Genomic DNA, 57671 nt, shown 5'->3' with positions numbered 1-57671 from the left:
GTAGCGCGGCTGATCGCCCCATATGTCTGTTCACCTTCTTTTTGTGATTGGGCTTGGTTAATCACTACGTGAATTTCTGGCGCATTCGGACGTGTCGAGCAAAGTTTGATAAACGCATAGGCGTCGGTGAGTGAGGTGGGTTCGTCCGTAACGACGACAATCACCCTACTTGCCAGTGACGACATATATTGCACATGCTGTTCAATGCCTGCGCCCAGATCGATAATCACAAAATCATAGGTTTTAGCGAGTTCCACTAGTGCACTGCCAACTGGCTCCATACGGTTAATGCCCAGCGATGCCATGCTGGTAGAGCCGCTTCGACCTGCCAGAATATCAAAATTACCTTCAGGATAATGCGTAATGGCCTCAGGCAAGGTGAGGTTACCAGCAAAAACAGAACCTAAATCCTTCGGCGCGGTGAGGCCCAACTGCACATCAACGTTGGCAAGGCCAATATCACCATCAAACAGCAAGGTGCGACGACCAGCACGGGCAAATAAATGCGCCAGTGTAATCGAGAACCAAGTTTTACCAACACCGCCCTTTCCAGAAGCAACGGCGATGATGTTTTCTGCGCGTGGTATCGACATGGGCAACTCCTAATGTTTCGTACGTTCGCGTTGCGCCTTCAGCATAAGCTGCGCAAGCAATGTGGGTGTAAGTGGGATGCATGCGTCCGCAGGGCGAGCGCTGGTGCTAATGTGAGTCAAAGTATAGCGCGTATGTGCCAGTGCCGAAAACACACTGCTGAGATGGCGCGTGGTATCGGCGCGTGTAATCAACATGCGTTCAATCGGCAGGAACGAGAAGACGCTCGCCATTTCCTGTGATTCAGCCGCGTCTATTCCCGCAGGGCAGACCATAACAGGCTCAATATCCTGAAGGCTGGCGAGCTCACCCAGCGCTTTCAATTCATCAAACGCATAGATATTCACGCCAAAACTATCGACAAGCACCCATGCCTTACCAAGATACTGTTTAATAATTGCCTTAAGCTCAGCTCTGTCGTGTGCAACAACGAACGGAACTTTCAAAATTTCAGCGAGGCCCGATAAGCCGTCCGTGCCGCCGAAACGTTCAATGTCAGTGGAAATCAGCACAACAGGCTTTTTCGCCAACGCCAACATGGTGGCAAGCTTAGCAAGCGTGGTGGTTTTACCTGCACCGTGCATTCCTACGAGCATCAGCGCCTTAGTGGGTGGCGTCTTCTGCTCAAGCAGTGACTGGAATGGGAACGCTTTACCAAGCGCCTCAGCCAAAATTGCTTCGGCTGCATCAAGTAGGGTAGCGGCGGGCAGTCGCGCTCCACGAATAGCGATTTTGAGCCTGCTCAGCATAGGTTCAGGAATGTGATGATACTCCAGCACCTCGTCGATCATCGCAAGGGCGGGGTGATTGGTCTGCACATGGCGCGCGGCTGGCTGGCTTGCTTTTACGGGCGCGGGCGAAGTGTCCTCAGGCAATGGTTCATCGACCGAATCGATGGCGAAGGTAACCACAATCCCCTTCGGTGTTTTGCGCGCATTGAGCAAAATAGCATCCTCACCTAAATCACGACGTGCAATCGCCATGGCTTCTTGCATGTCTTTTGCTGGGATTTGCTTCATTTTCATTATAGTTGACCCACCGTTTTAATGCGTGCGCGTGGATGAATCTCGTTCTGCGACATCACAATTGTCTGTGCACGGAAACGCTCAATAATCGAGCGTACATAAGGGCGAATGCTTGGGCTGGTGAGTAGCACTGGCAGCTCACCTTGTGCAGCTAACAAGTCATATTTCGTGCGTACTTGAGTGATAAATTCCTGAATACGGCTTGGTGGCATTGAAAGAATTTTCTCTTCACCTTCCCCCGAAAGCGATTCGATGAACGATTGCTCCCATGCGGGAGACATCGCCAGAATAGGAATATAACCCTCATCGTTGGTATTTTGGTGGCTGATTTGACGCGCTAAGCGCATGCGTACATGCTCGGTAATAATTTGCACATTCTGAGTAATACTCGAGGCTTCAGCAACGGCCTCCATAATCGTTGAAAGATCGCGCACCGAGATTTGTTCGCTAAGTAAGTTTTGCAAAATACGCTGCACGCCACTCACTGAAATTTGTGATGGGATGGTTTCGGTAATGAGTTTTTGTTCTTCCTTACCCAAATCATCAAGCAGCTTCTGGGTCTCGGCGTATGAAAGTAATTCCGCCATATTCTCTTTGATGATTTCAGTCATATGGGTGGTGACGACTGTTGGCGGGTCCACCACCGTGTAGTTACGAAACAGCGCTTCCTCACGATAGTTTTCGGTTACCCACATCGCGGGAAGGCCGAATGTTGGCTCCACTGTTTCTTCGCCAGGTAGTGAGATTTTTCCACCCATAGGGTCCATAATCAACAGCATGTCAGGGCGAATATCACCGCGCGCGGTTTCAACTTCCTTCACCTTGATTACATAGGTGTTAGCAGGAAGTTGCATATTATCTTGAATGCGTACTGCAGGCATCACAAACCCTAATTCGCGAGCCACTTGCTTGCGCAGCGCTTTAATTTGCTCTGTGAGGCGATGGCCTTTTTGATAATTGATGAGTGGTAATAAGCCGTAACCTAATTCCAGACGCAGGCTATCAATGTGCAAGGTTTCGCTGATTTTATCCTCAACAGGTGCTTGTGCGCCGCCTGCAACACCACCCGCAGGCATGGGGTCGCCTGGGCGCATAACGCCGCCTGCCGCGCTCGTTGCAGCTTCAGCCGCAATCTTATTCTGATTATGCATCGTGTAGGCGATGTAAGCGGTCACAAGTGAGAGCACAAAAAACGGTGCAAACGGAATGCCTGGCAATAATGAAAAACCAAATAGCAGGAAGCTTGTAACGCCTAGTGGGGCAGGGAACTTAGATAGCTGGCCGAGAACCGCTTTATCAGATGAGCCATCAACGCCCGATTTGGTAACAAGCATACCTGCGCCAGTTGAAACAATCAGTGCAGGAATTTGCGAAACCAGACCATCACCAATGGTCAAAATCGTGTAGGTGTTAAGAGCGTCTTTGAAGGCAAGATCATTGATGACGATACCAATAATCATGCCACCAATCAGGTTGATGAACGTAATGAGTAGGCCGGCAATCGCATCACCGCGCACGAACTTACTAGCACCGTCCATAGCCCCATAAAAACCGCTTTCATCTTCTAGATCTTTGCGGCGCTGTTTGGCTACTTTGTCGTCGATAAGTCCTGCCGATAAATCAGCATCAATCGCCATTTGTTTTCCTGGCATAGCATCCAAGCTAAAACGTGCCGATACTTCAGCGATACGGCCAGATCCCTTCGTGATAACCACAAAGTTAATGATGGTCAGGATACCGAAGATAATCGCCCCAATCAGCACCGATCCTTCCGTAATAAAGCTACCAAACGCCTGAATAACATGACCCGCCGCATCAGGCCCTTCATGTCCGTGCGCTAGAATCAAGCGTGTGGTTGCAATATTCAGAGCAAGACGTAGCAAAGTGGCCACCAACAAGATTGTGGGGAACGAACTTAAATCCAATGGGCGATTTACGAAGAGCACCGTCATCAGAATCAGCACGGAGATAGTGAATGATACACTAAGCAGCAAATCGAGTAATAAGGGGGGAATCGGAAAAATCAGCACCATCAAAATACCGATGATGCCAAGTGCAAACAAAATATCAGCGCGCTGAGCTGTATGCTGCGCTGTCTTACGGAATGCCGGCAAATCCAGACGAGCTAGCATATTCTTTGGTTGCTCTTCTGCCAAAACTAGCTCCCTGTTTTCTGGTTTTCAGTCTCGTTATACTGCTTCAGCTTGTTACGCAGAGTGCGAATGGAAATACCTAGAATTTGCGCAGCGTGGGTGCGATTCCCCAAGCAATGATCCAGCGTATCCAGAATCAATTCTTTCTCGACTTCTTCTACCGTACGGCCGACCATGTCACTACGTTTAGGAGTCGCTGATGTGGGAGCAGGGCTGCTGGATGCGATTACAGAAGCAACGGGCGGCACCACAGTCTTAAGAAGAATCGCGGTATCGTCGATCATATTACCCTGCGCCATCAGCACAGCGCGGTGCATGATATTCTCAAGCTCGCGCACGTTACCTGGCCATGGATAAGCTTTAAGCTTCGCCGTAGCTTCGGCAGTCAGTTTGCGTGGCGGCATGCCATTAGCCTTTGAGTACTTATCAATAAAGAATTCAGCTAGTGGCGGAATATCATCCGCGCGTTCAGCAAGGCGAGGCATATGAAGGCTAATCACATTGAGTCGGAAATATAAATCCTCACGGAACGTGCCTTTCTTGGCTTCCGCCTCAAGGTCGCGGTTAGAGGTCGCTAAAATGCGGATATTAACTTTAATCGGCTTATTGCCACCCACACGATCAATTTCACGCTCTTGAATAGCGCGCAGCAGCTTAGCCTGTAGGCGAATATCCATTTCGCTGATTTCATCGAGCAGCAATGTGCCATTATTGGCTTCTTCGAATTTACCAATGCGGCGCGCCTGTGCGCCTGTGAAAGCACCTTTCTCATGGCCGAATAATTCGGATTCCAGCAAATGCTCTGGAATAGCCGCGCAGTTAACCGAGATGAATGGCTTGGTCGCGCGTGCAGATTTGCGGTGAATATAGCGCGCAATTACTTCCTTACCTGTGCCTGACTCACCCGTAATCAATACGCTGGCGTCCGATTGGGCGATCTGATCCGCCATCGCTAACACGCGCTTGGTGATTTCCGAGCCATGCACTACAGCATGACTTTCTTCGGAAATGGCCTGAAGCACGGCAGCAATCAATTCTTCATCAGGCGGCAGGGGAATATATTCTTTTGCGCCAGCACGAATTGCAGCCGTTGCAAGCTTCACATCCACTTGAATACCGCAGGCGACGATTGGCACCGAGATGCGTTCATGCTTAAGCAAATCCACAAAGCGGGCAATATCTTGGTGAACCTCGATCATAATGATGTCGGCACCCTGACCATCACACAACATCGCGAAGGCGCTATCAATATCCGATACTTGCGATACTTTCGCGCCGTTGTCGCGCGCAATACGGCTCGCCGTACCGATCTGTCCTTCTAAATCACCGACAATCAATAATCTCATAACACTCTCCTCGAATTCGCCGTTTCTTTCTGAACGCGTATTCTATTTCTCGGCCTTGATGATCTCCGTCATCGTTACGCCGATTTTATCCTCAACCACGACCACTTCGCCGCGCGCCACTAAACGATCATTGACGAAAATATCGACAGGTTCACCCACTTTGCGGTCTAGTTCCACCACCGCACCGCGACCAAGCTTCAAAAGCTGCTGCACTTGCATGTTGGTTTTGCCAAGCACGACTGAAATCTGAACGGGGATGTCGCTCACTACATCCAGCGTGATATTGCCATCATTCGTGTCATTGAAGGCCATTGTATCCATTGGGTCTGCCATAAAATCCTCGTCTAGTTAGATGTTGTTTCGTTGTTGGTTGGTTCATCACGTATTTGAATGGAAAGCTGATCAAGTAACATAGCAACTTCTGCCCATAATGCTTGCGTAGAGCGCTCTGCATAGCCAGCAGCCCAGTCGATTTTTATGTCGTGTCGCGAAATGGTTGTAGAGGCGCGCACCGTTAAACCGCCCGTGAAGCCTGATTCGCGCAAAAGGCGCGTTAAGTGGCCTTCCACCTTTTCGTGAATGTCGGGGTGCACATCAATCAATACATGCGGCTTATAAAGCACCACAGGTAAACAACGCATCACCATGCCTTCAATGGTTTTTTCGCCATACATGGTAAGCGCATCACCGGCGACCTTACGCGCGATCAACGTCACCAATTCAGTCAATTCACCTGTCTGCTTATCCAGTATAGCTTGGTATTCGGAATGTAATTGCTGAATGGATTGCGCAAGTTTTTGCATCGCTTCTGCGGCGTCATTATCGCGCAGGTGGGTTTCATTCACTACTTTGGCAACGCCTGCTTGAACACCTTCTTCAAATCCCGCTTTGTGCGCAGCTTGGCGGGCAATCTCCAATTCATGCTGCGTATAAGAAGGCGGAGGAGGGGGCGCTGGCGCTTCGTCCTCCACCATAGGTGAAGCGGCTTCTACTGCCTCGAATGGCAATCTGAAGTCGCGCAGGTTCAAACTGTCGTAACGTTGTATGCGCATTAGTATACCAATTGTTCGTCGGCGCTATCACCAGCGATAACGATTTCACCCTTAGCGGCGAGATCTTTCGCTGCCATAACGATGGACATTTGTGCCTCGTCCACATCCTTGAGGCGCACTGGACCCATTGCTTCCATATCTTCTTTAAGCAGCTTCGCAGCACGTTCTGACATGTTCTTGAAGAACAGGTCTTTGATAACTTCCGAAGCGCCTTTCATAGCGGTCGCAAGCTTGTCTTTCTCCACCACGCGCAGCAATGACTGGATACCTGCTGGGTCGATCTTCGCGAGATCTTCGAAGGTGAACATGAGGTTGCGGATGCGTTCTGCAGCTTCTGCATTACGCTTTTCAAGCAGATCCATGAATTTGGATTCAGAGTTACGGTCGAAGTTGTTGAAGATCTCAGCCATAACTTCATGCGTATCGCGACGTTGCGTTTTGGCCAGATTGCTCATGAACTCAACACGCAGCGTGCGCTCAATACCATCCATCACCTCTTTCTTGACGGATTCCATATCCAGCATGCGCATCATCACTTCCATTGCCAAATCATCGGGCAAGACGGAGAGAACCTTCGCCGTGTGATCGGCGCGTACCTTAGACAGCACCAAAGCAATGGTCTGTGGGTATTCATTCTTCAGATATGCAGCGAGAACTTCTTCATTCACGTTGCCCAACTTATCCCACGTCGTACGACCAGCAGGGCCGCGAATATCTTCCATGATGGTATCGACACGCTCTTTACCAAGCGCTTTCATGAGGAGGCGTTCCGTAGAATCGTACGTACCAACCACCACGCCGCTATTGCTCATGGACTCAACGAAATCAAGAAACAAGCGCTCAACGGTTTCAGCGCTTACCGTGCCGAGTGACGCCATGGTGCTGGAAATTTCTTTGATTTCCTCATCATCCATCATGTTGAAAATTTTAGTAGCGGACTCTTCATCCACGGACATGAGGAGAATCGCAGAACGCTGCGCGCCCGTAAGCTTGCGGTAATCGTCCTTGGGAGCTGAAGTTGCGGTTGGAAGTGCCATAATTCCCCCTTATGCCATGAGCCATTGGCGAAGAATCTGGAGGGTTTCCTCCGGATGTTTTTCCACCATGCTGTTAATTTTATTGTACGTCGACGATTTCACTTTGCCCTGAATGCGGTCAATGTTGATCATCTCTTCTTCACCAGGATCAACTTCATGCTCGCCATCATCAATGCGCGATTGATCGGTTAGGCGTGCTGCAATCGAAGGCGCGGCAAGTGCTGCTTGCTCCAGCTCGTCTTGGCGTTGCGAAGCTTCCGCCGATTCGATAGCACGTGCAACAAGTGGGCGAATGACCAGAAGGATCGCAAGGATCGCAACACCACCAAGCACGAGTGTTTGGATAATGTTGTTCAGGTCATCTTTGAGCCACGCGAGACCATCTTCTTCGAAAATATCATCAGTTTGTGCGGCGAACTGCATATTAACAACCTGCACTTCGTCACCACGTGACTTTTCAAAACCAATTGCTGAGTTAACAAGCTGACGGAGCTTTTCTAACTCTTCTTCTGAGCGTGGCTGATAAACCTGCTCTCCCTCAGCGTTCGTGGTGTAAATACCATCCACCAGAACGGCAACGCTAAGGCGTTTAACATTTCCCGTTTCCTTAACGGAATTGATCACTTCTTTGCTGATTTCAAAGTTAGTGGTCTCTTCGGTACGTGCACGGTTTGACTCAGCGTTAGAACCTGAACCACCTGCAGCATTCGCGTCAGGAAGATTGTTGGAAACGCTCACGGTTTGATCTTGTGAACGCTCATTTGATTTTTCATTTTCATTGATGGACTGAACCGAGCGCGCCACTTGGCCTTCTGGATCGTACTTCTCGAGATTGCGCACGGTACGGTCAAAATCAATATCTGCATGTACTTTAGCTTTTACTTTGCCAACACCAATCGATTGCTCGAGGAGCTGTTCCACCGTACTGCCGAGGCGCTTCTCATACGCAACACGGAAATCTTCGGCTTCTTCAGTCAATACGTTGGCATCGTCTTTTTCATCAACGCCTTTAGCCAGCAATCCGCCGCGGCTATCAACAATCGTGATGCGTTGTGGCTTAAGGCCAGGAACGGCAGTTGCCACCAAATGGCGAATGGCTGCGATTTCACTTTTTGTAAGACCACCAGAAGAGCGCAGCTTCAACGCGACCGAAGCGGTTGGCTCTACCGTATCGCGCGTGAAGAGTTCACGCTTTGGCATCACGAGGTGTACGCGTGCTTGTTCAACTGATTCAAAGTCATTAATCGTGCGCGCTAATTCACCTTCAAGTGCGCGTAATTGATTAATGTTGAGTACAAAGTTCGATGTACCCATCGCGTCAGACTTATCAAAAATCTCATAACCAATCACAGAGCCTTGTGAGGGAATGCCTTGCTCCGCCATCACCAAGCGCAGCTTATTCACTTGGTCTGAGGGCACCATTACCTGCGTGCCGCCCGCGCGTAACTCATAGGGGATGCCGCGCTTATCAAGCTCTTGGATAATTTTTGCACCTTCATCCGTTGGGACGTTGGTGAAGAGGGGCGACATCATAGGTGCCGCAACGCGCATGGAGATAAAAATAAAGAAGCCGATGAGGATAACTGCTGATCCGAGAAGCGCCGCGATTTTGATTTGGCCAAGCTCTCTGAATGATTCCGTCATCGTCGCCATAGATTACCTCAAAAAATGGGTCGTAAAGATAATAGAATAAGGGGAGAGACGAGATGTTTGGTGCCGATGCTGTGACGTTATATGCGTCATGTGTCCCTGGCTCTCCCCTAATCAGGCAAGAATTGCCCGTTATGTAAGCCATTTAGCCACATTTTGCGATTCGAATCAAGCGAAATATCATCAATATAGGAAAAAATTACCTATTATGCGGCCATCGGTGCAAATAGTGGCATTGAATCCACAGTTGGGTTCTTGCTTTCCTGAACCATAAGGTCAGCGAAATCACGCAGAAACACCGAACCATTTACGGTGCGCTGAATGAACACATTGCGACGATCTTCTTCGTCTTTTTTACGGCGAATCAAATCCAACGCCGAGAGTGCATCCAAAGCGCGACACACAGCAGGCTTCGATATATTCAAACGCTCAGCCAGATTACGAATCGTGTGTGGGGCGGGAACCATGTAGACCGTAAGCAGCACGGCGGTTTGGCGCTGCGACAAATCATAAGGCAATTCACGCAAAGAGCGCGTAACAATGCGCTGCCAAAGTTTTAATGCTTCTTGGGTATCGCTTACAGACATGGCTTCCTCATTTCGATGATGGAATGATTCTTAATGGGAATTCTGAAATAAGCTAGCGAAATTTAAATGCTATGTGCGTGATCGCCATGCGACGTAGCATGACGGCGTTCCGCTACACGCTCTTTATGCGTTTTTGCAGGCTTGTCTGTATGGTGACCCGTGTCTCTCTCAGAGTGATGTTCTCTATCGTGCTTTGATTCTTTGACTGCGCGTTCATCCTGAAGACGCTCAATAAAGCTCGCCTCAGTTTCCCACTCCAATAACTGCTGCTTGCGAGAACTGAAGTAGCTGCGAACGCCGATTACCAACATCGCTGCAGCAGCAGCGATAAGAGTAGCGGGTTTGGCAATGCGATCGCGTATTGCCTTGTTATCAAGGTTTGCCGATTCTTTGATAGAGGGCCAGCAGGCATCAATCGCGCTGTTTGCAAAATTTTTAGCGGCTTGAATAGGGTTGTGTTCATTCAAGCTTTTAGCGAGGTACTTATTGAAATAATGTGTTATTCCGTCCGTATCGCTTTGCCAGATTTGATAGTACTTACTGACATGCATTTGTGGTTCTGTCGTATGAATATGCTCAAGTGTCGTCATTAACTTTTGCGCGATGTGCAATGCGGTTTGCCCAGTTTTGCCGTTTAATCTTACATACTCACGCAATTCTGTGCGCAGTGGCTCAAGATAGGGAAGTGCACCCTTGTGGCCTAATTTAGCTGGCTTTTCAATTATTGCATCGAGCGCCTCTAAGCCCGAATCTACAGCAGATTCAAAAAATTTCTTTTGTTGTGCCGCAAGTTTATCCTTTGGATTAAGGTTGCCTGGAATATCGTAATACAACTTTTCAATGTAATCCGTATTATCCCCAAGACTTAAAAGTGAACCTATGCGTACATGGAAATCAGCTATTTTCTGAGAAACGTTGCGCAGCGTCATTTTATATTCATCAGCGTTATATAAAAGAGAAACCTTGCCGTTCTTTGTCGTAAGTAATTTTCTAAGCCATGGAATTTGGCGTTCTTCGGCGAACTTTGATAACCATTTTGTGCCGCGATCAATTTCTAGCGCTTGCCATACAGTCCAGCCTGCACCAACGCCCGCAACCGTAACAGGTAGCGCCACTGAATCAGCAATTTCTGGCGGTGTAAGATCTGGCTCGTTGACGAAGCCGCGCAGCTCTTTTTTGCGCTTCTCAAGCCATGCGTCAGACGCGTGAACGTAGGTGGAAATATCCCCCTTCCTCACTAACCTGTCATTGTACTTTTTTGTAGCCATTAGCTATTACACACCTTTTGGTAGTCTCTGTGAGTTTACCACGCGTGCAATATTCGTAATATGAAGATTGTGTGAAGGTTGCTACTGGTAGCGTGCTTTTAGAAGGGCCAATAATGCACGAATTCCAAGGGCTTCGCCACCTGCTGGCCTACCGGCCTGTGACTCGGCATTCCAGGCATAGGTATCAAGGTGAATCCATGGTGTTTCTTTGCGTACAAAACGGTTCAAAAACAATGCGGCGGTGATCGATCCAGCAAACCCATAATTAGGGGTATTGGTAACATCGGCAATCGGGCTATTCACGTACTTATCATAGCCCGCCCATAGTGGCATATGCCACATAGGATCGGATTCAGCGAGCGAGAGGTTCTGTAATTGTTTCGCCAACCCATCATCATTGGAATAAAGGGCAGGGAGTTCAGCGCCCAATGCCGTGCGCGCCGCGCCCGTAAGTGTGGCTGCATCAATGATCAAATCGGGATTTTCGCTGTCCGCTTCGCTCAGCGCGTCACACAGAATGACACGGCCTTCCGCATCCGTTGAGCCGATTTCCATGCTCAAACCCTTGCGTGTCTGGATAATATCCTGCGGGCGGAATGCATTACCCGCTATGCTGTTCTCAACAGCAGGAATCAATACGCGTAAACGCACGGGCAATTTTTCAGCAGCAATGACTTTGGCTAATGCCAAAACTAGCGCCGCGCCGCCCATGTCTTTTTTCATAAGCTTCATGGAGGCATAAGGCTTGATATCCAGCCCGCCCGTATCAAAGCACACGCCTTTGCCAACCAGCGTCAGCTTGGGGTGTTTAGGGTTGCCCCACTTCAAATCAATAAGGCGCGGTGCGTCGGTAGATGCGCGACCAACGGCATGTATTGCAGGGTAATTTTTCTTGAGCAAATTATCACCCACAATCACGCTGAACGATGCATCGATCTCTTTAGCAACTTTTCTTGCAGCCGCCGCTAAATGAGAGGGGAGCATGTCATTCGTTGGCGCATTGATAAGGTCACGCGCCAGATAAATAGCCTCGGCGCGCTCTTCAAGTGCGTCAATATCAATGGATTTTGGTAGAACCAAGGTGAGCGCCTTACGCTCCGCTTTGCGGTAAGCGGTGAACTGGTATTGCGCTAATGCAAAGCCTAGCGCCGCATCAGCAAGTTGCTTTCTATTCCATGATGTATCGACGCTGTATGTTCCGGCAGGCAATGCGGCTGGTAGGTGCGCCAGCGACCAAATAGTGGGTGCATCCCCCGTGATCGCAATCACCTGCGATACGTTACCCTTAGCATCTGGTACGAGTAGTGCTGTGTCGGCTTTAGGGGTGGCTATATTGGCTTTCACCCAAGCCTGTGTTGTAGCGTGTTGGCGCTTAAGCCAAGGCTGGAATTGAGAAATCGTTAGCGCAACGATAGGGGTGGCGCGCTTTGCGGAATGTGTAAAATAGTGGGTCATATTACCTTAGGAGTTGGCGAGTTCGTCGAGAGCTTTTCCTGTAACGCGATACACCGTCCATTCGTCCATCGCAACTGCGCCGAGTGATTTATAAAATTCAATCGAAGGCGTATTCCAATCCAGCACCCACCATTCCAAGCGCCCGCAACCCTCCGCTTTCGCCTTCTGGGCTAGATATTTAAGTATCGACTTGCCAATGCCTTTGCCGCGCATTTCTGGCTTCACAAACAAGTCCTCGAGATAAATACCCGTTTTGCCAAGGAATGTTGAGAAATTATAAAAATACAATGCAAATGCGACAGGCGCGCCGTTCCACTCAGCAATCACACAAAAGCCTTTGGGGTTATCGCAAAACAGAGAATCACTAAGCGTTTGTTCAGTAGCGATCACCTCATGCGAGAGCTTCTCATACTCCGCCAGTTGGCGAATGAAATCAAGAATAAGAGGTGTATCCTCGCGTACTGCATGGCGAATGCGGAGCATAAAATCTTTCTTGAATTAATATGAGTACTAGAACCAGTCCCTACTAGACGATTGGGATGTAGTATCCCTAGTAAGGTCTTCTACGATAGATGCAAGCCTGCTTTTTGATTCATCCAGCCTATCGCGACTTGTGATTTCCATTTGTACTTTGCAATCAGCGTCTTGCAGCACGCTGTTGGGTATATCACTATCATCAATAAAAATAGCCCGAGTGGGAATCCAACCACCTTTTTCTGCAGTAGAAGGTTTGATATTGCCAGCATCAGCCTCTGTTCTGGCTGTTTTGGTTTTTCCTATATTAACGGCATTAATATGGGGATTCTCTTCTATGACTTGTATGGCCGCTTCCGTCATGAAGGGTAACATTAGATGTTGATATTTATTACCATGTGCCTGCCAAGAATTGAAAACAAAGCGATCGCCCTTCACCCAACCTGTAAGCTTGGCGCAGATGTTCCCTTTGGCATTTCGAATAACGTAAAGTGATAAATCCGACCAATGTGATTGAGCTTTCGCCAACTCTGCGCCATCTGTATTGGTATCATTGCCTACGGTACCAATCTTACAGCAATTTCTAATTTTTTTATACCCGCCTACCCAGAGGTTGATCGCGCTATCTTTTGGCACTTTCTCCATCGTAAAGCCTGATTTGCCAATATCCGCCCCATCAATATGAATATCAGGAGTGCTGTCCGCTTCCTTTGAACATGACTTCTTGAGCAGGCTTACGGTTTCATCAAATTGCTCCTGCGTGAGGTTAAGATGTGCCGCGACCTTTGCGGCTTCGATATTTTGTTCAGCGCCCGTATAAAGCGCATGACATGCTAATTGCTCGACCTGTTCAGCGCTGAGGTCTTCAAGTGCGACATCTGGAAATATTTCTGCACGCTTTGCTTCGATTTTGTCAGCATATCTAAGATAAGGGTAAATTTTATAACCATGCGTAATCGTCAACTCACGCCATGCCTCTATGTCCCACGGACCATTATCTTTAGGTAGATCAAAATCTAGATAGGTGTGTGATGGTTTGCCGTAATCTGTAGACTCTAAATATCGATCAATGTTTTCAACGCTGCCAAATAATACAGACGCATTATAAGCTCTTTTTTCTGCTCCATCGTGATAGCCCTTAAGCTCGCAGCGCAACCTGCATAAATCTAGCAACTCGTTATAAAGTGTCGCGTTAAACCCATAGGGCGAATAATCAGATAAGGCTGGGGGCAATTCATCAGGTTTCGCGGGGTCGGCATAAGCAAGGGATTCATCGAACTCTAAGTAATCCTCAGCGACATGTTGCTCTGAGTCTTCCCAATTAAAATCAGACAATTTGAGCGTTTCTCTCAAACCTTCTATTTGGGTTTGAGAGCCATTACAAACCGTGGAAATTAAATACTCCGCAACGTCTTGATGGCCGCCGTTCTTGGCAAAATGAATTGGGGCATAGTTGTTATAGCGAATGAGCTTAACCGCCGAGCCATTCAGAATGGTTTTCAGCGTTTCTAATTTTCCGTACTCAGAAGCTTCAAGAACACAATTTTGGCGAATAAGCTGTTTCTCTGTAGAGCCCTCAGCAGCTTCAATCATTCGTAAGATGGTGTCGGTGTCGCCTATACGCGCAAAATAGCGATGATAGGGCAATAAATGATTAATCTCATCATCATCCAAACGTTGCTTATCGCGTATGCGTTCTAATGTTGAAAACTTCATAACGACCTTGGAATGATGGTGCCACGATAGCCAATTTTACTCAATGCCAATCAGGCATTGTCACATAATCTTCATACACTTGCTGATGAGTAAATTGTATATTGAGAATAATTCGCAACTTAGTTATTGAGAATGATTCTCAATTGGCTTAAGCTTGCGTGCAGAGAATATGAGCGAGATACACAACAGTACAAAAGCGCAAAGGCGCGAAGAAGAACGCAAAAAGTCGCAACTGCAAAAAGCAGAAGACATTGCTTATACCATCAATCACGCATTATCATGCATGACGACGGACACGCTCATTCAGCCTTTCACCACGGCTGCAGCAGGGGCATTTTTCGATAAAAAATTAAATATTGGCTGCACTGCGCATGACCATGGTGCGCATCGTCATGTCCACGAAGTAGTCAATCCTAGTTTTGGCCAACGATTCAGCCATTTCACTAAGCAGGTAGCTAGGAAAGAGTTTTGGCTAGAGGCAAAGCACTGGTTCAAAGGTGAAGTGTATGGTGATGTTGGTGCGGTTATTCCAACCATATTGATACAGCGTTATGCCCCCAATGTGATGAATGATGTACGTAATCTGCTGGAACCCGCATTGGGTTGGGCCTTCAAGATGGGCGCGCATGATGCCGCGAAGCAGTGGGCAAAAAAGAATTTCGTTTCAGAAGATTCTGAGGCATTCAAACAGAAGCAACAGCAAATTTACGAGCACGAAGTTTCCCATTTACCTCAAGCGTTCATGTGGAACGTGTTTTCTTTCCCTATTGGTATGGCGGGGCAATATCACGAGCTAAGGCAAGAAGTGATCAAGGGTGTTCTGGCCGCCGACAAATTGGATTTATGGAAAATCGGTAAGCAAAAAGCCATCGGAGCATTAATTAGTAACGGACTACTGATTGGCGGGCGAGCGCTAGCGCCAGGCGCATTCATCGAGTGGGATCGCTTCAATAGCCAGAATATCATCATTCCAACGACGAAAGTCATCGGCAGTACTATTGGGATTGATAGTGAAACCGTCGATAAGGTAGCTAAAAAGCAGGAAGAAATGGGCGGCCACCACCACTTCACGGAGCGCCTAGCTGCCGAAGAAAAATCAACACCAGCGCTGCTTCAACCCTAATAATAGTGCCGCACGGGCTGGCTTAGAATAAATCCTTCAAGCCCTTTGCAACATCATCAACGTTTTTGCCGATTTTATCTAGAATCGGAATATCACCCAATGCGCCGCTATCACGTGCGGTCTTTTCAATAGCAGAAAGATATTTAATCAGAATGTGTGAAATCGCATCACCTGCTTTCACACCGCCGCCTTTGCCAATGTTCGAGAATGTGATTGCAGGCATTGTGATGGGTTTAATGTCATGCTTGAGGAATGAAACACTAGGATTGATTGTCGAGGCGTCAATCACCATATGCTGAACGATAACGCGCACTTGCTCGCTACCAACGCTTTCTTTCTGCTTTTTACTATTAGCAAGATTCTTAAGATCAACAAGGTTCATACCTTTCTCGTTCATTTCAAGATTCACCACTGAACCTTTAACGAGAATATCTTTGAAATCGATGAGTTGTTTGCTGGCGGTGTTCAAACCAATTGCAATGGACTTGGCAGTCACTGCATGCGGTTTGCTATAACCTGTCGGGTTGGCAATTTCGATGGTGTTTACCGTCACTTTCTTATCGGAGAGAGACACATCAACTGAGCCAATATTGACGGCAACGCCCAATGCGCCACTGGCAATTTTTTCTGCTGTCTGCGTTACCATCGCTCCCAGATTGAGATAGAGGTAGGCGCCCACGCCAATAACCAAAACAAGTGCGATCAGTTTTTTCATGAATACTTCCTATATTGCAGCTTCTACCATAATTTCGACATCGTAGCCCTTGCCCGCGAGCTTGGCTTCAACGGTTGCGCGGGCAGGGGTCTTGCCCGCTACCACCCATGCGTCCCACGCTTTGTTCATTTCATCAAACGTGGCGATATTGGTCAGCCAGATATTGACTTTGAGCATGCGCGTTTTATCGGTTCCTGCTTTGGCAAGCATGTCATCAATCTGCGATAAAATATCTTTGGTCTGCTCATAGACAGATTTGCCAACGGTGCTGTCCGCGACTACGCCGCACAAATAAGCTTTGCCTTCATGAACGACAACTTCGCTCATGCGCGCACCTGCATCAATACGTTTAATATCGGCCATATTATCTCCTTAAAAAATAACACCGGCAGTTTGCACTGCCGGTGTATTTTTAGACAAGTGAAAAACGAACTACTTGCTAGCAGCAGTTTTCAACTTAGCGAGTGCGCGGATTTTAACGCGAACCGAAGCTGGCTTTGCAGCAGCTTTCATCATTTCACCCGTAGCTGGGTTGCGGATCAGCGTGCCTGCTTTACGAGCAGGAACTTTACGCAGTGCAACTTTGAACAGACCTGGGAACATGAATTCGCCTACGCCATTTGGGTGAACTGAACCCAACATTGCGCCTTCGAGTTCGCCCAGAACTTCGCCAACTTGTTTGCGGGTCAAACCGGTGCGCTCAGCGATCAAGCTTTGCAGAGCCGATTTCGTCAGACGGCTTTTTACCGGACGAATTGGTGCTGCTGCCTTTGGTGCTGATTTTGCTTTTTTCTTAGCCATGTAGAAGTCTCCTAAGTTAGTTGCGTTAGTGATTGCGCAATCTGTTACTAGTTACGCATCCTCTCGGCCGATTGGCCTCGTGCCAACTGTTTAACGCCTATTTTTACGGGATTTCAAGCACGAAAAGCATGTGGTTGATAAGTTTTGTAGGGTTTTATGGGGATAAATGGAGGAGAGGAAGAGATTCGAACTCTCGATACGTTGCCGTATACACACTTTCCAGGCGTGCGCCTTAAACCACTCGGCCACCTCTCCCCACTGCGGATAAGCGGGAATAAGCTAACTAGTCCTTTTTGTAAAGCGCGTCGGCGCGGGTCATGAAGGCCATGGTCATTTTCTCGGTCGCGCGGGTGAATAGCCCGCCCATGAGCGTATCGAGCAGCTTGGATTTAAATTCAAAATCGAGATGAAAGTGGATATTCGTGCCCGTAGCCGTTGGCTCAAAGCGCCAATGGTTGGTGAGGTGTTTGAAGGGTCCTTTCACCAGCTCCACCTTAATGTCATTTTTCAGCGCCGTGACTTTTGATGTGTAACGCTCCGTCAGGTGATTAAAGCTAATCACCAACTCACCTAAAAAATAATCCGCATGGCGCTCAACAATCCGCGCGGCACGACACCACGGCAAAAATTCGGGGTATTTTTCGACATCCAGCACCATCGCCATAAGTTGTTCAGGCGAGTAGGGGGATGGGCGCGTTTCGGAGTGGGAGGGCATCAGGTTACAAATTTAGCAGAATGGCAATAATGGTGAAGAGAACCCAGCACATTCTGACACTCGGTGTTAATATAATTGACGACTTGGGGAGGCATTACTTCATTAGCATCGAATTCGCCGTTAGTAGTGAGACTAAAACGCCCAAACTCATCTTTTTGTATGAACTGTTTGCGGATTTGCGTAGCATGAACTTGTCCCTTGTATTTGGTTTCAATGAAGCGCTCAAAAATAGAATTACTATTTCCTAAGGATTCAACTGAGGCAATTTTTCCCAAATCGATTGATCCGTATTTTAAATTGTATTTTTCACAATTGTATCCAGATGCATAAGCAACTTTCTGATTCGGGAATAAATCTTCTACTTTCTGCACAATCCCATCTGTCCAATTTTTTATGTCGAATATTGCTAGACCAGACTCGTCTTTCCCCAAAAATTGGTAATTACTATCCAAGGGAATGATAATTGGTTGAACGGCGCTGTCTGCAAATGACAGTTGAATCATCCGTTTCCTCTGCTCGAATGTAAAAGGTTCTCGAGGTAATTGGGTGTTGACGGGAATAAAAACCAACGGCTGCAAACCTTCTTCAATAAGCTCCCTTAGATGATAATAATGTCCATTATGAAAAGGTTGAAATCTTCCAACACAAACAACGGTATTATTAGACATTATCATTCGCCGCGTTGGGTTCTAGGCGCTTGTTGCGCTCGTCGCGCATGCGGGCGAAATCCGCATCCGCATGGTAGCTGGAGCGGGTGAGGGGCGTTGCCGACACCATCAGGAATCCCTTCGTCCATGCTACGCGCTCATAATATTTGAATTCGTCTGGGGTAACGTAACGATCAACTGGCGCATGGTTTGGCGTGGGTTGTAGATATTGCCCAATGGTGATGAAGTCGATATCTGCCGAGCGGAAATCATCCATCACCTGCAGCACTTCTTCTTTTGTTTCACCAAGGCCGACCATAATGCCCGATTTGGTAAAAATGCTCGGATCTTGCTCTTTCACTTTTTTGAGCAGGTTCAGTGAATGGAAGTAGCGCGCCCCCGGGCGGATTTTTTGATAAAGCCTCGGCACCGTCTCGATATTGTGGTTGAACACATCAGGGCGAGCCTTCACCACGATTTCAAGGTTGCCGTCCTTACGGCGGAAATCGGGTGTGAGAATCTCAATCGTCGTTTCAGGCGCGGTGGTGCGTATATATTCGATACATTGAGCAAAGTGATTCGCCCCGCCATCTTCCAGATCATCCCTATCCACCGAGGTAATGACCACGTGTTTCAGGCCAAGCTGGCCAACCGCGACTGCCAGATTATGCGGCTCGTCAGGGTCGACTTTATTGGGTACGCCCGTTTTGATGTTACAAAAGGCGCAGGCGCGAGTGCAGGTATCACCCAGAATCATCACCGTCGCATGACCTTTGGACCAGCACTCGCCGATATTCGGGCAAGCCGCCTCTTCGCACACGGTGTTCAATTTCTGGCTGCGCATCAGGTCGCGCGTATCCTTGAACCCTTGCGATACAGGGGCTTTCACCCGAATCCAGTCGGGCTTGGGAAGCTTTTTGTCTTCCGCCTTGGACATATTTAATAGATCGGCCATGCCCCGCATTTAGTAGATATTTGGGGCAAGAGCAAGTCTAGCGACGGATAACGAGACTCTCATTGCCCGGCACACGGCGAAGCTGAGACTCAATATCGTCTACTTCTTTAGTAACGTATCTCGAATCACGGTTTGCTTCGCGAATCGTCTCTATGAGCGCATCAAATGCTTGGCTTTCTACTGGGCTGATAGCGCCACGGTTGGCAATCATATCGACGGTGCTTTCAAGTGCGTCTGCCACACCAGCATGAGTAACTACTTGGCCATCATATAGGCTGGGGTTACTAAAATTAAAATCAAAGCCAAAAATGCTATCGCCTTGAACCGAAAAACCGCGAAGCGGTGCCTCAACACCATCTGCGCCCAAGCCACACGGCGTGGTAACGTTAAAGCTCTGTCTTCCAATGCCTTGATTATTAACATCGCCCGAGAATGTCGCTGCAAACGTAACGTCGTTATTATCGTTGCTACGCAGCGCTTCGCCTAGTTTTGTCATAAAAAACTCCTCAGTGTTTGGTTCAATCGGACCTAGACATAGCTCTGTAATTCAGCGCTTTGTGTTAAGGTTGCATGACAATTACCCTTCAAAAAGCTTGCAAAGCTGGGCGTAATACCTTAGAAACCCCCATCCTTAATACTTAAACTGCTGGAGTAGTCATGGCACGCGTTACCGTTGAAGATTGTATTTTAAGCATCCCAAACCGCTTTGATTTGGTTATTACCGCCGCGCAGCGCGCGAAACAAATCAGCTCGGGCATGCCGCTGACCATTGACCGTGATAACGATAAAGATTCCGTAGTTTCCCTGCGTGAAATCGCTGAAAAGACCATCGACAAATCGTTGGTTCATGAAGAAATCATCCAGCACTTCCAGAAGAAGTCTGGCTTTGACCCCAACGATAAGATCGAGGGCGAAGAAGAGCAGAAGCACTCGGTTTACTCGGTGAATTCGCATGGCGAAATCGAACAGGCGTTTGAAGATGCCCGCCAGTACATCGCTTCCGACCAACCTTCACAAGGCATGAGCTTTGTTGAAGAAAACGTCGAAGTAGACGACTAGTCGCCCGAACAACACAGTTCTTCATCATTAAACAGTTTTGCGGCCATTCCTCTAGTAAGTGGCTGATTTGCACGCTATATTACTAACATGATTCGCCAAATGGAGCTGGTCGAGAAGATCAAGTCCTACGATCCTAATGCGGACGAGGACTTAATCAATAAGGCCTATATTTATGCCATGCAAAAGCACGGCAGCCAAACTCGCGCCAGTGGCGACCCCTATTTTTCACACCCCGTCGAAGTAGCCTATAAGCTTACGCAATATAAGCTCGATACCGCCTCCATCATCACCGCATTGCTGCACGATACGGTGGAGGATACGGACGCCACGCTCGACGAAATCCAAGATTTATTCGGCGATGAAATTCGCGGGTTGGTCGATGGCGTTACCAAACTAAATCGTCTCGAAATCCAATCTGAGTCCACCAAGCAGGCGGAGAACTTCCGCAAGCTTGTCGTCGCCATGTCTCAGGACTTGCGAGTCTTGATGGTGAAGCTCGCCGATCGCCTCCACAATATGGAGACGCTACATTACATTCCGAAGCCCGAGAAACGCCAGCGCATCGCCCGCGAAACATTGGAGATTTACGCATCCCTTGCCGAGCGTATCGGTATGCGTCGCCTTAAGGAAGAGCTACAAGAACTCTCCTTCAAAGAGCTGTTTCCTGAAGCGCGTGACTCCATTACCAAGCGACTCGAATTTCTCCGCAAGCAAGGCCAAAGCCAAGTTCAGAAGGTGGAAGACACGCTGCGCGAGATGGTGCAATCATCGGGGATTGAAAATGGTCGCGTCTATGGCCGTGAGAAAAAGCCCTATTCCATTTGGAAAAAAATGGAGAGCAAGGGCGTTACCTTTGAACAACTGGCCGACATTGTTGCTTTCCGCATTATCGTGAATAACGTGGGCGAATGTTACCAAGTGCTCGGTCTGATTCACGAAAAATATCACACCATCCCTGGCCACTTTAAGGACTATATTTCAACGCCGAAAGTGAACGGCTATCAGTCCATCCACACCGCCGTTATCGGCCCACACCAGCAGCGTATTGAGATTCAAATCCGTACCTATGAAATGCACGAGGTCGGCGAATACGGGATTGCGGCGCATTGGGGTTATAAGCAGGGCCAAGACAAAGCGGCAACCGAAGGTACGCAATATCGCTGGGTGCGCGAACTGCTCGAAATTCTTGAGCAGTCAGAAGGCCCCGAAGAATTCTTAGAGAATACCAAGCTCGAAATGTATCACGATCAGGTATTCTGCTTTACGCCAAAAGGCGACATCATCGCGCTGCCACGCGGTTCAACGCCTGTCGACTTCGCCTTTGCCGTACACTCAGGTGTTGGCTTCACCACCGTAGGCGCGAAGGTAAATGGCCGCATTGTGCCGCTTAAGCACCAACTCAAAAACGGTGACCAAGTCGAAATCATCACGGCGAAAACACAAACCCCAAGCCCTACATGGGAACGATTTGTTGTTACGGGCAAGGCAAAGTCTGAAATTCGTAGATTCATTCGCACGCAGCAGCGCGAAGAATACGTTACGCTTGGTAAAGCCATTCTTGGCAAAACCTTCAAACAAGAAGGTCACGAGCTTACCGACAAAATGTTGGAGCCAGCATTAGCCGTGTTCCAAAAGAAAGAGGCTGAAGATCTATACGCCGAAGTGGGCGAGGGGATAATCAATCGCAACCAAGTCTATGATGCGGTGTTCCATACACGCAAATCCGAAGGTGCGGGGGTGCAAAACCCTTTCAGCCTTGCCAAGCTTCGTAAAAAGACCGCTAAAAAAGGCGTGCCTATGCCTATTAAGGGGCTGGTACCAGGCATGGCGATTCACTTTGCTGGCTGCTGTCACCCTATTCCAGGTGATAAAATCGTCGGCATCGTGGTGACGGGGAAGGGCATTACCATCCATACGATGGAGTGCGAAACGCTAGAGAATTTCGCAGACGCGCCTGAGCGTTGGATTGACGTATCGTGGGACGCAGGCGGTGGCGGAGGTGATGAAACCTTTATTGGCCGTCTAAAAATGTCCGTAAGCCATGAAACGGCGGCATTGGCATCCGTTGCCAACGTCATTGCTAAGGATTTAGGGAATATCAGTAACCTAAAGATCACCAATCGCAGCACCGACTTCTTTGAATTGATTATTGATGTAGAAGTCAAAAACGCCCGCCATCTTAGCAACATCATCGCTTCTTTGCGTGCCAAAGACGTGGTGCAGGCCGTTGAGCGCATGTAATATTAAGCGCGCTCAAGCGGCGCTGGGCCTTTCGGCGTCAACCGCCGTCCATGCGTGGCTTATGAAAGCACAACCTTCACAAAACCTTCACACTACTGCTTGTCTTAATAGGTTATATTCACACCATATAGGAGAAGCTTTATGAGCGATGATGACAAAAAAGATTCTGGTTTACTTGGCCTAGCGGGCAGTGGTGCCCTTGCAGCAGGTGCAGGTAAATTAATGTATGATCGCCAGCGCGGAAAATTGGTGGATGCCATTGGCGCAGGCCTTATCGAAACCGATAATTTGGAGTTTAAGAAACTTGGCCTAGACGCAAAGAATTTTAAAACCGAAGGCGTTTTGGATTTAGGCAAAAACAAGGATAAAATCCTTAAAGATGCAAGTGATGCACTGATAAAGAACGCTGAAGGTAAGCCAGTCCTTCTGACTGTTGAATCAAAAGCTTTAGATGCTGTTACTGATGTCGCTCAAGATGCAAAAGCAGTAGAAAAAGCTGCTAAAGATGCTCAAAAGGCAGCGCGAACTGATCTTGCCAAAAACCTTAAGGGTGGAAAATTCAATTTCCGAGGCAATATGACGATGGGGCAAAAAGGGGCGGTTGGTGTTGCTATCGTTGCCACTGCAGTAGCTGGTAAAATGCTTCTGGATGCGACTATCGGTCAGAAAAAAGAAGGCCATGCAGAGCGTATTGAATCACGCCGCGAAGCAGAAGCTTCAGCCGAGCCAGCACGCTAAGTTAGCCAATAATAAACAACCAAAGGCGGGGCAACACCCCGCCTTTTTTATTGTCACGCAAACTTCATCTTCTGGGGGCGCGCTATATGGTAGACTCTAGTAATGGAGAGATATTATGAGCGATGATGGCAAGAAAGATTCAGGCGTTGTTGGATTAGCGGGAGGCGCAGCCGCAGGTGCTGGCGCAGGCTACGCCGCAACGAATCACTTGGGTGAGGGGCTTTATCGCAAGGGAATAGCTGGTGAGTTAGAAGATGTTCGTGTCGATAAAATCAGTAATACTTTTGAACAAAAATACTTAGATAAAGTAGTCAAAAGCCCTGATTTAAAGGTCAAGGTAGAATCTATTGATGAACTTATATCTGATGTAAAAGGTTTATTGAACACTGATGTCCTAGATCCCGACATGGTTCACACCATTCAATATGCCAAAAATGACCAAGGCAAAATTTGCGTCGAATTTTATGACGCCTCTAATAAATTTTTACACAGTGTCGAGGATGTGCCACTAGTGCCAAAATCAGTAAAAAAGGCCCTAGATGGCGGTGAAAAATTTGTTGATATTAAAGATGAAGCGACAATCGCAAAATTCTTCGATCAAGGCGGAGAAGCATCAAAAATAGCAGCAAAGGCTGAACAACAAGCTGCTCGATTTACTCGCCAAGTAAATGGATTTACAGGAACATTCTCTCATCTTAGCACGGGCGCAAAGGCAGGAGTAATTGGTGGTGCCATCGCAACTGCTGTGGTCGCTAAAATGGGTCTTGATGCCTTGATAGGCCAAAAGAATGAAAGCCATGTAGAGCGCCTTGAGCGCCGTGATGCAGGCGCTATTTCAACAGAAACGGTACGTTAGAACGATACCTCAAAAATCACCAAAGGCGGGGCAACACCCCGCCTTTTTTATTGAGTTTCGCTTGGCCACAGGCTAAATGCGCCCTATGCAACAGCACGAACACGCAGTCGAATATGTAAAGCATGTGGACTTAGCGCCGCCGAATGGTGCTAAGCGCGTGTTAATGCACTCATGCTGCGCGCCATGTGCAGGGGAATTGATGGAGCAGATGATCGCCAATGGCATCGAGCTTACCATTTTCTTTTATAATCCGAATATCCACCCCAAGAAAGAATACGAGATTCGCAAGAACGAGAATATCCGCTTTGCAGAAAAAATGGGTATCCCATTCGTGGATGCGGATTATGACGTGCAGAATTGGTTTGCCCGCGCCAAAGGCATGGAGCGCGAGCCCGAGCGCGGCGTGCGTTGCACCATGTGTTTTGATATGCGGTTTGAGCGCACGGCGCTTTACGCGTATGAGAACGGTTTTCCCGTCATCACCAGCTCATTAGGCATTTCGCGCTGGAAGAATATGGACCAGATTAATGACTGCGGTATCCGTGCTGCTGCGCCGTATGAAGGCATTACGTACTGGGATTATAATTGGCGCAAAGAGGGCGGCGGCGCACGTATGTATGAAATCGCCAAGCGCGAGGAATTCTATGCCCAGCAATATTGCGGCTGCATTTACTCGCTACGCGATACGAATGATTGGCGCGAATCCAAAGGCCGCGAAAAAATCGCTATCGGCGAAACATGGTATGAAGAAAAGCTGAAGGCTAACTAGCGCTCATTTTGAGCTTTTTCTTCCTCATAAGTTTCTCTGGCTATTCGGGTTGCTTCAAGGCGTATAGTTCCTAAATCTTCGGGGGAGAATGTTTGCTCTGAGTCAGCAATTACTTGATTTATAATAGCGTCACGACGTCTTATTCTACCGCTATCGGTGAATAATCCTGTATTCCCCCATGCCTCTGCAACTGCATTGCCGACCACTTGAGAAGCATTCATTCGGAATGCGTCAGCTCCTTCTCGAGCAGCGTCACGAAATACTTGTCTATATTCTCGGTTTGCTTGCTCACCTGCTTCACCTGCAATGTATGTGAAGCCATCGACTTCGCGGATACGCGCTAGTACATCATCTGAATAGCCGAGTTCTGATAGCGTTATACGTGCATATGAGGCAGCGGTGCCCATCGTGGCGGTCGAAATCTCATAATCCACTGCGTCTAGGCCTGGTGTTCGGTAAAAAGCTTGCTTTGCGGCTGTAATTGCTGCTTCCAGATGAGCCTCTACGAGTGCTGTAGTTTCTGGTCCATAAAGCCCCGCTCTCGCATCTTCTCTGGATATGCCGTGCGCTACATACATTTCAATGCGCAGACCTTCTATCATATCGCCTATGGTTACCATGCCCGTTCCCTTTTTTCTGTGGTGCTAATTCATACTCACACAAAATCGTTAAAATTTGATAAATAATGAGCAACTTGCGAGAAAGAGTGCTATTGATGAGCCCTGAAACAGATGAAATCTAGGCTGAATTAGCGACTGCGTGATGATGTCGGGCACTGCGCAGGTGTCAGTGGTCTAACAATGGTTGCCGTATCTAGTAACTCGCGGCTCAATTGGTGGTAAAACTCAACTTGACTGGCGGGGGTGCTGCCGCCCAACGCCATAGCAAGTGTAGTAGCAACATTTCCAACATACACTTCATTTGGAGCGCCATGCACATCAACACCAGAAGGCCACTGAATCCTCACGCGGTCACAAGAACTCATATCACCTACGACAGAATTAATGCGTGCAGCAAGATTAGACATGCTCATCCCCCTATCGACACGGATTGTAGGGGTGCTCGAGAATCCAAGTGCTTCTAGTATAGCGTCTAAGTCCATAATGATAAGGCTAGGGCAAAACCGCTAAAATTTCGTCAAGGTTGGCGTATATGAAATATCTAGGAGATTTAGCTTCTTCTCACAGCGCAGCTTCCGCCTGGCGCCCTACCAACAACGATATCTGGATCATATTCTGATGGTATCGCAACGCCTGCCTCTTTTAGTTCGCGAGAGATTATCTTATAATGCGCTTGAGGTGAAATAGGCTCATAATCTCCAGACGCGTTAGGCGAGTCCCCAACGGGCTGATAACCATTAGCATATAAGTTAGGTATATGTCTTATTGAGGTTGTGTCGTGGGTTTCACCGCCATCGCCACCGCCAGAGAATACTTCAATACAGGCGTCTGGACTCAAGCCTCGGTCTTGAAAACCTTTTAATGCCGCAGCTAATTCTTCTGCGTCATTGATATCATCAAGGTTTATGGTTGGATTTGGCATAGCGAATAACCCTCATCATTTTTTCGTATGATGTCACAGCAAACTTAAGAAAGCGTAAAGCCTAATTCTTTTTGGCTTTATCAATCGAAACGACTGCGCTCTTTTTTGGCTTCTTGGTAACCTTATGATTTTTCTCATCAATTGCCTCAACTGACGCGACAGCAGCAAGATTGATGATATCGGACACTGACGCGTTCATGCTGGCGATTTGCACCGGTTTCTCTAACCCAACCAGTACGGGGCCAATCACGCTACCTACTTCGAGTTCTTCCATCAGGTTCGAAGAAATATGCGCTGAATGCAGTGCTGGCATCACGAGTACGTTTGCAGGCTCGCTCAAGCGGCAGAACGGATAAAGCGCACGCAATTCGGTGTTGAGTGCTACATCCGCCGACATTTCACCGTCATATTCAAAGTCGATGTCTTTGTTTTCATCCAAAAGCTCAACCGCGTCACGAATGCGCTTGCTCTTCTCTTTCATCGGGTTACCGAAGTTCGAGTAAGAGAGCAGGGCAACACGTGGCTCATGACCAAGCTGACGCACTTTCTTCGCCGTACGAATGGCAATGTCTGCCAGTTCTTCGGAAGTTGGTAGTTCTTGCACCACCGTATCCGAAATAAATACGGTACGGTTTTTGGTCACCAGCGCCGACATGCCGAACAGGAACTCACCCTTTTTCGTATCAATCACGCGGCAGATGTTTTCGAGTGCGCGATAATAGTTGCGGGTAAGACCCGTAACCATCGCGTCACCATGGCCAGCTTGCAGCATGCAGCTTGCGAAGATGTTGCGATCATTCTTCACCATGCGCTCAACGTCGCGCTCAAGGAAACCTTTGCGCTGCAGCTTCTTATATAGCTGCTCAATGTAGAGATTGAGGTGCTTGCTAACCGCCGCATTGACGATTTCCAAATCATCCGCGTTTTTAATGCCGAGGTGATTAATCGTATCACGAATGCGGTCTGCACGGCCAACGAGAATAGGCGCGCCATACCCATTATCGCGCCAGTGAATAGCGGCACGAATGGTTTTTTCCTCTTCACCTTCTGCGAAAATCACGCGCTGTGGATTTTGACGCACTACGTCAAAAATCTGCGCCATGCTATTCGCGGTTGGGTTCAAGCGTGCACCAAGTGCGTGCTTATACGCATCGAAATCCTTGATTGGCTTACGCGCAACCCCTGTATCCATCGCTGCTTGGGCAACGGCCACTGGAATGGTCGTAATCAAACGCGGATCAAATGGTGTTGGAATAATATATTCAGGGCCATACTTCATTTCGCGGCCAGCATAAGCAGCCAACACTTCCTCTGGCACTTCTTCACGCGCAAGACGTGCAAGCGCTTCAGCAGCAGCGATTTTCATTTCTTCGTTGATGGTTTTTGCACGAACATCCAACGCACCACGGAAGATGTAAGGGAAGCCCATCACGTTATTGACTTGGTTGTTATAGTCGCTTCTGCCTGTTGCGATGATCGCGTCTTTGCGAACTTCGAGCACTTCCTCAGGCATGATTTCTGGAACAGGGTTTGCCATTGCGAAGATGATTGGCGCTTTCGCCATCGACTTCACCATTTCTTTGGTCACAGCACCTGCAGATGACAGACCCAAGAATACATCCGCACCTTCGAGTGCTTCAGTGAGCGTACGACGCTTTGTTTTTACCGCGTGCGCTGATTTCCATTGATTCATTTGCTCGGTGCGGCCTTCGTAAATCACGCCCGTTCTATCGCAGAGCAATACGTTCTCGTGTTTCACGCCCATGCGCTTGATGAGCTCAATACACGCAATGCCTGCCGAACCAGCGCCGTTTGCAACGACTTTCAGGTCGCTGAACTTACGGCCAGTGACGTGCGCAGCGTTAATAAGACCCGCAGCCGTAATAATAGCCGTGCCGTGCTGGTCGTCATGGAATACGGGGATATCGCACAGCGCTTTCAGGCGCTCTTCAATAATAAAGCAATCAGGTGCGCCGATGTCTTCGAGGTTAATGCCACCAAAGGTTGGTGAGATAACTTTTACAGCGCTGACAATTTCTTCGATGTCGGTCGAATCGATTTCGATATCAATCGAATCAATGTCTGCGAATCGTTTGAAGAGGATCGCTTTACCTTCCATCACAGGCTTGCTGGCAAGTGCACCAAGATTACCAAGACCAAGCACTGCAGTGCCGTTAGAAATCACCGCAACCAAGTTGCCCTTTGAAGTGTAATCGTAAGCGGCATTTTTATCTTCATGGATTTTAATGCAAGGAACAGCAACACCAGGTGAGTAGCCGAGCGCGAGGTCGCGCTGTGTAATAAGTGGCTTCGTAGGAGTAATGGAAATTTTTCCAGGCTGACCCATGGCGTGGTAGGCAAGAGCTTCTTCGTCGGTAATTTTCATGTTTTCGCTGGCCATTGTCATCTTCCTTAGCTATTTCTTGGCGTTCAAATATCGTCAAAACCCACGGCAGGCCCTATGTCCCGCGCGCAAAGAGCGCCTAACATAACGACCGATTCGCTAACAACAAGCGAAAACACACGCTGCGATGCAACAAAAATGCAAAGCGCTGCAACCCCCGCTATGCAGCAATATTTTGAGGTAAAAGCTAAGCACCCCGACTGTTTGTTATTTTACCGCATGGGTGATTTTTACGAACTATTTTTCGATGATGCGCTCACTGCTTCCAAAATACTCGACATTGCGCTCACCAAGCGCGGCAAGCACGCGGGCGAGGATATACCTATGTGCGGTGTGCCCGTGCATGCAGCAGAAAATTATCTGCAGCGCTTGATCGCTTCAGGCAAAAAAATTGCTATTTGCGAGCAGCTCGAAACACCAGAAGAAGCAAAAAAGCGTGGTTATAAAGCAGTGGTGCGGCGCGATGTGGTTCGCATCGTCACCCCAGGCACTATCACCGAGGACGCGTTATTACAGCCTTCAACATCCTATTATCTTGCCGCGCTTAGCCTCAATAAAGCCCATGCGACTGTCGCATGGTTGGAACTTTCAACTGGTGCTTTCCAAGTATTGGACTGCGATGCTGTCGCGTTGCCAGCCCAACTGGCACGGATCAATCCACGTGAAATATTGGTGAGTGAAAAAGATTACCCAGCGCTAACGCAAGAATGGGCAAGCAAGGCAACAATTCAACCTAACGCGCAGTTCGATCACAAACGAAACGAGCACGTGCTTGTAAACCATTACGAAGTGGCGCAGCTATCGGGCTTGGGCGCCTTCTCGAACGAAGCTGTCATCGCATGCGGTGTGTTGGTTCAGTATCTGCAACTCACTCAGCTTGAAGCGATACCGCGCCTCGAGCGACCAAAGCCTCAAACCTCCGATGCAACTCTGTATATGGACGCAGCGACACGTCGTAATTTGGAGCTTAGTGAAACACTTGGTGGTGAACGTAATGGTAGCTTGCTCAGCATTATTGATGAAACAAAAACCGCCGCAGGCGCGCGTTTGCTCAATCAGTTCTTACATGCACCCATAACGGACATAGCGCTAATCAATGCACGTTATGATGCCGTTGAATGGGCGCTTAAGCACGACGGTTTGCGCCAGCAACTACGCGCGAGACTCGCAGAAATAAGCGATAGTGAGCGCGCCCTGTCGCGCCTTTCGCTTGGCCGTGGTGGCCCGCGTGATTTGCTGGCACTTAAGCAAACGCTCACGGCCTATCAGCAGTTGCGTGATGATTGGTTCAAACTACCAGAAACGGCGAATGCACCCGCAACGCTTAATGATGCAGTGGCCGCACTTAAAGGGCACGAAATTCTTGCTGATACATTAGCAAGTGCCCTGAAACCAGAAGTGCCGCACCTCGCGCGTGATGGTAATTTCATCGCCTCAGGTTTTCGTGCGGATCTAGACGAATACCGTACGTTGCGTGATGAAAGCAAACGCGTGATGATGGTCATGGAGCAGGAGCTAAAAAAGCGTACAGACATCACGTCACTTAAAATTAAATTCAATAATGTGCTGGGCTATTTCATCGAAATTACGCCCATTCATGAGAAGAAAGTGCCGCCTGATTTCATTCACCGTCAAACGATGGCAGGTGCATTGCGCTATACCACGCCAGAGTTAAATGAACTCGCCCGCAGCGTAGAAGAGGCGGCCGATAAAGCGCTCAAGCTTGAGCAGATGATTTTTGAAGAGCTCGTAACAGCTATCATGACGCGCTATGATGCGCTGATTACTTCCGCACGCGCGATTGCATTGCTGGACGTCATGACGAGTTTTGCCCAGCTTGCGCAAACCCAACAACTCGCGCGGCCAACACTCACCCATGACGATACGTTTGTGCTGAGTAAGGGTCGCCATTTAGTGGTGGAGGCTGCACTACGTAAGCAGCATAAAGAATTTATCGCCAATGATTGCACGCTTAACGGGCAGGGTAATCTGTGGCTGATTACTGGCCCCAACATGGGCGGTAAATCAACCTTCCTGCGTCAGCAGGCGCTCATGATCATCCTCGCGCAGATGGGGTGCTTTGTTCCTGCTGAATCCGCCATCATTGGTATTGCAGACACGCTATTTTGTCGTGTCGGTGCGGCAGATGATTTGGCGCGCGGCCAATCCACCTTCATGGTGGAAATGGTGGAGACCGCATCCATTCTCAATCAAGCGACAGAAAAATCCTTTGTGATTATGGACGAAATAGGCCGTGGCACCGCAACATTCGACGGCGTATCCATCGCGTGGGCAGTGGCAGAGCACTTGCATAACGTCACGAAATGCCGCGCTTTATTTGCCACGCATTATCACGAGCTCACCGATCTATCGGAAAGTTTACCGCGCTTACGCAATTATCACGCCGCCGTAAAAGAATATCAGGGGCAGGTGATTTTTCTTCACCATATTCGCGAAGGTTTTGCTGATAAATCATACGGCATTCACGTGGCAGCGCTCGCGGGTATTCCAAAAACTGTTCTCACGCGAGCGAAGCAATTACTTCAGCAGCTCGAACAAACCCACCACCTTGATGTGAATCCCAATCAGGCGAGTTTGCCGCTCTTCAAAACACCTGAAACGGTACCGCACCCAGCGATTGAAATGCTCAAAACATGCAATCCTGATGATTTGTCGCCCAAACAGGCTCTTGAATTATTATTTGAAATCAAGGAGTTGGATTTGTGACGGTTGCGTGAAATTTTTACGCTGCGGCTGCGAAATCGCAAATTAATTGCTATAATCTGGGCATGGTTAGAATTCTTGTAGATAAAGCCCACAATACGGACCAAGGCATCGAATTATCGGTGAGGGTTCCTTTCCGTAATGGCAATGGAGAATTCACGTTCGATCTGCGTCGTCACACGGTGCACGTTACCCCCAAAGAACCGAATTGGTACGACGAAGCCTACATGTCTGAAGAGACGCGTGTAAAATTATTTGCAACTATACTGGCTGAATACCGTAAGCGCTCGATTGGTGACAGCAACAATTTTAAAGGCGCGGCTATTGGCATCGTTGAAGATCCTCCGGGAGAATTCCGCATTTTCATTGGCACCAATACCGTGAATCAGGACGATTACTTCAAAGATTGCGCCGAACAAAATATGTATAATGCCGCCACGGACCACATGGCGCACCGTGCTACACGACAAAGTATTTCAGCAGATGAATTTCCAACAGCAAAACTAAAGCCACCCAAACTAGTCGCGCTTTATATGATGGTGGGTAAAAATAAAGACCCTCAAAAGCCCAATAGTAAGGAGCTTTTGAGCGCCTGCCCATGCGGAAAATGTACCGATATGCTTGCCAAGGCAATGCCAGAAGATGCCCCAATTTATGTATTGCCAATCTCTATCAACCAACAAACCGTCAATCTAAATGACGCGATTCGTATTGATCATTCGACAAAATATTTTGACAAGGTGGTGCAGGGGCAAATCTGGAAAACAACAGCTGGTAATCTCAATGCACATCGAAATATTCCCGTAGATGCTGACGAGAAGAACGCGCAAATAGAAGGATTGAACGCGGCATTAAATTATAGTGCAGCACATGTAAATGATCGCGAGGGTGATGCATTAAATGGTGCTGTAGCGAAAGAAGGTTTGTTTCAATCCTTTACGCCATTGGCCGTGATTGTTGGCTCGACGCTCAATCGTATGGGTGATTTTGTTCAGGCTACAGATAGCAAAAAAATGCAAACGCTGGAGCGCTTCGCCAAGGTTGCCTACAAAGCGGCAGAGAATGTCTTGCTAGGCCGCAAAAGTATTCCTGAACTTGATATCGCGCAGACACAACATGGTATTGATCTCACCGCAATTAACCAATTCATGGTCGAGAAAATCAACGAAGTTGCGGCATCACGACTACGTTCGAGCGGAATATCGCCAGACGATAAAGCTGCCTTTGAGGCTGAAATTAAAAGCATTCGTTGTTGTGTAGTGCAACTTAAGAACGGAACATTCCATTACGCCATTGAAGCCAAAACCTCGCAAGATAATGCCACACCAAATGCCGAGGTCGGCGCGGTCATGGCAGCCATGGAGAAATTAACGGAGGCGCGCATTCAGGATGTGTGGGTAATGGAAATGAACCCTCGCGACATCCGCGCGGGCGCCGAGACTAAAACCTCACCTAAAGAGGGGGTCGAGCGCCTTGTAAAGCGCGGAATATCAAATGGAAGCGGTAATATGATGTTCCATTATCTGCCCTTTAATGATGGCTCATTGAAAGACTCAGAATTACAAAAAATGACCGATAATTTTACCGTGGATCAAATCTACCCAGGCGGTTTTAGGGGTAACAGGGCTGTTGGTGAAAGCCAAACCATCGCAAAATAGCGAAAATCCTGCTTTATTTCTTAGAATTCATGGCTATAATGCGCCCCTTCATTGATGGGTATCGGGTATTTTTCCTTATCTATCAATAATTTAGAAAGGATTGAACCATGGCTGTTCCAAAGAGAAAAACCTCGCCGTCACGTCGCGGGATGCGTCAATCGCACCTAGCGCTGAGCAAAACGGCAGTCAGCGAAGACAAAACCACAGGTGAACTCAAGCGTCCGCACCATGTATCGCCCGATGGGCATTACCGTGGCCGCAAAGTGACCAACGCTAAAGTTAAGCGCTAGTCGCTGCGCCGAAATGGCACCCATCACCATCGCACTGGATGCAATGGGAGGCGACAAAGCACCGGAATCGGTGGTCGCTGGGGCCAGACGTTCGCTCAAATTTTTCCCTGATCTGCGCTTTATCTTCTTCGGTAACGAGGGAGAGCTTGCCACGCTCGTCGCGCGCTATAAGCTCGGCGACATTGCGCGCATTGTTCCGACCTATACCCGCATTGAAATGCACGAAAAGCCATCCGTAGCGCTGCGCAAAAGCAAAGGCTCAAGCATGCGCATGGCCATCGAAGCAGTGAATGAAGGCCAAGCACAAGCCTGTGTTTCGGCAGGAAATACGGGTGCACTCATGGCGATTTCAAAGCTGGTACTCAAGACATTACCAGGCATATTGCGACCCGCCATTACTGCAACGGTGCCAGCTCAACAGCGACCCGTTGTATTGCTGGATATGGGCGCAAACATTGACTGCACCGCAGATTATCTCGTGCAATTTGCACTGATGGGGGATGCGTATGCACGCGCAGTGCTAGGTGTTGAAAAACCCAGAATTGGATTATTGAACGTCGGTTCCGAAGACATGAAGGGGCATGACGAAGTGAAAGAAGCGCACCAGCTTCTGAAATCACAAAGCCTACCGATTGATTATCACGGCTTCGTAGAAGGTAATGATATTCTCGAGGGCACCGTTGATGTCGTAGTGACAGACGGCTTCACTGGAAACATTGCGCTTAAGACGGCTGAGGGTGCATCGCGCCTCATGTATCACGCGGTGAAATCAGCCATTGAAAGCTCGTTATTTGCTAAGCTCGGATATCTTTTGGCGCGTTCGGCACTCAAAGTTTCACTCAAGCGCTTCGACCCACGCAAACATAACGGCGCCATTTTGCTGGGGCTTAATGGTATTTCTGTAAAAAGCCACGGCAACGCGGATGCTAAAAGCTTCTCACACGCGATACGTGTTGCTGCAACGCTTGCCACCAACAAAATTAACGACAAGATTCTCGAAGAATTATCACGCAGTACTTCCACCATTCGTGAAACCGTGGTGATTGAAGAAACAACCTCTATCACCATCACATCGGTTAATTAATGGCTTCAGTTATTCTTTCTACGGGCAGCTACTTGCCTGAGCGCGTTCTCAGCAATCACGATTTATCGAAGATGGTGGAGACGAATGATGAGTGGATTCGTGAACGTACGGGTATTCACGAGCGCCACATCGCGGCGGAAAATGAATCCACATCGCACATGGCCATCAAAGCTGCCGAGCGTGCACTTGCAGCGTCAGGCCTCAATATCAAAGATATTGACGGTGTCGTCGTTGGCACCTCAACACCCGACAGCACAATGCCATCCGTTGCCACCAAAGTTCAAACTGCCTTGGGTGTTACTCACGGTGCGGCACTCGACGTTGCAGCAGCATGTACAGGATTTATTTACGCACTTTCAGTCGCCCATGGTTGGATTGAAACGGGTCTATGCAAGAACGTGATTGTCATTGGCGCAGAGTGCATGTCGCGCATTGTCGATTGGAATGATCGCACCACCTGTATTTTATTCGGTGATGGAGCAGGGGCTGTCATCCTCAGTAAATCAGACGATAAAAAGCGCGGCATTCAAGCCATTACCTTACATGCGGATGGCCAATTTGGCCCATTACTGAATACCGATGGTGGTGTCTCAAGCACCAAAACGGCTGGTCATTTGCACATGGAGGGGCAGGAAGTTTTCCGTCATGGCGTTGAGAAAATGTCCGCCGTAACGCTCGAAACACTGGCAAAAGCCAACCAAACCCTCGATGCGGTGGACTGGGTGGTGGCCCACCAAGCCAATGCGCGGATGATTACTTCCATCGCCCGCCAGCTCAAGCTTCCCAAGGAAAAAGCCATTGTCACCCTCGACAAACACGCCAATACATCGGCGGCTTCTATCCCCCTCGCCCTGGACGTGGCGGTAAAGGACGGACGCATCAAGTCAGGAAATTTAGTGGCTATGCCTGCTCTTGGTGCTGGACTTACCTGGGGATGTTGTGTAATACTCTGGTAAATCAACTCATTAAGGGGTGGCTGCCATGAGTAAAACCTTGACCCGCGCTGATCTTTCCAACGCTGTATATCGTGAAATCGGCTTGTCATTGTCAGAATCCACTCAACTCGTTGACGCAGTACTTGATGAAATCTGCATCGCGCTTTCAGAAGGCCATTCTGTAAAGCTCTCTTCATTCGGCACCTTCAAGCTTCGCCGCAAGAAAGAGCGTATTGGCCGTAACCCAAAAACTGGAGTCGAAGTGCCAATTACACCGCGCACCGTACTTTCGTTTAACGCCTCGAATATTCTCAAAAGCAAAGTGAATGGTGAAACTCCAGTCGGCAACGACTAGTTTAATCACGCACGGCGCATTCAAAAATAAAAAGGACTGATTATGGCAAGTAATGATTTGCTGCATCTTTTGCATGCAGCCGAAGAAGACCGTAAAAAAGAAAAATCTCCCTCTGCACTGCGCACCATTTCCGAAGCTGCTGACATGCTTGATGTACCGCAGCACGTGCTGCGTTTTTGGGAAACTAAATTCGCACAAATCAAACCACTCAAACGCAACGGCGGTCGTCGCTTCTATCGTCCCGAAGATATTGCGGTGCTACAGCAAATCAAACACCTGCTCTATAAGCAAGGCTACACCATTAAGGGCGCTAAGAAGGCCATCGAGGAATTCGCCAAGATTGTGGATGCCACATTACGTGCGGATGATAACACAAGCTGGCTTCACCAGATTCCGCCCGCGAACTCCAATGACAATGTCGCGCCAGAATCACCTGTAACGGAATTGGCCTTGGACATTACCACAGAACCATCTTCAACGGTGACGCATGTTATGCCAACGGATCGCCAACAGCTACAGGCACTGCGTAACGAGCTAGCCGCCATGAAAGAGCAGCTAGCAAAACTGGTTACGCAAGCAGCTTAGTTAGCCGTTACGAATCTCGCTTAGGAAGCTATTCACTGCGTGATTGAGCGACTCTGCCTCTTTCGAGAGCATCTTCGCTGCATCCAACACTTGTGACGCCGAGCTATTCGCTTCTGCCGTTGCTTGATGCACTTCAGTGATGTCGCTGTTGATCTGCTCAGTAATGCTTGCAGCGCTACCCATGTTAGAAGCAATCTCGTTCGTCGCAGCGCTTTGCTCTTCTACGGCAGCCGACATCGCGGTGGAGTATTCTTCCACGCTCGACATCGAACCTTTTACGGACTGTAGCGCACTCACCATCTCGCTGGAGACGTTCTGAATGCTCTGTACGTATGAGGCAATCTGGTCAGTAGCTTTACTGGTCTGTGTTGCCAGTGCTTTAACTTCACCCGCAACCACCGCGAAGCCTTTACCCGCTTCACCAGCGCGCGCAGACTCGATCGTAGCGTTGAGTGCCAGCAAGTTAATCTGCGATGCAATCGACTGAATGAGCACAACGATCTCACCAATCTTTTTGGCAGACTGTTCAAGCTCAACCGAAGTTTCACCAGCGCGATTCACGTTACGCACCGCAGAGCGTACAGAGTCCACCGAATGCGCAATCTGTCCTGCGATCTCACGCACCGTTGCCGACATTTCTTCCGTAGCCGCCGCAACGCTATTCACGTTGTTGGACGCGCTTTGCGAAGCACCAGAAACGCTCACCACCTTGTTGTTCACGTTACCAATCATACCACCCATCGATTCGGCGGTTTGGTAAAGCTCTGTCGAGGCTGAAGCAACGGTTTGAATAATGCCCTGAACACGCGATTCAAACTTGTTCGCAAGTTCATGCTGTGCGCGCTTCTTCTCAATCAACGCCTGTTTCTCGGCTTCTTCTTGCGCGGCGGCAAGTTTACGGCGCTCTATCACTGCATCCTTGAACACCAAGGAAGCGCGAGCCAGATCACCAATCTCGTCCTTACGGTCACCGCCAATGATAGTGACATCCGTATTACCATCAGCAATCGACTGAATGACGGTCGCGCTGTTTTTGATTGGGCGCGCAAATGAACTGCCTACAAACCAAGCAACCACCAGCGAAATAACGAAGGCGATAATTTGCACAATGATCATTGCCCGCTCAACCTTGATTAGAGTTTTGAATGCAGACTCAGGAGTAGCCGTTAATAAAACAGACCAACCAAGACCTGGATAATTATAGGCACCATCTGTTTTGGTGTACATCACCAGAGCTTCGTCACCAGAATCAGGGTTAATTCCTTCCCATGATCCCGTCTCTCCCTTATTAGCGAGAATGGCTGGTTCAAACCCATCCTTGACGAAGTTTTTCACGAGCAAATTATCCCAATCGTGACCAAGGAGTCCTGCTTCATTTAACTGTTGAGGGTCATAATCAACGACCACTTTACCCGATGGATCCACAAGCATCAGATCAAGATCTCCCAATCCAGAATCAATCAGGCTCTTGCGGAACTCACCGACAATATCTTCGACGAGAGACATCTGCGCGAAGTTTACCCACACGCCGATGCGCTCGCCAGATGTATTGAAAACAGGTGCTGAGAACGGAATAACGTAACCGTCGTTTTGGTAAATTTCAGCCACCAACGAATTACGCTGAGGCTCACCAACCGCCGTGCCGGTTAATGTGTCACTTTTGAGGAAGTTTTCATTCACTGCGTCTTGGAACCATTTCTCTTGAGAGAAATTCTTCGAATAAATGAAGGATGTTTTGATTTTACTGCCATCCGCCGCAACGGTGTTTACGTTTAGTGGATTACCACGCATGTCCACCAACATCATCAGAGGATAAAGACCATAAGCCTTTACGTAATCATTCATGGAAATAGTGAGGACGTTGCTGCTCGAAGGATTCTGCCAATTTGCGGGGTCATGCGCCGCAGTGTTATAACCAAACGCTTGAACGTCGCCGTAGCGTTCAAAAAGGTTGCGATCAATCACATCCCCCATGTTCTTGGCGATGTTTGTTAGGTCATGCTTACGCTCTGCGTGGAGGTGCTCTTTCTGAATGTGGAAATCAATGCCAATCGCGATAGCTGGTAATACTCCTACCAAAACTAGAATGATGGCGAGTTTAGTCTTAATACTATTCATGGCGAGGTCCTTTTTGAATTTTTTTTTTGGCGATAATGTCTAAGGATTATGACACGATAACTGAATCAAGCAAAAATCACAAAAGAATCTTATAAAATAAAAAATAATCAGATGTGGTGAAAAGGTGTTGCGCGCTTGCGTTGCGGTTCAACTTAAGAGTGAGTTGATTGGTCGGAATGACAGGATTTGAACCTGCGACCCCTAGTCCCCCAGACTAGTGCGCTACCGGGCTGCGCTACATTCCGACTCATAAACTGGGGCATCCGATAACCAGATGGCCTAATGAAAGTAAATAAAAACTTCCGCAACGGCTATTTTAATGAACGGATCGGCTCGCGCCACCTGTCGTGGTAGGTCAATAGCGTTAAGAACGACGCTAATCCCGCCCCAATAATGATGTACATGATGGAATCATTATTACCCGTTTCTGCAATCAGCCACGTACTTAACATGGGTGTTAACCCGCCTAGGATGGCGCAAAAATTATAAGAAAGCGACATACCCGTAAAGCGAATGCTGGTGGGAAATAATTCCACCAATACGGCAGGCACTGGAGCAAGGTAAACACCCAGCGCTAACCCCAACAGCACTTGCCCCGCTAAAATAGAATAAAAATCACTGTGGGCGTGCATCAGCTGGAATGCAGGGTAAATTACAACGAACATGAGCAGAATCGCCGTCATCAATACTTTTTTGCGACCTACGCGATCCGAAATATGCGCAGAAATTGGCACTGTCACTAGCATGGCCAACATTGCAAAGCTGTTGATTAGCAACGCTTCATCATATGGCTGTTCTAGTTGCTTGGTTGTGTAGGCAATAAAGTAAATTGAAATCATGTAAAAAGGCATGGTTACAAACAAATAAATACAAAATGCCTGAATCATGCTTTTTGGATGCTTTTTAAAAGCGTCGCGTACGGGAGTTTTAGAGAGCGTTCCCTCAGCCTTTGCTTCTTCGTAAGCTGGGCTTTCATCGCAGTGTGAGCGAATATAGAAACCTACTACACCCACAACGATTCCTAAAAGGAATGGTACACGCCAGCCCCAACTTTCAAAATCTTCAGGGCTCAGGGCTGAAGCAAAGCTGGTAGAAACGATTGAGCCAAGCAAGAAGCCAAGAACCAAACTTATGATGGCGGCCGAACCAGCAACAGCACGCTTATTTTGTGGCGAGTGCTCAACCATATAAGTAATAGCACCACTAAATTCTCCACCCATGGATAATCCCTGCAAAATACGAATCATGATTAGGCAGGCGGGTGCAATCCATCCCCAGTCCGCATAAGTGGGTAATAATCCAATTAGACCTGTTGGGATTGCCATCATTAGAATAGCAATAGCCAGTGCGGTTTTGCGGCCAAATGTATCACCCACGTAACCAAATAATATTGCACCAAGAGGTCGCGCCAAAAAGCCTGCGGCAAATGTACCGTAAGTAGCAAGCAAACCAACGACAGGATCTACGGAAGGAAAGAAAAGCTTGGTTATAATAATCGCCATGTGCCCATAAAGCGCATAGTCGTACCACTCAAGGCCATTACCTAACATGCCGGAAATGATGACTTTTTTATTCATTTTGCCATTAGCGCTCATTATTCCTCGCAGCGAATAAGTATTTGATAAAGAGGGCGCACCCTACAGTGCCAACCCATGGATAGCAAACGCACATGCTGCAATGCGATAAAGAGGCTAACTGATTGGCAAAATAGTCAAAATTTAAGCCGCCAGCGACATAAAACTGTCACAATTCTTAGTTAGACTGAGGATGGAAAAACCTGACTTTGAGGCATGTAAGCTATTGGCGATATACACTTACAGTAACGGCGCGTTGATCGATGAAGTTGAAATCGTCACCAATGAACAAGGCGGTGCGCGTGCCTACTTGCATGCGCGCGAAGGTATTACGCCGCAAGATATCACCAACATTCAGCAGCAGTTCGCACTTAAGGGCTGGGTCGGTGTGCCCATGTCGCGAAATGGCCGCCCATATCTGGAGCTGCGCGGATTCAAAAAAGAAAAAAATCTATTGGAGTTTTTAACACAGCGTGAATGGGTGACGCCAACCGTTGCAACTGCCCCATCAGCAAGTGAAAAACCTAAATCAGCATGGGACAAATTTTTAGCCGCTACATTAAAATGGTCTGGCCTAGTTTGGGTAGTGGGTGATGCGGCATTCATGACGTATGCTGGCATGGAGCAGCATCATTACAATAAAGAGTTAAAAATTGCTAATGCCGCTCGTGACGCTTTAGATGGATTAGCTGACAGCCCTGCTGCGATTAAAAAACTCGGTGAAGAATTTAAGCCAGTTGCAGATTTTCTAAAAAACAAACCAACAGCCAATCTTGAAGATATTCGCAAAAGTCTTAACGTTGCAATCAAATCTGCTGCAGACGATGTGAATGGTACAAAAGCAAAAATTGTCGCGGGCGTAGGATATGCGCTTGGTAGTATCATACTTAGTACCTATGGCAGTAAGGACCAATCACAATCTCATATTAAAAAGTCAGTTCAAAAAATTGACCGCTTCATTCAAGGTGAAGGTTTGGCAGGCTCAAGCCGAAAAGCCGTGCTGACCCAAGAGCCAGAAAACAAAAATAAGAATATTTTTGAGCGCTTCCACGACACATTATCAAAGTACCCATCCGAAGCATTGAACGTTGTCTATCTCGCAGTGGGTGGATTGCTGATGTACGCATCCGCTAAGCGCTTAATCGCACCACAAAAAGAATATGAAGGCATCGTTACGAAAATGAAAAACGGGGTGCCCATATTAGATAAATTGGGCAAACCAAAAACATATAACAGCTTCACCAAACGCCGCATGGACGAAGGCGTTGATATCATGCTGGGTACGGTAACGGCTTCTTCAGCATTGGCGGGCTTAGTAATCAAAGAGAAAAAACCTGTCGAAGGACAAGAAAAAAATACGGGCGTCGAAGGCGTTTGGGATTGGATTCAAGAAAAACCCCTACGTGCAACAGGCGTTGGCTATATGATTGCCACAGGCTTCCATGCCTATGCAACGCACAGCAAATGGCGCACGGGAGATGAGCTAACGCGCAAAACAATTATTGGCCGTGGCATATTCGTGGCGACCAACCTTATCGCAGAGGGCTTGTTAGCCATTTCGTCTAAAGGCCACGGTGAAGGCGTAGATGGTAAGGATGTCCATGAAAGTGTAATTGCGGCCACTGCAGAATATGTTGCCAAGCAAGATCCTTCGACACATGAAGTGCTCATTGAACGACTGGCTGGTTACATGTCATCCCCCAGCTTGTTGAGCGGCAAAGCCGCGGATATTGCTTTGGAATTACGTACACAAGTAAATGGAATGATCGCAAATCCATGGGCACAGATACAGCGCGAGAAGCAGCAAACCAAAGTTGACCAAGAAGTTGCACCAATTGTGGCTGCAGAGCACACAAAGCCAACCTCAAAAGTGAGTGCAGTTAATCTGGATTCACAGCGATTAGTAGCGCAGAACGCGCAGCAATTATAGATTATGCCAAAACGAAGAAGGTAAATTCTTTTTAAATAAAACACTGGCACGCACTAAGTATGAGTATTCTCCAAGTGATGGTAGAGGCCCAAGAAGCCGTACAGAGACAATATATTTTCCTGAAGCTGGAATTGATTCGTCGATTGATACCGAAAAACTGTTGGATGTTGCAAAACGCTTAACAGATGAAGGGCGCATGGGTGGAATACCCTAGAAAAAAATCAGAAAGCCTAAGCCGTAACGAGCAGGGCAACTGCCGAAATTCCAATAACACCAAAGCTTAGAAACATTCCCAATTGGCGGAATTTCATGCTACTGACGATAATTTGCCCATTCTCGTAGGTTTCACACTTAAGCAAGCTATAGGCGTGTAATAAACGCCCAATCGCCAATGTGATTCCTAATCCATGAAGCAGATAGTGATTAGACCCCTGCAATTCGAGCATGAGTATCAATAAAAGCGAGAAGGGGACATATTCAGCAAAATGCGCATGTGCGCGAATTGCCCGTTGTAATTCGTGATGTCCACCATCACCCAGTGCGGTGCCGTGCTTCACGCGCGCCAAAATGGTACGCACTGCCAAAAATACAAATAAAAGTGCTAATGCCGCAGCATACAGGGAGACAATCATAAAGCCCCTCACTTAGTAAATGGTCGGGGAGACAGGATTTGAACCTGCGACCCTCTGGTCCCAAACCAGATGCGCTACCGGACTGCGCTACTCCCCGACACGGGGGAGTGTTTATGCGAAACCTATAGCAAATTGCAAGCTAAATGAGCGCATCATGTTAATTGGTGCCGATCCAATCTTCATGGAACCTTCACACACCAAAACCTGAACTCAACTATATTGGCGGCAATTCATTACAGCACTGAAAAGGATATTTGCCATGACAAGCCCAATTATAGACCGCGACCGCGACGGAAGAATCGATGGAAACGAAGTGGTAGAAGCCCTCCGCCGAGAAGATGCGCCAGGCTTTACGGGCCCTAAGCACATACATGAAATCTTGGGGGTAATTAGCCGAGAAATTGGTGCGCCATTTGGCTCGCTTAGGGATCAACTCGTTGCAGAATCTCCTACAGAAGTGCCGCGGCTTGATAGAGATATCGCCGAAATTCTTAATGTATCATTCAATGCTCTGCTTGAATCAACAGATCCAGCAATCGCTGATTTTAAGCGCATGTTTCCAAACGGCTCAGCGATTTCGGTAACGGATGTCGATGATATAGCTGAGCACGCGAGGGGAACGGTTGTTATTATTCCTTCTCCTGCGCCAGCTCCAGCACCAGCGACCCCAAGCACACCCAGAACTATAAGAACTTAAGTGGACAACACTAAGTAATAGCCTGTGTTATGAGTAGCCCCTTTCTTAAGGCAAGAGGCTTGTCATTCGTGAGAATTTGACTAAGGTGCTGGCCGAAAAGGACATAATCTATGACACAGCATTTACATGGCGCATATACTGCACTTATCACTCCGTTCAAAGCGGGTGCGCTTGATATTGGTGCGTACGAAGCCCTTATTGAGTGGCAAATCGCAGAAGGTATTCACGGCGTTGTGCCCGTTGGCACCACGGGTGAATCGCCCACAGTTGCGCCTGAGGAGCACAAGAAACTTGTCGAAGTTGCCGTGAAAACTGCCAAAGGCCGCATTGGTGTTATGGCGGGCACAGGCTCGAACTCTACAGCCGAGGCGATTGATTTCACCAAGCATGCTGAAAAAGCGGGCGCAAGCTCATGCCTCGTCGTGGCGCCATACTATAATAAGCCAATACAAGAAGGCATTTTTCAGCATTATAAAGCCATCGCATCTGCGACGAGCTTACCTATTATCGTTTATAATATTCCTGGCCGTTCGGTCATCAACATCACCGACCAGACCTTGGCGCGATTGGCAGAAATACCTAACATCGCTGGCGTTAAAGACGCAACGGGCGATTTGGCGCGCCCAAGCACGCTGCGCCGCCTTGTGGGTGATAGGCTGGTATTATTTAGCGGTGAAGATATGACGGCCGTGGGCTTCAATGCCATGGGCGGCAAAGGCGTGATATCGGTGACCTCTAACATCGTACCAAAATTAGTGGCAGAAGTGCAGAATCTGTCTCTCGCAGGTAAGTACAAAGAAGCACTGGAATTGCATGAGCGTTTAGTATTCCTGCATCAGGCCATGTTCTGCGAAACCAGCCCTTCACCAGTCAAATACGCAGCGTCATTACTGGGTAAATCTTCAACCGAGGTGCGTCTACCACTGGTAGAAATTCAAGCAGCATCTAAAGCAATGATCCGCGACGCAATGCTGGAATTGCAGCTTATTTAATATGGCTACTCAAAAACGCGCAGTCCCCAAAAAAAGCGCGCCAACCGCAATGAATCGCAAGGCGCGATTTGAATATAATATTGAAGAAACCATTGAGGCTGGCATCGTGCTTTTGGGCACGGAAGTGAAGTCACTACGTGCTGGCCGCGTCAATATCGCAGACGCCTATTCGAGTGTGAAGGGCGGCGAATTATGGTTATGGAATGCCCATATTCAGGAATGGTCACATGGTAATCGCAATAATCATGAACCGACCCGTGCCCGCAAATTATTGGTCAGTGCCCGCCAATTGAGTAAATTAACGGGCCTGCTTAAGGTGCGCGGCACTACCTTGGTCCCCCTAAAAATCTATTTTAATGACCGTGGGTATGCCAAGGTTTTACTGGGCGTAGCCCACGGTAAAACCCAATATGACAAGCGCCAGACTATCAAAAATCGTGATTGGAAGCGTGAGCAGGGCCGCCTGATGAAGAATCAATAATCTGATTGCCCCTAGCCCTAAATTATGTTAACCATTTGTTAACTATTATGCTAGGCACACTTAAGACATTACTGGGCGGTAAGGAAGAGGCGCAACCGCCTGTTAAAGCCGCTATTCCGCTTACAAAACTAGAGACTGGCAGTGCGCTCGAATTCTCAAATGACACCCTAATCCCCGAATTGCGCGGTAAAAAAGCGAGCATTCAAGCCGTTCGAACCTATCGTTTTGGCGAGACAACAACCGTAAGCTACATTCTCACGGTCGATGCGGTAGATTCACTCATCCTCACCATCGCGCAGGATGATCAGGGCTATTACTTGGGCATGTCGCGTGAATTAAGCCCTGAAGAGCAGCATCAGTGGTTCGACCGTGATGCGTTAAGCTTCTTCACGGAACTTTCTTCGGCCAAGACACTCAAAGCAAAAGTTACTGACGCGCAGTTTCCAAACTGGGTGGCGCCAAAATACGTTAAAACCATCGAGTTTATGGATGGCACTTTAACACAAGGCCGCCTCTCCACTTCCGATGCTGCACGTAAAACCCAGAATATCCAATATAGTTTATTGGTGAATGATGCGGGCGATAAAGCGGTTGAAATCGAAGTGTACCCCGAACTCAAAACCCACCGTGTTTATGTTACGGTCTACCGCCCCGCAGAAGACATTAAGCTGCTGAGCCAACCAATTCCTATGATTCCAGCGCCCACAACAAGCGCTCCAAAAGTTCCCGTAAAAGCCATTGAGCCTGCGGCAGCACCTAAAACGGTTGTGACGCCCGCTCCAAAACCAGTTGCTCAAGAAGAAAAACCAACACCCCAACGCCCAGATTTTCGTAGGTTGAACATGGCTGATCATGCCCCCGTTATTAAACGTCCTGCTGCTGTAAAAGTGATTGATGAAGATTTGGAAGCATCACCAGTTCCAGCCTTCTTAACGGCAGAGCCAAAGCCAGTAACGCGTTCAAAATACCTGACGCTCGATGAAGTGTTGCCGCCCGAAATTGAGCGCGTGCGCTGTGATATGGCAACGGCCAAACTGTTGATTGATACCTCCATGAAGCGTGGCGTAAGAGTGCGCGATATTTTGCGCATGATGACAGGCTTGCAGGCCCCCGCGCATGATGAAGTGCTGTTCGAAATGCCGCTTTCGGATGAAGACTACAAGCAGCTTGCCCAACGCTACCAACTTAAGCCAGACATGCGCGCAGAAATTCGTAGCCGCATGATGGATGAGCTTCAAAAGAAGCTTAAAAAAATGAATGGTTGATTCATTCGCTAGCCAGCTTACTCTGCTGGCATGACGATTCTCACTTCCCATTGGCATCACGATGTATTGCGCCTCACCGCGCAAGCAATTGAACAGCGTTACCCGCAAGAGCAATGGCCAAACATTTTAATTCTCATGCCGAACCGCCGTAGTTGCATTGCCATGCGCGAGGCATTCACTCAGCACGCAGAGACATTGCTTCTACCGCGAATCGCTCCCCTAGCGGATGCCGAGAATGAGCTCATGTTGTCATTGGCTCAACAACCTGATGGGCTAAGTAAACTGGGCGATATCCCACCCGCCATGAGCCCGTGGCAACACCGCATGATATTGGCGGAGCTGGTGGCACGATTTGAACAAAACCGCACGAAAGTGAAACCATCCTTCCAGCACGTGTTAGCACTGACGGATGCTTTAATCGCCATTCAACAAAACATCGTACGCGAAGGGCTAGATGTATCGCAGATCGATATGCAATCCATTCGCTTCTCGGATACGGCCAAACATTGGCAAATCCATGCGGATTTTCTAAGCATCCTCTTTACGCAATGGCCACTGATTGAACGTGAAATGCATTTGATATCTCAGGCATCGCGTGAGCAATTGCTATTACAAACACTCCATGAAAGCTGGCAAAAAGCACCGCCAAAACACCCCGTGTGGTTGGTGGGTTCCACGGGAAGTATGCCAGTAGTACGCCAGTTAATGCAGGTAATTCACGCACTGCCACACGGTCATGTTGTGCTGCCTAACCTAGATACATCCCTGCATGATTCCGTACCGATAGGTCACGCGCAATATTACCTGCAAGCCTCACTGAGCGCGATGAATGCAACCGCTAAAGACGCGCAGTTATTGGGTGATGACGCCATCGCACCGCGCCAAAAAATGTTGGCTGGCAAAGGGGGCGATGTCAGCAATATCGAAATCATTCAATGCACCCACGAGGCGGAAGAAGCGGGTGTCATCAGCCTCATTGTGCGTGAGGGATTAGTTGATGCCAATAAAACCATTGCCATCATAACACCTAATATCGCGCTCATGCAGCGCATTCGCCTTAGCCTCATGCGATATGACGTGCACGTCAACACACCGCAAGGTAGTGCGCTTGCCCAATCACCTGCAGGCCAAGTCTGGGCTGGTGTCCTTCGTTGCTTGGATGATGAAGTGAGCGTTTTAAGTGTATTAGAACTACTGCATTTAGAAGGCGTTGATTGCGGTGAATCCGCTAGCTCTTGGAATGGTTTTTTGAATGTTTGGCGCAACCAATGCCGTGGCGTACAACCCACCAGCTTACGCTCCAAACGCATAGAGCGCTTGGCGAGTGATTTCAGCGCCGCCGCTAGCTTATTGCCAATCATACGAGAGATGGAACGTGTTCAAGCAGAATCGCAAACATTAGCACAGTGGCTTACCACACTCACAAAATTAGTATCCAAACTTGCCCCACAACCGCTCGCTGGGCATGAGGTTATCGCGCAGCTTTGTGAACAACTAGCCGCCGCATCCGACCATGTGCGTTTTGACGTTTCAGATATCACCACCTTATTGCAAGAAGCGCTGCAAGCGCCGCTACGCAAACCAGATTTTTCGGTACATCCACGTGTACTGATCCTCAGCCCAATGGAAGCACGCCTACAATATTTTGACCGAGTTATATTGGCAGGGTTTAATGATGGCGATTGGCCACAAACCTACACGCCAAATCCTTGGCTCAATCTTGGCCAACGTCAAACTTTGGGCATGACACCACCTGAAGCACAAGCCACACTTGCCGAACATGATGTTCATGCACTCGGCATGGCGCCTGAACTGTTTATCACCCGTAGCCTAAAGTCCGAAGGCACACCCACCACACCGTCACGCTACCTCGTGAAGTTGGAAGCGCAGTGGGAGCGGGAAGGGGTGAAATGCACCTCGCGCCCATGGCGTGAATGGTGGGCACAGCTACATGAAGCTAAGCCCGCACCTATTGCACCCGTAGCACCAAGCCCGCCCGCCGCAGCGCGCCCTAAGCGCATGCGTGTTACCAGCCTCCGCCATTTATTTAGCGACCCCTACGCTATTTATGCGGAATATGTATTAGGCCTGCGAACGCTAGATCCGTACGACCAAACACCCGACGCTTCAACCCTTGGCTCACTGGTTCACCGCCTGATCGAGGAGATGCTTCGTGTGAATCATTCACCCGATGACAGTGATTGGCTGATGCGCCATATCGCCCATCTGGAATCAGACGCGCGGCTGTATGCTCTGTGGTTGCCACGTATTCGCACTATCTTACGCTTCGTGAAGGCTATCCACCAAGAGCGCGCATGTGATGATGTGGAAATGGAAATGAAGCATGAGGTCAATGTCGGTCCCGTAACACTGGTCGGTAAAATTGATAGGCTGGAAAAGCAGGGCGATTCCTATTCCATTCATGATTACAAAACGGGCAATGCACCCGCTAAGAAAGATATGCAATTAGGATTAGAGCCACAACTCATCGCCTACGCATTGATGCTTCATGAGGAACGCGGGGCGCTGCCTGAAGAACTTATCTATTGGGCATTACCTAAAGCGAGATTCGCGGGTGACTTGGTGTCCTATGAGCTGGGTGAACAGACACTCCACCAGCATGCTGAAGCATTACGCAACGCGCTTACTTCGATACTGGAAGAGGAGTTTTCCTTCCGTGCCCTAAACACAGAAAGCGATTATGCAGGTATTAGCCGCAACGATGAATGGGCAGCCTAACTTCATAAAAATGTCATACTACGATAGGTTGGAGCGCTCTATAAATAGCCGTAAACAACGGAGCGGAATGATGACTCGTAACCAGCTAGACAGCGAAATAGCAAAATATACATGGCAGCGCACACCCTATGCAGGTGGCTATTACGTAGTACTGAACGCAGATAACCCGAATATAGATCTACTAAAACGCGAGTTAGATAGATCAAGAATCATTCACGACGTTTCAGAAGAAAAGACCGATGCAGGAAGCTCAATCATTATTTCCATATCGGAATATAATGTCCCTGCCGCGTTAAAAAGCGTATTTGCTTCGACACAGGCGGCTGCATCCAGAATCTAGCTATTGCTTTCATCCTGCTTCTTCAACTCTTCGATTTTTTTGCCGATTTCAGCAATAGGGTCGATAGGTTGGAAGAAGGTTGAGGGGTCTGCACCATACATTTCTGCGACTTTGAGGGTGACTTCCTCTGGCGGCGTTTGACCTTCCGCCGAGACAATCACTTCACCATATTCCTCAAAATTATAGAGGTCGATTTTACCACTCGTTTCAGCAGCCTTGAATGCATCGAACATCGAAGGCTTCACTGCCACATAGCACCAGAATGGGCCGCCATGATCCATTTTGCCATAGAGCAACATAATCACACGCGATAGCTGGTCGGGATTATATTTATCTTGATCGGTCATTATGCAGCCTTTCTGTTCGGCGTTCCATCATTCATGATCTGACGCATGACGTACTGTAGAATACCACCATGGCGATAATATTCCAACTCATCCAGCGTATCGATGCGGCAGAGGAGCGTTGCGGTTTCTTTCGAGCCATCCGCGCGGGTGATGGTCGCCGTCAACTCCTTGCGGGGTTTCAGGTCGCTCGCAATGCCCGTAATCTCAATCTTTTCGTCACCTTTCAGGCCGAGTGATTGGCGGGTCTGCCCACTCGTGAACATGAGCGGCAGAATGCCCATACCCACAAGGTTAGAGCGGTGAATACGCTCGAAGCTCTCGGCAATCACGGCTTTCACGCCAAGCAGCATCGTTCCCTTTGCCGCCCAGTCGCGTGATGAACCGGTGCCGTATTCCTTACCAGCGAAGATCACCAGTGGGGTGCCTTCGGCTTGGTATTTCATGGCGGCATCGTAAATCGCGAGCTGTTCGCCACTTGGAATGTGCTTGGTAAAGCCACCTTCCACACCTGCGAGCATTTCGTTTTTGATGCGGGTGTTTGCGAAGGTTCCACGCATCATCACCTCATGGTTACCGCGACGCGCGCCGTAGGAGTTGTAATCCTTTGGTTCCACGCCATTAGCAGCCAAATATTTCGCAGCAGGCGAGGTTTTTGCAATGTTACCTGCGGGTGAAATATGGTCAGTGGTAATGGAGTCACCAAGGATAGCAAGCACGCTCGCGCCCTTAATGTCTTTCATCGTGTCCTTACCTACCTCGCGTGTCATGTTCACGAAGTATGGTGGGTTCTGCACGTAGGTGGATTTGTTATTCCACTTATAGGTCGTGCCTTCCGCCACGGGGATTTTTTGCCATTCAGGCTCGCCCGCGAATACATCCGCATATTTTTTGGCGAACATTTGTGCGGTCACGTGCTGATGCACAGTGTCGGCCACTTCTTGGTTGGTTGGCCAAATGTCTTTGAGGTAGACAGGCTTACCGTCCGGCGTGGTGGCAATCACGTCTTTGGTAATGTCGATTTCCATCGAGCCAGCAATCGCGTAGCTCACTACGAGTGGAGGTGATGCGAGGTAGTTCGCACGCACCAGCGGGTGCACGCGGCCTTCGAAGTTACGGTTACCCGAGAGCACCGAGGCGACCACGAGGTTATTATCCTTAATCGTTTTCTCGATGTTGTCATGCAATGGGCCAGAGTTACCGATACAGGTCGTGCAACCATAACCCACGAGGTTAAAGCCCAGCGCATCGAGCGATTTATCAAGCCCTGCGGATTGCAGATATTCCGTTACCACTTTGGAACCTGGAGCCAGCGAAGTCTTCACCCATGGCTTGGCTTTCAGGCCAAGCGCCGCAGCTTTTTTCGCAACGAGGCCCGCAGCCACCATCACGTATGGGTTGCTGGTATTGGTGCAGCTGGTAATCGCGGCGATGACCACTTTGCCGTGTTGCAGTTTGAAATCTGCGCCATCGACACCCACTTCGGTGCCAGCAGCGAGGGTGCCGGTGTTGAGCTTCGGCAATTCCGATGCAAAACCTTGCGATGCTTTGCTGAGCGCCACACGGTCTTGTGGGCGCTTTGGACCTGCGAGTGAAGGCTCAACCGAACCAACATCCAGCTCCAGCGTATCGGTGAAGATGGGGTCTTGGTACGATGCATCACGCCACATGCCTTGTGCCTTGGCGTAAGCCTCAACCAGCGCCACGGTATCGGCAGGGCGGTTCGAGAGTTTCAGGAAGTTGATGGTCTCGGCATCGATTGGGAAGATACCGCAGGTTGCGCCATATTCCGGTGCCATGTTGGCAATGGTTGCACGGTCAGCCAGCGACAAGTTATCGAGGCCTGGGCCATAGAATTCCACGAATTTACCCACTACGCCTTTGGCACGCAGCATTTGCGTAACCGTGAGCACGAGGTCAGTTGCGGTCGTGCCTTCTTTCAATTTACCTGTCAGCTTGAAGCCAATCACTTCTGGAATCAGCATCGAAACGGGTTGGCCAAGCATCGCTGCCTCAGCCTCAATACCACCCACACCCCAACCTAAAACGCCGAGGCCGTTAATCATGGTGGTGTGCGAGTCGGTGCCCACGCATGTGTCTGGGTAAGCAACGGTTTCGTTACCTTCTTGTTTCGTCCACACGCCCTTAGCGAGGTACTCAAGGTTTACTTGGTGGCAAATGCCAGTGCCTGGGGGAACGGCGCGGAAATCGTCGAACGCTTTTTGACCCCAACGCAGGAACTCGTAACGCTCCATATTGCGCTCCATCTCGAGCGCGACGTTCTGGCCGAATGATTTCGCGTCACCATAGGTATCCACCATTACCGAGTGGTCGATGACGAGATCAACAGGCGAGAGTGGGTTGATTTTCTTCGGGTCGCCGCCCATTTTGGCAACAGCGTCGCGCATCGCAGCTAAATCCACTACCGCGGGAACGCCTGTAAAATCCTGCATCAACACGCGGGCAGGGCGATAGGCAATATCGCGTGGCTCGTTCTTATTCTTCAGCCATGTAGCGAAGGCTTTAATATCGTCTTTCGAAACGGTCTTGCCGTCTTCGTAGCGCAGGAGGTTTTCAAACAACACCTTAAGCGAGAAAGGCAGGCGCGACATGTCTTCGCCGATTGCTTTTGCCGCAGCGGGCAGGCTGTAGTAAGTGTAGGACTTGCCGTTTGCCGTGAGGGTTGTTTTTGATTTGAAGGTATCTGCGCTAGTCATTCTGAGCTCTCCCATCGAGGTTGTTTTTGTTTTGGTGCATGTTTCGTAACTGGCGGTAGACACACTAGCAATAAAACCCTAATTTAGCACCCGAATTTTCACCTTTTTCCCGATAGTCGTGGATGGAACAACACACTCTAGTCTTTAATAATACGACCTTGCTGCGCGAGGGTGTACAGCTCGTTGGCGGGCTGCATATGAGCTTGAATAGTGGCGATTTATTGATGGTGCAGGGCGCCAATGGCTCTGGCAAATCGACGCTGCTTAAGGCTATGGCGGGGCTGTTTCCATTGGCCGAAGGGTCCATTGATTGGAACGGCAAGCCCGTCGCCCAGTCCGAACATTACCCCAATAACGTGCTATATCTCGGCCATAAGCGCGGCCTGCGGTTGAGTATGAGCGTGCTCGATAACGTGAAATTCTGGGCGCAGATGCGCAAAACACCAGAGCTGGTCGAGGCCGCCTTGCATTATTTCGACCTCGAAGCCGTGGCCAGCGCGCCGTGCCATACGCTTTCGGCGGGTTGGCAACAGCGCGTCGCGCTCACGCGCTTACTCACCATGCCGTCAAGTTTATGGCTGCTCGATGAGCCAGTCGCGAATCTGGATGAGGAGGCGACATCATTGCTGCATTCCCTCATCATGTCACGCATCGAGCAAAAAGGAATCGTGGTGATGACCACCCATGCCGAAGTGCAGGGTGATAAGCACAAAACCCTCGATTTAAACGCCGTTGGTGGTGGCGCAGGGTGGGTGCATTGAGTATGCCTGAAACTATAAAGCGTTATATGTCTTCACCAGTCAGAAGATGTGAAAAGATAGGGATTGTTCCTCTGGTTCTGCTTTTTATTGCGGCTGGTGTTTTTAGAGATTTTGTTGGGATGCTCGGCATAACCAGTTGGAGTATGGCCTTGAAGCCATCATTATCTGGCGATCTTTTTCCCTCCAACTTTACGTTTTGGGATAGAAGTATCATTAGTTTAACTAGAGTAATCATCGGCTTTTTTCTTTATTTTTCTCTTTTGTATTGGTTTTACTGCTTGTTAATACTAAGATCTATTGCACGTATAAATCACGCATTTTTATCCAAGGCCGTTATCACAGCCATTAGCCTTTCTATCTTGAATAGCATATTAGTATGGGCTTCATTTATCGTGATTCGGGAGCATCAAAAAAGCATGACGGGAGGAAGCACCCTGTTTTATATTGTAGATGTTCTGTGCCTATTAAGCGCGGCCTGCGGGATTTACCTTATAACCACTGTCATGAGGCGCCGTCTCCCCTTAACAACGAAAGAGCTTTAGCTTTATGTTTAAAGCCATCCAGCACGACATAAAGTATTACATTAAAAATTTAGCAGAAGCTGCTTATATATATGTATTTTTTATCGCGATAATGGCGCTGTTTGTGTTCGCTGCGCCCAAGGGTGAGCTGGCGGAACTCGCCCCCACAGCCTTATGGTTGGGGTTGGTATTCTCGATGCTTTTAACCGCACCCCAAATGCTCGCACGTGATGCCGAGCAAGGCATGTTCGATTACTGGCGATTATTACCCGTGGCAATGGAATGGTTGGTGTTATCCAGGTTCATTGCATGTTTTTTGATTCAGATGTTGCCATTAATCGCGCTCGTGCCGGTGGCGGGGGTATTGCTGGGCGTGCCGCAGGCAGAGTGGGGCGAGCAGGCGGTGATTCTGGCGATCGGCGCGGTGCCGCTATTGGCCTTGATGCTCATGGCATCAGCCATGATGGTGGGTCTAAGCCAACATGGTGGACTGATTGCACTCATCATTTTACCGCTAATGATTCCGCTCATCATCTTCGGTGTCGGCGCGATGAACGGCGCGATCGAGCAACCACTGACATTACTCATCGCATTAAGTGCCATGTCGTTACCATTAAGTATTGTGGTAACTGCGGCCTGTCTTCGGGTTTCTGAATAGCTCTAGGGGGCGCGTCTAAACCCCTCAATCACATGATAAACGATATAAGGCTATTATCGTATAATATATATTATGTAAAATAAAGTGGGTATATGGCATTAGATAAGGCTTAGCCTAAGGTTTAAGATGAAATCATCCACAAGCTAATGTTCAAGCTCATCAATAAGTTGATATGATTCTCACCCGCCTTATGCACAAGGCGAAATAACCAGATCTCAATGGTTAAGCGCCTTAGCCTTGCTAAATAGACGAAAGAAATTTTCGGTGGTTTTGGTGGCCACATCTTCGTAGCTCATACCACGCATGTCGGCCAGCTTTTGCGCCGTGAATTTCGTATATGCCGGCTCACATGGTTTGCCCCTATATGGCTCCGGCGCCAGATATGGCGAATCTGTCTCGACCAGCAAACGATCCAGCGGCACGCATGAGGTCGCGTCCCTAAGCGTTTGTGACTTCTTGAATGTAATGATGCCCGATAATGAGATATAACCACCTAATTTCACTGATTCTTCAGCAAGATATTGCGAAGAGCTAAAGCAGTGAATTAGAAATCTAAAAGAACCTTTTGAAGTTTCATCTTTCAGGATTTCGACGGTATCTTCATCGGCGTCCCGTGAATGCACAATCACGGGTAAATCCAGTTTACGCGCCACGGTAATATGGCGGCGGAACAAGGTTTTTTGCGCTTCACGCGGGCTGTGTTCATAGTAATAATCAAGCCCCGTTTCACCAATCCCAATCACTTTTGGGTGGTTTGCGGCCTCTAGAAGCTCCTGCTCGCTAATGTCCTCATGCGGCTCCGCCTCATGCGGGTGTACGCCAATCGAGCAGTAAATTTCAGGGTATGTGTCCGCCAGCGCCTTTACCTCGGCAAAGTCGCTGCGCTGGGTCGAAATGGTCTGGAACAGCCCTACCCCAGCTTCTTTGGCGCGAGCAATCACCCCCGCCGTATCGGCCAGTTGTTCGTAATTCAGGTGGCAATGTGAGTCGACGAGCATTACGCCGCGGTCTCCAGCAGAATACGTGGGAATACACCCTCGGGCTTAGGCAGTTCAGTGCCTGCTTTCAGGGCGTGTTCAGGTTTCAAGTCATCAAAGCTGCGTTTGTCGGCGGGCACGGCCAGTTGATTTAGCAACTTATCCGCTGAATCAGGCACGAATGGCTGAAGCATAATGCCGATGCAGCGAATAACCTCAGCCAGCGTATGTAGGGTTGCCTCCATATCGGCTGGGCTGGTTTTCTTTTGCGTCCATGGCGCTTCTTTGTCGATGAACTCATTAGCCGCTGATGACATCGCCAAAATCGCCTGTAGCACCTCGTGGAACTTACAACGTAGCATTTGCTCGCGCGCGTCATTCAAACTGGTTGGCTTGGTGACTTGGCATTTTTCGAGTAACTCTAAATCTTGAGGGCGACCCATTGGGTTTGGCACCTTGCTGTCGCAATGCTTGGCGATCATGCTCAAGGTGCGCTGGGCAAGGTTGCCGATGTTATTGGCGAGGTCAGCATTGATGCGCTCGGCCATTGCTTGACGGCTAAAATTCCCGTCCGACCCGAAGGGCACTTCGCGCAGTAGGAAATAGCGCGTTTGATCGAGGCCGTATTTTTCAACCAGATGGTCTGGTGAGACCACATTGCCGAGCGATTTGGACATTTTTTCGCCCTCAATCGTCCACCACCCGTGCGCGAATACACGCTTGGGTAATTCCATCTTGGCGGACATGAGGAACGCTGGCCAATAAACGGTGTGGAAACGCAAAATGTCTTTACCGACCATGTGCAGATCTGCAGGCCACATATCGCCTGCCGCCGTGCAGTAGTTGGTCAAGGCATCGAGCCACACATACATGATGTGCTTTTCGTCACCTGGTACGGGTATGCCCCATTTAAATGTCGTGCGTGACACGGATAAATCCTTCAGTCCTCCTTTTACAAAACTGATGACCTCATTCTTGCGCGATTCAGGTAAAATAAAATCCTGATTTTCTTCGTAAAATTTTAGTAAAGGTTCTTGGAATTTTGAGAGCTTGAAGAAGTAGCTTGGCTCCTTCACCCATTCCACATCGGCACCTGTTGGCGCCTTCCCGTTTACGAGTTCGGATTCCTGATAAAATGCTTCATCGCGCACCGAGTACCAACCCTCATAAGCGCCCAAGTAAATATCACCTGCATCGACCAGTTTTTTCCAAAAGCCCTGCGCGTAATCTTTGTGGCGCTGCTCGGTAGTACGAATGAAATCGTCATTGGTGAGCTTGAGTGTTTTGGCCATTTCACGGAAATGCTCAGACACTTCGTCGGTAAAGGCTTGGGGCGGAATACCTGCAGTAGCGGCGGATTTCTCGACCTTCTGCCCGTGCTCGTCCGTCCCCGTCAGGAATTTGACGCGGCGGCCATCGAGCCGCATGAAGCGCGCCAACACATCACACGCCACGCTGGTATAAGCATGACCAAGGTGTGGTTTGTCGTTAACGTAATAAATGGGAGTGGTGATATAGTATTGCTGGGTCATAGGCTTTTCACCTATGCCATAATGCCCTGCTATTCAAGAAGATTAGCGTTCGTTTTGATTGCTCAGTGTAGGCACAATCACTTGATTGAACAAGGAGAGGCTTCCCGTAACATGCTCTGCAGTCTGCTCTGTCGTTGTTACGCCTGCCCCATTCAGAAGATTTCCCAAAACCTCGAGCTGCTCGGGGGATAATTGTGCTATTCTGTCTGCATTAATTTCATTGGCACTTAATGTGCCATCACGATTACTATCTAGGTTAAATACAATAGTATTTGCTGCATCCTTACCTTTTAAATCAAAGGTAGCTAGAGAATCAGCCTCATTAACGATTCCGTCACCCGTCAAATCAAATGCTACGCGCTCTCTTGGGGCAACTATTTTGGGTATGATGCCAATTGTAGAAGGCCTCTCGGGCGCAGGAGGACGAATGCGACTCAGTGCCGAGTCATCAAATTCGGGGGTGGGCTCTGGTGGTTGCGATTCTGGGTTGGTGGCCATGTTGCCGCCTTTCTTAATCCCAAGATACATGCCTAAGATTAAGAAATTCTTAATTTACGCGGCGACGGCTAAGGGCAAGCGCGCTGGGTCGAGCATCAGCTCGATGGTGCGGGCGCGGTCGAGGTGGAATGTGTCGGTCTGGTTCCAGAGCTTGCGGGCTGATTCGCGCCACGCATAACGTGTTTTGGGCTCCATATTTTGGGCTATGTCTTTCAGCAACGGCTCCTCGTCCTCCAAAATTTGATACACATGGTTGAGATGCGGAAACATAGCGATGCGATCAATGGCGATTTGCCAGCAGTGATAAATAATTTTGAGCGTATCAGGCGACTTGCTGCCAGCGAG

At 48.7% G+C, this 57671-nt stretch carries 56 protein-coding genes and 3 tRNA genes (2 of these 59 only partly in view); 23 read left to right on the top strand and 36 right to left on the bottom strand.

Annotated features, from left to right (window positions below; all coding sequences use genetic code 11):
* The 13 genes from J0M34_02645 to J0M34_02585 all read right to left on the bottom strand — a co-directional run.
* Nucleotides 1-593, bottom strand: the 5' portion of a protein-coding gene (locus tag J0M34_02645; GenBank protein MBN8543141.1) for a MinD/ParA family protein. It extends 166 nt beyond the left edge of the window; only the first 593 of its 759 coding nucleotides appear in the window; the start codon lies at nucleotides 591-593; its stop codon lies beyond the left edge, outside the window.
* 9 nt (nucleotides 594-602) lie between these two features.
* Entirely contained in the window at nucleotides 603-1610 is a 1008-nt protein-coding gene (locus J0M34_02640; GenBank protein MBN8543140.1) for a hypothetical protein, read from the bottom strand.
* Nucleotides 1611-1615: 5 nt separating this feature from the next.
* Nucleotides 1616-3748 carry a flagellar biosynthesis protein FlhA gene (gene flhA / locus J0M34_02635; GenBank protein ID MBN8543139.1) on the bottom strand — a complete coding sequence of 711 codons (2133 nt, stop codon included), beginning with the start codon at nucleotides 3746-3748 and terminating at the stop codon, nucleotides 1616-1618.
* 26 nt (nucleotides 3749-3774) lie between these two features.
* A complete protein-coding gene (locus J0M34_02630) occupies nucleotides 3775-5115 on the bottom strand; it encodes a sigma-54-dependent Fis family transcriptional regulator (GenBank protein ID MBN8543138.1) in 1341 nt (446 codons plus the stop codon).
* Nucleotides 5116-5157: 42 nt separating this feature from the next.
* Complete coding sequence (gene fliN / locus J0M34_02625; protein MBN8543137.1) at nucleotides 5158-5448, bottom strand: flagellar motor switch protein FliN; 291 nt, start codon at nucleotides 5446-5448, stop codon at nucleotides 5158-5160.
* 11 nt (nucleotides 5449-5459) lie between these two features.
* Nucleotides 5460-6167, bottom strand: coding sequence for a hypothetical protein (locus J0M34_02620; protein MBN8543136.1), 708 nt, complete (start codon nucleotides 6165-6167; stop codon nucleotides 5460-5462).
* Nucleotides 6167-7204: a flagellar motor switch protein FliG gene (gene fliG / locus J0M34_02615; protein MBN8543135.1), complete on the bottom strand. Its 1038-nt coding sequence runs from the start codon at nucleotides 7202-7204 to the stop codon at nucleotides 6167-6169. The genes J0M34_02620 and fliG overlap by 1 nt, the downstream gene beginning before the upstream one ends.
* 9 nt (nucleotides 7205-7213) lie before the next feature.
* On the bottom strand, nucleotides 7214-8848 hold the full coding sequence (fliF, locus tag J0M34_02610) for a flagellar M-ring protein FliF (protein MBN8543134.1): 1635 nt from the start codon (nucleotides 8846-8848) through the stop codon (nucleotides 7214-7216).
* A gap of 212 nt (nucleotides 8849-9060) precedes the next feature.
* On the bottom strand, nucleotides 9061-9441 hold the full coding sequence (locus J0M34_02605; protein MBN8543133.1) for a MarR family transcriptional regulator: 381 nt from the start codon (nucleotides 9439-9441) through the stop codon (nucleotides 9061-9063).
* A gap of 62 nt (nucleotides 9442-9503) precedes the next feature.
* The gene (locus tag J0M34_02600) at nucleotides 9504-10709 is read right to left on the bottom strand and encodes a hypothetical protein (protein ID MBN8543132.1); all 1206 of its coding nucleotides are present in this window, start codon (nucleotides 10707-10709) and stop codon (nucleotides 9504-9506) included.
* A gap of 81 nt (nucleotides 10710-10790) precedes the next feature.
* Nucleotides 10791-12164: a leucyl aminopeptidase family protein gene (locus tag J0M34_02595; protein ID MBN8543131.1), complete on the bottom strand. Its 1374-nt coding sequence runs from the start codon at nucleotides 12162-12164 to the stop codon at nucleotides 10791-10793.
* Between the two features lie 6 nt (nucleotides 12165-12170).
* Entirely contained in the window at nucleotides 12171-12647 is a 477-nt protein-coding gene (locus J0M34_02590) for a GNAT family N-acetyltransferase (protein ID MBN8543130.1), read from the bottom strand.
* Between the two features lie 27 nt (nucleotides 12648-12674).
* On the bottom strand, nucleotides 12675-14354 hold the full coding sequence (locus J0M34_02585; GenBank protein ID MBN8543129.1) for a hypothetical protein: 1680 nt from the start codon (nucleotides 14352-14354) through the stop codon (nucleotides 12675-12677).
* A 169-nt stretch (nucleotides 14355-14523) separates the two neighbouring features.
* On the opposite strand from J0M34_02585, the gene J0M34_02580 reads away from it, so the two are divergent.
* Nucleotides 14524-15477, top strand: coding sequence for a hypothetical protein (locus tag J0M34_02580; GenBank protein ID MBN8543128.1), 954 nt, complete (start codon nucleotides 14524-14526; stop codon nucleotides 15475-15477).
* Nucleotides 15478-15499: 22 nt separating this feature from the next.
* Here J0M34_02580 and J0M34_02575 read toward each other — a convergent pair whose 3' ends face one another.
* The 8 genes from J0M34_02575 to J0M34_02540 all read right to left on the bottom strand — a co-directional run bounded on the left by J0M34_02575 (nucleotide 15500) and on the right by J0M34_02540 (nucleotide 19806).
* Entirely contained in the window at nucleotides 15500-16192 is a 693-nt protein-coding gene (locus J0M34_02575) for a hypothetical protein (protein ID MBN8543127.1), read from the bottom strand.
* Between the two features lie 9 nt (nucleotides 16193-16201).
* A complete protein-coding gene (locus tag J0M34_02570) occupies nucleotides 16202-16555 on the bottom strand; it encodes a RidA family protein (protein MBN8543126.1) in 354 nt (117 codons plus the stop codon).
* A 69-nt stretch (nucleotides 16556-16624) separates the two neighbouring features.
* Nucleotides 16625-16993, bottom strand: coding sequence for an HU family DNA-binding protein (locus J0M34_02565; GenBank protein ID MBN8543125.1), 369 nt, complete (start codon nucleotides 16991-16993; stop codon nucleotides 16625-16627).
* Nucleotides 16994-17160: 167 nt separating this feature from the next.
* A tRNA-Ser gene (locus tag J0M34_02560) sits at nucleotides 17161-17248 on the bottom strand.
* Nucleotides 17249-17276: 28 nt separating this feature from the next.
* Nucleotides 17277-17708 (bottom strand): type II toxin-antitoxin system RatA family toxin, encoded by a 432-nt coding sequence (locus J0M34_02555; protein ID MBN8543124.1) that lies wholly within the window; start codon nucleotides 17706-17708, stop codon nucleotides 17277-17279.
* Nucleotides 17708-18376, bottom strand: coding sequence for an adenylyltransferase/cytidyltransferase family protein (locus J0M34_02550; protein MBN8543123.1), 669 nt, complete (start codon nucleotides 18374-18376; stop codon nucleotides 17708-17710). Before J0M34_02550 ends, J0M34_02555 begins: the two co-directional genes overlap by 1 nt.
* Nucleotides 18369-19319: a lipoyl synthase gene (gene lipA / locus J0M34_02545; protein MBN8543122.1), complete on the bottom strand. Its 951-nt coding sequence runs from the start codon at nucleotides 19317-19319 to the stop codon at nucleotides 18369-18371. The genes J0M34_02550 and lipA overlap by 8 nt, the downstream gene beginning before the upstream one ends.
* Nucleotides 19320-19347: 28 nt before the next feature.
* Nucleotides 19348-19806 carry a hypothetical protein gene (locus J0M34_02540; GenBank protein ID MBN8543121.1) on the bottom strand — a complete coding sequence of 153 codons (459 nt, stop codon included), beginning with the start codon at nucleotides 19804-19806 and terminating at the stop codon, nucleotides 19348-19350.
* Between the two features lie 161 nt (nucleotides 19807-19967).
* Between J0M34_02540 and J0M34_02535 the strand changes: the two genes are divergently transcribed.
* The 5 genes from J0M34_02535 to J0M34_02515 all read left to right on the top strand — a co-directional run bounded on the left by J0M34_02535 (nucleotide 19968) and on the right by J0M34_02515 (nucleotide 24973).
* The gene (locus J0M34_02535) at nucleotides 19968-20369 is read left to right on the top strand and encodes a DNA-directed RNA polymerase subunit omega (protein ID MBN8543120.1); all 402 of its coding nucleotides are present in this window, start codon (nucleotides 19968-19970) and stop codon (nucleotides 20367-20369) included.
* Nucleotides 20370-20456: 87 nt separating this feature from the next.
* Nucleotides 20457-22610, top strand: coding sequence for a bifunctional (p)ppGpp synthetase/guanosine-3',5'-bis(diphosphate) 3'-pyrophosphohydrolase (locus J0M34_02530; GenBank protein MBN8543119.1), 2154 nt, complete (start codon nucleotides 20457-20459; stop codon nucleotides 22608-22610).
* 141 nt (nucleotides 22611-22751) lie between these two features.
* Nucleotides 22752-23348 (top strand): hypothetical protein, encoded by a 597-nt coding sequence (locus tag J0M34_02525; GenBank protein MBN8543118.1) that lies wholly within the window; start codon nucleotides 22752-22754, stop codon nucleotides 23346-23348.
* A 115-nt stretch (nucleotides 23349-23463) separates the two neighbouring features.
* Nucleotides 23464-24204 (top strand): hypothetical protein, encoded by a 741-nt coding sequence (locus J0M34_02520; GenBank protein ID MBN8543117.1) that lies wholly within the window; start codon nucleotides 23464-23466, stop codon nucleotides 24202-24204.
* Nucleotides 24205-24289: 85 nt separating this feature from the next.
* Nucleotides 24290-24973 (top strand): epoxyqueuosine reductase QueH, encoded by a 684-nt coding sequence (locus J0M34_02515; GenBank protein ID MBN8543116.1) that lies wholly within the window; start codon nucleotides 24290-24292, stop codon nucleotides 24971-24973.
* On the opposite strand, the gene J0M34_02510 is transcribed toward J0M34_02515, so the two are convergent.
* From J0M34_02510 to J0M34_02495, 4 genes are all read right to left on the bottom strand, one after another.
* Nucleotides 24970-25593, bottom strand: coding sequence for a hypothetical protein (locus tag J0M34_02510; GenBank protein ID MBN8543115.1), 624 nt, complete (start codon nucleotides 25591-25593; stop codon nucleotides 24970-24972). The genes J0M34_02515 and J0M34_02510 overlap by 4 nt on opposite strands.
* A 128-nt stretch (nucleotides 25594-25721) precedes the next feature.
* The gene (locus J0M34_02505; GenBank protein MBN8543114.1) at nucleotides 25722-26000 is read right to left on the bottom strand and encodes a hypothetical protein; all 279 of its coding nucleotides are present in this window, start codon (nucleotides 25998-26000) and stop codon (nucleotides 25722-25724) included.
* 143 nt (nucleotides 26001-26143) lie between these two features.
* The gene (locus J0M34_02500) at nucleotides 26144-26515 is read right to left on the bottom strand and encodes a hypothetical protein (GenBank protein MBN8543113.1); all 372 of its coding nucleotides are present in this window, start codon (nucleotides 26513-26515) and stop codon (nucleotides 26144-26146) included.
* 61 nt (nucleotides 26516-26576) lie between these two features.
* On the bottom strand, nucleotides 26577-28916 hold the full coding sequence (locus J0M34_02495; GenBank protein MBN8543112.1) for an NADP-dependent malic enzyme: 2340 nt from the start codon (nucleotides 28914-28916) through the stop codon (nucleotides 26577-26579).
* 60 nt (nucleotides 28917-28976) lie between these two features.
* Here J0M34_02495 and mutS point away from each other — a divergent pair, with 60 nt between their 5' ends.
* From mutS to J0M34_02460, 7 genes are all read left to right on the top strand, one after another.
* A complete protein-coding gene (gene mutS, locus J0M34_02490) occupies nucleotides 28977-31646 on the top strand; it encodes a DNA mismatch repair protein MutS (protein MBN8543111.1) in 2670 nt (889 codons plus the stop codon).
* A gap of 62 nt (nucleotides 31647-31708) precedes the next feature.
* A complete protein-coding gene (locus J0M34_02485) occupies nucleotides 31709-33301 on the top strand; it encodes a hypothetical protein (protein ID MBN8543110.1) in 1593 nt (530 codons plus the stop codon).
* A gap of 107 nt (nucleotides 33302-33408) precedes the next feature.
* Nucleotides 33409-33591 carry a 50S ribosomal protein L32 gene (gene rpmF / locus J0M34_02480; GenBank protein MBN8543109.1) on the top strand — a complete coding sequence of 61 codons (183 nt, stop codon included), beginning with the start codon at nucleotides 33409-33411 and terminating at the stop codon, nucleotides 33589-33591.
* Nucleotides 33592-33604: 13 nt separating this feature from the next.
* The gene (plsX, locus tag J0M34_02475; GenBank protein ID MBN8543108.1) at nucleotides 33605-34675 is read left to right on the top strand and encodes a phosphate acyltransferase PlsX; all 1071 of its coding nucleotides are present in this window, start codon (nucleotides 33605-33607) and stop codon (nucleotides 34673-34675) included.
* A complete protein-coding gene (locus J0M34_02470; protein ID MBN8543107.1) occupies nucleotides 34675-35631 on the top strand; it encodes a ketoacyl-ACP synthase III in 957 nt (318 codons plus the stop codon). The genes plsX and J0M34_02470 overlap by 1 nt, the downstream gene beginning before the upstream one ends.
* Nucleotides 35632-35656: 25 nt before the next feature.
* Nucleotides 35657-35965: an integration host factor subunit alpha gene (locus J0M34_02465; GenBank protein ID MBN8543106.1), complete on the top strand. Its 309-nt coding sequence runs from the start codon at nucleotides 35657-35659 to the stop codon at nucleotides 35963-35965.
* A 42-nt stretch (nucleotides 35966-36007) separates the two neighbouring features.
* Entirely contained in the window at nucleotides 36008-36550 is a 543-nt protein-coding gene (locus tag J0M34_02460) for a MerR family transcriptional regulator (protein ID MBN8543105.1), read from the top strand.
* Here J0M34_02460 and J0M34_02455 read toward each other — a convergent pair whose 3' ends face one another.
* From J0M34_02455 to J0M34_02445, 3 genes are all read right to left on the bottom strand, one after another.
* Nucleotides 36551-38668, bottom strand: a complete 2118-nt coding sequence (locus tag J0M34_02455; protein ID MBN8543104.1) for a methyl-accepting chemotaxis protein — start codon at nucleotides 38666-38668, stop codon at nucleotides 36551-36553. It lies immediately after the preceding gene.
* A gap of 168 nt (nucleotides 38669-38836) precedes the next feature.
* Nucleotides 38837-38913: transfer RNA gene (locus J0M34_02450), tRNA-Pro, on the bottom strand.
* 66 nt (nucleotides 38914-38979) lie between these two features.
* The gene (locus tag J0M34_02445) at nucleotides 38980-40263 is read right to left on the bottom strand and encodes an MFS transporter (GenBank protein MBN8543103.1); all 1284 of its coding nucleotides are present in this window, start codon (nucleotides 40261-40263) and stop codon (nucleotides 38980-38982) included.
* 172 nt (nucleotides 40264-40435) lie between these two features.
* On the opposite strand from J0M34_02445, the gene J0M34_02440 reads away from it, so the two are divergent.
* The gene (locus tag J0M34_02440; protein ID MBN8543102.1) at nucleotides 40436-42172 is read left to right on the top strand and encodes a hypothetical protein; all 1737 of its coding nucleotides are present in this window, start codon (nucleotides 40436-40438) and stop codon (nucleotides 42170-42172) included.
* Nucleotides 42173-42402: 230 nt separating this feature from the next.
* Here J0M34_02440 and J0M34_02435 read toward each other — a convergent pair whose 3' ends face one another.
* Both J0M34_02435 and J0M34_02430 read right to left on the bottom strand, forming a co-directional pair.
* Nucleotides 42403-42804 carry an MAPEG family protein gene (locus J0M34_02435; GenBank protein ID MBN8543101.1) on the bottom strand — a complete coding sequence of 134 codons (402 nt, stop codon included), beginning with the start codon at nucleotides 42802-42804 and terminating at the stop codon, nucleotides 42403-42405.
* Nucleotides 42805-42824: 20 nt separating this feature from the next.
* Nucleotides 42825-42901, bottom strand: a tRNA-Pro gene (locus J0M34_02430).
* Nucleotides 42902-43063: 162 nt separating this feature from the next.
* Here J0M34_02430 and J0M34_02425 point away from each other — a divergent pair.
* The 6 genes from J0M34_02425 (at nucleotide 43064) to J0M34_02400 (ending at nucleotide 49318) form a co-directional block, all read left to right on the top strand.
* Nucleotides 43064-43501, top strand: coding sequence for a hypothetical protein (locus tag J0M34_02425; protein ID MBN8543100.1), 438 nt, complete (start codon nucleotides 43064-43066; stop codon nucleotides 43499-43501).
* 110 nt (nucleotides 43502-43611) lie between these two features.
* Nucleotides 43612-44493 carry a 4-hydroxy-tetrahydrodipicolinate synthase gene (locus J0M34_02420; protein ID MBN8543099.1) on the top strand — a complete coding sequence of 294 codons (882 nt, stop codon included), beginning with the start codon at nucleotides 43612-43614 and terminating at the stop codon, nucleotides 44491-44493.
* A gap of 1 nt (nucleotide 44494) precedes the next feature.
* Nucleotides 44495-44974 carry an SsrA-binding protein SmpB gene (gene smpB, locus J0M34_02415; protein ID MBN8543098.1) on the top strand — a complete coding sequence of 160 codons (480 nt, stop codon included), beginning with the start codon at nucleotides 44495-44497 and terminating at the stop codon, nucleotides 44972-44974.
* Nucleotides 44975-45021: 47 nt separating this feature from the next.
* The gene (locus tag J0M34_02410) at nucleotides 45022-46239 is read left to right on the top strand and encodes a hypothetical protein (protein ID MBN8543097.1); all 1218 of its coding nucleotides are present in this window, start codon (nucleotides 45022-45024) and stop codon (nucleotides 46237-46239) included.
* A 30-nt stretch (nucleotides 46240-46269) separates the two neighbouring features.
* Nucleotides 46270-48978 (top strand): PD-(D/E)XK nuclease family protein, encoded by a 2709-nt coding sequence (locus J0M34_02405; protein ID MBN8543096.1) that lies wholly within the window; start codon nucleotides 46270-46272, stop codon nucleotides 48976-48978.
* A 67-nt stretch (nucleotides 48979-49045) separates the two neighbouring features.
* Nucleotides 49046-49318, top strand: coding sequence for a hypothetical protein (locus J0M34_02400; protein ID MBN8543095.1), 273 nt, complete (start codon nucleotides 49046-49048; stop codon nucleotides 49316-49318).
* On the opposite strand, the gene J0M34_02395 is transcribed toward J0M34_02400, so the two are convergent.
* Both J0M34_02395 and acnA read right to left on the bottom strand, forming a co-directional pair.
* Nucleotides 49315-49665 carry a hypothetical protein gene (locus tag J0M34_02395; protein ID MBN8543094.1) on the bottom strand — a complete coding sequence of 117 codons (351 nt, stop codon included), beginning with the start codon at nucleotides 49663-49665 and terminating at the stop codon, nucleotides 49315-49317. The genes J0M34_02400 and J0M34_02395 overlap by 4 nt on opposite strands.
* Entirely contained in the window at nucleotides 49665-52379 is a 2715-nt protein-coding gene (gene acnA / locus J0M34_02390) for an aconitate hydratase AcnA (GenBank protein ID MBN8543093.1), read from the bottom strand. Before acnA ends, J0M34_02395 begins: the two co-directional genes overlap by 1 nt.
* A 122-nt stretch (nucleotides 52380-52501) precedes the next feature.
* Here acnA and ccmA point away from each other — a divergent pair, with 122 nt between their 5' ends.
* From ccmA to J0M34_02375, 3 genes are read left to right on the top strand one after another with little or no spacing between them, the layout of a single operon-like run.
* On the top strand, nucleotides 52502-53140 hold the full coding sequence (gene ccmA, locus J0M34_02385; GenBank protein ID MBN8543092.1) for a heme ABC exporter ATP-binding protein CcmA: 639 nt from the start codon (nucleotides 52502-52504) through the stop codon (nucleotides 53138-53140).
* A gap of 26 nt (nucleotides 53141-53166) precedes the next feature.
* Nucleotides 53167-53682: a hypothetical protein gene (locus J0M34_02380; protein MBN8543091.1), complete on the top strand. Its 516-nt coding sequence runs from the start codon at nucleotides 53167-53169 to the stop codon at nucleotides 53680-53682.
* Between the two features lie 4 nt (nucleotides 53683-53686).
* Nucleotides 53687-54319: a heme exporter protein CcmB gene (locus J0M34_02375; GenBank protein ID MBN8543090.1), complete on the top strand. Its 633-nt coding sequence runs from the start codon at nucleotides 53687-53689 to the stop codon at nucleotides 54317-54319.
* A 215-nt stretch (nucleotides 54320-54534) separates the two neighbouring features.
* Here the strand turns inward: J0M34_02375 and J0M34_02370 are convergent, their stop codons facing one another.
* The 4 genes in view from J0M34_02370 to J0M34_02355 are tightly spaced (at most 54 nt apart) and all read right to left on the bottom strand, a layout consistent with a single transcriptional unit that may run on beyond the window.
* The gene (locus tag J0M34_02370) at nucleotides 54535-55317 is read right to left on the bottom strand and encodes a TatD family hydrolase (GenBank protein ID MBN8543089.1); all 783 of its coding nucleotides are present in this window, start codon (nucleotides 55315-55317) and stop codon (nucleotides 54535-54537) included.
* Nucleotides 55317-56828, bottom strand: coding sequence for a methionine--tRNA ligase (locus J0M34_02365; protein ID MBN8543088.1), 1512 nt, complete (start codon nucleotides 56826-56828; stop codon nucleotides 55317-55319). Before J0M34_02365 ends, J0M34_02370 begins: the two co-directional genes overlap by 1 nt.
* 42 nt (nucleotides 56829-56870) lie before the next feature.
* Nucleotides 56871-57326 carry a hypothetical protein gene (locus J0M34_02360; protein MBN8543087.1) on the bottom strand — a complete coding sequence of 152 codons (456 nt, stop codon included), beginning with the start codon at nucleotides 57324-57326 and terminating at the stop codon, nucleotides 56871-56873.
* Nucleotides 57327-57380: 54 nt separating this feature from the next.
* Nucleotides 57381-57671, bottom strand: the end of a protein-coding gene (locus tag J0M34_02355) for a DNA polymerase III subunit delta' (GenBank protein ID MBN8543086.1). The gene runs 813 nt beyond the window's last position; only the last 291 of its 1104 coding nucleotides appear in the window; its start codon lies beyond the right edge, outside the window; the stop codon is at nucleotides 57381-57383.

The sequence above is a fragment of the Alphaproteobacteria bacterium genome (genome assembly GCA_017302575.1).
GTDB lineage: Bacteria > Pseudomonadota > Alphaproteobacteria > Rickettsiales > UBA3002 > JAFLDD01.
Note: the sequence above shows the minus strand (reverse complement) of the source record. Positions and strands in the feature narration are given on the sequence as shown.

Bases quoted from the DNA above. Each gene is read 5' to 3' on its own strand.
- J0M34_02505 (MBN8543114.1), bottom strand. From the start codon at position 26,000: ATGTCTAATCTTGCTGCACGCATTAATTCTGTCGTAGGTGATATGAGT.
- J0M34_02530 (MBN8543119.1), top strand. From the start codon at position 20,457: ATGATTCGCCAAATGGAGCTGGTCGAGAAGATCAAGTCCTACGATCCT.
- J0M34_02365 (MBN8543088.1), bottom strand. From the start codon at position 56,828: ATGACCCAGCAATACTATATCACCACTCCCATTTATTACGTTAACGAC.
- J0M34_02590 (MBN8543130.1), bottom strand. From the start codon at position 12,647: ATGCTCCGCATTCGCCATGCAGTACGCGAGGATACACCTCTTATTCTT.
- J0M34_02550 (MBN8543123.1), bottom strand. From the start codon at position 18,376: ATGTCTAATAATACCGTTGTTTGTGTTGGAAGATTTCAACCTTTTCAT.
- J0M34_02460 (MBN8543105.1), top strand. From the start codon at position 36,008: ATGGCAAGTAATGATTTGCTGCATCTTTTGCATGCAGCCGAAGAAGAC.
- J0M34_02605 (MBN8543133.1), bottom strand. From the start codon at position 9,441: ATGTCTGTAAGCGATACCCAAGAAGCATTAAAACTTTGGCAGCGCATT.
- J0M34_02540 (MBN8543121.1), bottom strand. From the start codon at position 19,806: ATGACAAAACTAGGCGAAGCGCTGCGTAGCAACGATAATAACGACGTT.
- rpmF (MBN8543109.1), top strand. From the start codon at position 33,409: ATGGCTGTTCCAAAGAGAAAAACCTCGCCGTCACGTCGCGGGATGCGT.
- ccmA (MBN8543092.1), top strand. From the start codon at position 52,502: ATGGAACAACACACTCTAGTCTTTAATAATACGACCTTGCTGCGCGAG.
- lipA (MBN8543122.1), bottom strand. From the start codon at position 19,319: ATGCGGGGCATGGCCGATCTATTAAATATGTCCAAGGCGGAAGACAAA.
- J0M34_02470 (MBN8543107.1), top strand. From the start codon at position 34,675: ATGGCTTCAGTTATTCTTTCTACGGGCAGCTACTTGCCTGAGCGCGTT.
- J0M34_02555 (MBN8543124.1), bottom strand. From the start codon at position 17,708: ATGCCCTCCCACTCCGAAACGCGCCCATCCCCCTACTCGCCTGAACAA.
- J0M34_02580 (MBN8543128.1), top strand. From the start codon at position 14,524: ATGAGCGAGATACACAACAGTACAAAAGCGCAAAGGCGCGAAGAAGAA.
- J0M34_02380 (MBN8543091.1), top strand. From the start codon at position 53,167: ATGTCTTCACCAGTCAGAAGATGTGAAAAGATAGGGATTGTTCCTCTG.
- J0M34_02465 (MBN8543106.1), top strand. From the start codon at position 35,657: ATGAGTAAAACCTTGACCCGCGCTGATCTTTCCAACGCTGTATATCGT.
- J0M34_02435 (MBN8543101.1), bottom strand. From the start codon at position 42,804: ATGATTGTCTCCCTGTATGCTGCGGCATTAGCACTTTTATTTGTATTT.
- acnA (MBN8543093.1), bottom strand. From the start codon at position 52,379: ATGACTAGCGCAGATACCTTCAAATCAAAAACAACCCTCACGGCAAAC.
- J0M34_02525 (MBN8543118.1), top strand. From the start codon at position 22,752: ATGAGCGATGATGACAAAAAAGATTCTGGTTTACTTGGCCTAGCGGGC.
- plsX (MBN8543108.1), top strand. From the start codon at position 33,605: ATGGCACCCATCACCATCGCACTGGATGCAATGGGAGGCGACAAAGCA.
- J0M34_02565 (MBN8543125.1), bottom strand. From the start codon at position 16,993: ATGGCTAAGAAAAAAGCAAAATCAGCACCAAAGGCAGCAGCACCAATT.
- fliF (MBN8543134.1), bottom strand. From the start codon at position 8,848: ATGACGGAATCATTCAGAGAGCTTGGCCAAATCAAAATCGCGGCGCTT.
- flhA (MBN8543139.1), bottom strand. From the start codon at position 3,748: ATGCTAGCTCGTCTGGATTTGCCGGCATTCCGTAAGACAGCGCAGCAT.
- fliN (MBN8543137.1), bottom strand. From the start codon at position 5,448: ATGGCAGACCCAATGGATACAATGGCCTTCAATGACACGAATGATGGC.
- J0M34_02570 (MBN8543126.1), bottom strand. From the start codon at position 16,555: ATGGCCGATATTAAACGTATTGATGCAGGTGCGCGCATGAGCGAAGTT.
- J0M34_02425 (MBN8543100.1), top strand. From the start codon at position 43,064: ATGACAAGCCCAATTATAGACCGCGACCGCGACGGAAGAATCGATGGA.
- J0M34_02535 (MBN8543120.1), top strand. From the start codon at position 19,968: ATGGCACGCGTTACCGTTGAAGATTGTATTTTAAGCATCCCAAACCGC.
- J0M34_02370 (MBN8543089.1), bottom strand. From the start codon at position 55,317: ATGCTCGTCGACTCACATTGCCACCTGAATTACGAACAACTGGCCGAT.
- J0M34_02585 (MBN8543129.1), bottom strand. From the start codon at position 14,354: ATGAAGTTTTCAACATTAGAACGCATACGCGATAAGCAACGTTTGGAT.
- J0M34_02640 (MBN8543140.1), bottom strand. From the start codon at position 1,610: ATGAAGCAAATCCCAGCAAAAGACATGCAAGAAGCCATGGCGATTGCA.
- J0M34_02575 (MBN8543127.1), bottom strand. From the start codon at position 16,192: ATGAAAAAACTGATCGCACTTGTTTTGGTTATTGGCGTGGGCGCCTAC.
- J0M34_02510 (MBN8543115.1), bottom strand. From the start codon at position 25,593: ATGGTAACCATAGGCGATATGATAGAAGGTCTGCGCATTGAAATGTAT.
- J0M34_02410 (MBN8543097.1), top strand. From the start codon at position 45,022: ATGCTAGGCACACTTAAGACATTACTGGGCGGTAAGGAAGAGGCGCAA.
- J0M34_02375 (MBN8543090.1), top strand. From the start codon at position 53,687: ATGTTTAAAGCCATCCAGCACGACATAAAGTATTACATTAAAAATTTA.
- J0M34_02595 (MBN8543131.1), bottom strand. From the start codon at position 12,164: ATGACCCACTATTTTACACATTCCGCAAAGCGCGCCACCCCTATCGTT.
- J0M34_02440 (MBN8543102.1), top strand. From the start codon at position 40,436: ATGGAAAAACCTGACTTTGAGGCATGTAAGCTATTGGCGATATACACT.
- J0M34_02485 (MBN8543110.1), top strand. From the start codon at position 31,709: ATGGTTAGAATTCTTGTAGATAAAGCCCACAATACGGACCAAGGCATC.
- smpB (MBN8543098.1), top strand. From the start codon at position 44,495: ATGGCTACTCAAAAACGCGCAGTCCCCAAAAAAAGCGCGCCAACCGCA.
- mutS (MBN8543111.1), top strand. From the start codon at position 28,977: ATGTCCCGCGCGCAAAGAGCGCCTAACATAACGACCGATTCGCTAACA.
- J0M34_02600 (MBN8543132.1), bottom strand. From the start codon at position 10,709: ATGGCTACAAAAAAGTACAATGACAGGTTAGTGAGGAAGGGGGATATT.
- fliG (MBN8543135.1), bottom strand. From the start codon at position 7,204: ATGGCACTTCCAACCGCAACTTCAGCTCCCAAGGACGATTACCGCAAG.
- J0M34_02455 (MBN8543104.1), bottom strand. From the start codon at position 38,668: ATGAATAGTATTAAGACTAAACTCGCCATCATTCTAGTTTTGGTAGGA.
- J0M34_02420 (MBN8543099.1), top strand. From the start codon at position 43,612: ATGACACAGCATTTACATGGCGCATATACTGCACTTATCACTCCGTTC.
- J0M34_02520 (MBN8543117.1), top strand. From the start codon at position 23,464: ATGAGCGATGATGGCAAGAAAGATTCAGGCGTTGTTGGATTAGCGGGA.
- J0M34_02495 (MBN8543112.1), bottom strand. From the start codon at position 28,916: ATGGCCAGCGAAAACATGAAAATTACCGACGAAGAAGCTCTTGCCTAC.
- J0M34_02400 (MBN8543095.1), top strand. From the start codon at position 49,046: ATGATGACTCGTAACCAGCTAGACAGCGAAATAGCAAAATATACATGG.
- J0M34_02360 (MBN8543087.1), bottom strand. From the start codon at position 57,326: ATGGCCACCAACCCAGAATCGCAACCACCAGAGCCCACCCCCGAATTT.
- J0M34_02515 (MBN8543116.1), top strand. From the start codon at position 24,290: ATGCAACAGCACGAACACGCAGTCGAATATGTAAAGCATGTGGACTTA.
- J0M34_02630 (MBN8543138.1), bottom strand. From the start codon at position 5,115: ATGAGATTATTGATTGTCGGTGATTTAGAAGGACAGATCGGTACGGCG.
- J0M34_02620 (MBN8543136.1), bottom strand. From the start codon at position 6,167: ATGCGCATACAACGTTACGACAGTTTGAACCTGCGCGACTTCAGATTG.
- J0M34_02405 (MBN8543096.1), top strand. From the start codon at position 46,270: ATGACGATTCTCACTTCCCATTGGCATCACGATGTATTGCGCCTCACC.
- J0M34_02445 (MBN8543103.1), bottom strand. From the start codon at position 40,263: ATGAGCGCTAATGGCAAAATGAATAAAAAAGTCATCATTTCCGGCATG.
- J0M34_02395 (MBN8543094.1), bottom strand. From the start codon at position 49,665: ATGACCGATCAAGATAAATATAATCCCGACCAGCTATCGCGTGTGATT.
- J0M34_02500 (MBN8543113.1), bottom strand. From the start codon at position 26,515: ATGCCAAATCCAACCATAAACCTTGATGATATCAATGACGCAGAAGAA.